Consider the following 57,671-nt stretch of genomic DNA (forward strand, 5'->3'; position numbering starts at 1 on the left):
CTCCTGGGTGAATCGTCTGCGTGATGCGGTCATGCTGATCTCTACTTTCGATAGACCCTCATTTTAAGAGGGCCCACTGTCCGAGATCTTCACGGCAGCTCAATCCATAAGAAGGAGGAAGACATGGGCATCCCGGCAACCAAGGTCAGCAAGGTCCGCATGACGGGGCCGTTGGCTCCGTTCGCGTCTGCTTTCAGATCCAAGTTGAAGGATCTGGGCTATGCGCCGTTAACGATAGCCAGTGAGCTGAGGATGGCGGCCGACTGGAGCCGCTGGCTTCAGGAACGGTCATTGTCAGCAGCGGACGTGACGAGCGTTCTGGTCGGCCAGTTCGTCTCGGAGAGACGCTCCGCAGGACGCATTTCCCCGTATCCGCCCCGCGTCTTCAACACAATGATCGAGATCCTCGTGGAACGGGGCGTGGTCCAGGCCGGGACCGAGGCACCCGTGCCTGGCTCACCGGTCGATGTACTGCTTGGCTCGTTCGACAGGTTCCTGCTTGCGGAGCGGGGGCTGGCCCGGTGCACGGCGACCGCTTATGTGTTGCGGGCCCGCCGTTTTCTGGCCCAGCAGGTGCCATCGGACGTCCTGGCTGATCTGAAGGCCAAGGATGTGACCGATGCCGTGCGCGCCGAAGCAGCGATGGTCTCGGTCGGTTCCACCCAATTCTTCGTGGTGGCCGTGCGCTCGTTCCTGCGCTTTTGTTTCATCGAGGGACTGATCCCGGCCGACCTTTCGGGAGCGGCCCTGACCATTACCGGACGCCGCCGCTCACCCTTGGCTGCGGGGATCACCACCGCCGACACGCGGAGGCTCCTTGGTACCTGTGACCGGCGGGGACGTGATGGGCGCAGGGACTATGCCATCTTGCTCATCCTCCTCCGCCTGGGCCTGCGGGCCAGTGAGGTCGCCGCGCTGAGCCTCGAAGACATCGACTGGCGCGCCGGGTTGATCGTGGTCCATGGCAAGGGCAGCCGTGATGACCGGCTGCCTCTTCCTGTTGATGTGGGCCAGGCGATCACCGGCTACCTCCAGCGGGGACGCCCGCGAACGCTTCATCGGGAAGTCTTCGTCAGGTCTTTGGCACCCCTTGAAGCGCTGGGCCGGGGCGGGATCTCCACAGTCGTCCGCCGCGCCTGCCAGCGGGCCGGACTCGCCCCGATCGGTGCCCACCGCCTGCGCCATACCCTTGCCTGTGAGATGGTCAATTCCGGCGTTCCTCTGACCGAGATCGCCCAAGTGCTCCGCCACCGGAGCCTGGAGAGCGCCGCCCTCTACGCCCGTCTGGACATAGATGGTCTCCGTGCACTGGCCCGGCCATGGCCAGGAGGTGAGCGGTGATGGTCGACCTCGTCGGCCACGTCCGGGACTATCTGGAACTGCGGCGCGCTCTGGGCTTCAAACTCGTTTTCGAAGGCTACGTTCTTCCCCGCTTGGCAAACTTCATCGAGGCCTCGGGTGCCGGCACCCTAACGACCGAGCTAGCCATCTCATGGGCGTGCCAGCCGGAGGATGTCCAACCCATCACCTTGGCCCACCGGCTCGGAGCGGCCCGCGGGTTCGCCCGCTATCTGAAGACCATCGACCCGGCAACGGAAATCCCTCCGCTGGACGTTTTCGGGACGCACCGGCAACGTCCCACACCCTATCTGTGGTCCAAAGACGAGATCGCAGCACTACTTGAAGCGACCCTTCAGATCCGTCCGGAACTGCGGGCCCTCACCCACGAAACCCTGTTTGGCCTCATTGCTGTCACAGGGCTGCGGCTCGGGGAGGCAACCGGGCTCCTACGCGAGGACGTCAACCTCACCGACGGCATACTCACCGTCACGGAGGCAAAGTTCGACAGGACCAGATTGATCCCCCTTCATCCGAGTACGACGGCAGCCCTGGCCTCCTACGCCCAACGCCGGGACAGGCTCTGTCCCGGACCACAGACGGCCGCGTTCTTCCTCTCGCACGCGGGGACCATGCTTCGCGTCAAAGGCGTTGATGCAACGTTCAATAACATCACGACCGGGATTGGGCTACGCACCGCCACCGTGAAGCCGCGCATCCACGATCTCAGACACACTTTCGCCGTCCAAACGCTCATCGATTGGCACCGGACCGGAGCTGATATCGGAGCCGGCGTGCCTGTCTTATCGACCTATCTCGGCCACGTCAGCCCGGCGGGCACCTACTGGTACCTCTCCGCCGCCCCAGAGCTCATGGCGTTAGCCGCCGAACGGCTCGACCGCCGATTCGGGGCCCAATCATGACTGCCTTGGCTCCCACGCTTCAGGCATTCTTCACTGACCGACTCCTTGGCCAGCGTGGCGCCAGCCCGCACACGATCGATGCCTACCGGACCACCTTCCGACTCCTGCTCGGCTATGCCAGCGACAAACTACATAAGCCACCCAGTGGACTCGATCTCGGTGAGCTCGACGCCCCTCTCGTCGCCGCTTTTCTGGCTCATCTTGAAACGGCCCGGCACAACACCGTGCGGACCCGCAACAACCGGCTGGCTGCCATCCACTCGCTCTTCACCTACGCGGCCCTGCGCCACCCGGAACACGCGGCCTCGATCCAACGGGTGCTCTCCATCGGGCCCAAACGCTTCGACACCAACCTCGTGACGTTCCTCAGCGAAGCCGAAGTCAACGCACTCCTGAACGCGTGCAACAAAGACACCTGGACCGGGCGGCGCGACCACACCATGATCCTTCTGGCCATCCAGACCGGGTTGCGGATCTCGGAACTGACCGGGCTCACGTGCGCCGATGTGTCACTGGGACCCGGGGCTAACATCCACTGCATCGGGAAGGGACGCAAGGAGCGCCGCACCCCGCTCACACCCTCCACCGTCGGTGTTCTTCGAGCATGGCTGCGTGAACGCGGTGGGTCACCAGAGGATCCGCTATTCCCCACAAGCACCGGCAAGAAACTCAGTCGTGACGCCATCGAACACCGGATCACCCACTACACCGCCACAGCAGGAGCAACCTGCCCATCAATGAGAATCAAGCACGTCACCACCCACACCCTGCGCCATACAGCGGCGATGCGGCTTCTGCTCTCCGGGGTGGACGTGACGGTCATCGCGCTCTGGCTCGGGCATTCACAGATCTCCTCAACCAACGCCTATCTGCACGCAGACATGTCGCAAAAGGAACGAGCCATCGCCCGCGTCACACCTCCGGACACCGCCCCTGGCCGCTATCGTCCTCACGACCCGGTCCTGGCCTTCCTCGAGGCCCTGTGATTATGCCGACAAATCCGGTCCAAACAGCCCGCTGAGCAGGAGCCACGCGAAAAGGTCGGCATAACGCGAAGGTCGGCATAATCCGAATCGATCCCGAGGATCGGGAACGGGAACCGGGCCAGCGCGTACTCCAGCGCCAGGAGCACCCACTTCTGGGCCTTGTTCGGCACGGACCGGTTCACCGTCCACCCGGTGGCGATGTCAGTGACGGTCAGGGTGTGACAGAACTCCCCGGACGCGACCCCTCCTTCATGGCCGACCAAGTCAATTTCCACGAACCCGGGCACCGCCTCGTCCCAGTCCGCCCAGGTCCGGACCGGGATCTGGGACTTCAGCAACGACCCCGGCTTGGTATGGGACCGGCCCCGCAGCACCAGTTTCGCCCGCTCCGGAGCCAACCGCCGGTCGATGGTCGCCGCACTCATCCGCATCAGCAGCCCCGCATCCTCGTCCGTCAAGGCCAATTCCCCGTCCCGCCGCAGCAAAGGCACGAGTACCGGCAACATCGGCGCCAGCCGCTTGCCCGCCGGCGCCCTGAGCACCGCCCAGCACACCACGAGCGCCTCGATGACCGCCGGCCCGTACACCGGGGCCCGCGGCGGACGGGAACGCACCGGCCGCAACTCCAGCGCCTGCCGCAGCGCCCGGCGGGCATAATCACGGTTCCAGCCCGTCAGATCCACCAACTCATCCAGGATCCGCACCTTCCCGGCGCGATTCGCCCGGGCATAAGCCCGTGCCTTGATCACCGTGACAGCCTGCCGCTGGCTCATCGTCAGTCCCATCCCTCAAGGATGTCCGCGGACGGACCTTCCCGGACCTTTTCAGATGAGGCAACGTATCCGTCGCCGCGGACCTTTCCTACGAGTCAACGCGCACCCTAGCTTGGCGTCAGACTGCCACTTAAACTGTGGACTTCGGCGCTCTTTGGCGGTGTTCTGTGCTCGCTCTTTGTCGTTAATTGCCGATGACGAGCATGCTCGCGGCGGCTTCGATGACGTCGTTGGTGATGGTTTCGAGTTGGCTGATTTTCAGGACGCGGGTGATTTGCGGGAATAGCCGCTGGAGGAGCCGGAAATTGCATCGGGTGATCGCGGCGATTGCCTGGGCGTCGGTGAAGTCCTCGGGGTCGAGTGAGTGCCCCACGCGTTTCCAGTGCCGGTCGCGAACAAAGAGGCGTTCCTCGCGGCCGAGCGCGCGGTAGCGGTGGGAGAAGCCGAGGCGGCTGTAGAGCTGCGGGTAGTGGCGGAATCGTTGGTCAATACCGGGCATGCCGATGAGGATCATCGCAAGATGGGTGCGGTCGTGGTTGGCGCGGAGGAGCTCCAGGGCAAGGTCAGCGAACTTTGCTCTGAACTCGGGATTACCCGCCAGACACTCTATCGGGCACTTGTCTCCTACTGGGGAGCTGCGTCCGGACGGCCAAAAGCTCCTATCCCGCTGGAGACCTTTAGGCATGGATGGGCCAGGGCAGAGGATTCTTTCCTGCACCAAGCATGGGACCAGTCTCCCGCGGCCAGGTTTGGGGAAACCCGAACGGGCGCTACGTACCGGTGTGGGTCTCGGAGTCCCACGCCCGCTGCTCGCGGGTCTGCCCGTATGGGACCTCACGACTGATTGCTACGGTGTAGTGCGTGAAGCTGTGCTGGGTGACCATGATGCCGTTGCGGCGTTCCCGCATGGCGTGCCGGCGCACGGTTTCCACGGCGGTGTTGAGACCTGTTTCAAGACTTGTTTGGTCACGGGCGACAACTTCCATGGCTCCGGGTTTAGGCCGCTGGTTCATTGATGACCTCTCTGTGCTGGCGCTTTCGGGATGTGGTGTGCGGGTCTGCGGAACGTTCCGGCATTCTCCGTCGGCCTTGTCAGGCACCCTGCGGTGCAGGGAAAGGACCGGAATCTGCCCCCAGCGCCCCGTTTATGAGGGACGTAGTGCTAAGCCCCGCGTCAGCCTCCATCCGGGTGGGCAGATGAAGGGGGATCCGTCTTTGCTGTGAGTATTTGCCGGTCCCAGCTGGTGCCAGGGACCGGCAAAGCGCCCTCCTGTTTCTCTTGGGGATTTCCTGAGGGCCTCTGGCTGGTCGAAGTTGCCGTCTTTCGGTGCGCTTGGTGGCGGCGACTTCGGTATTCGCTGTTTAGTGCCGGTGGCTGACGTCGGTGACTTCGTGCGGGGCGACGCCGAGAATACCTGCGGCGATGCGCGCGCCGATCATTGCAGTGGGGAGGTTGATGTTGCCGCGCGTGATGGTGGGCATGATCGAGGCGTCGGCGACGTACAGCCCGGGCACTCCGTGCACGGCGCCGTCGCTTCCAACGACGGCCATGGCGTCCGTGGCCGGTCCCATCTTGCAGGTTCCTGCCGGGTGGCAGTAATTGACGATGTCCTCAAGTGGGGCGGTTTTCCCGGGGACCCGGTCACCGAGGATGGTTGCGAGTTCGGGCTGGCGGACCATTGATTCCATGAGGTCCAGTGCCTCGGACAGGACGGTCCTGTCGTACCCTTCCGGGTCTGTTCCGTAGCGGTGGTCGATCGCGGGGGTGTTGATGTCCAGGTCTGGGTTGAGGGTGACGGTTCCTTCCGAGCGGGCACGCATCGCGCCGCCGTAAAGGGTGATGGGCGGCAAACCTGGGTGGCCGCTGTTTGCTCCGGCGACCATGAACACGTGGATGTCGTAGGGGCCGTCATCGCACACGCTGGATTTTGCCCTTCCCACGGTCTGCTCGTCGGGATTCCACGGGAGTTTGGCGAGTTCTTCGACCAGGCCTGGCTGGCCGGAAAAGTCGAGCTGCACGCAGGAATGGTCGAGGAGGTGTTTTCCGACGCCGGGAACATTGGCCTGGACCGCGATGCCAAGGGCGTTCAGTTCGTCTGCGGGTCCGACGCCGGAGCGCAGCAGCAGTGCCGGGGAGTGGTAGGCGCCTGCTGCGACCACGACCCGGCGGGCCGTGATGTAGCCCTCTCCTTCGGCGCTGCTGACGAATACGCCGCGGGCGAGGCCGTCAACGATGTTGATTCGTGTGACCTGGACGCCGCCGGCGATGGTCAGGTTCGGCCGGTCCCGGACTGGATCGAGGAATGCGAAGGCACTGTTCCAGCGGACGCCGTCCACGACGTTGACCGGCATGGGGCCGATGCCCTCGGCTGCTTCCAGATCGTCCAGGTCATCGGCGAAGGGCAGCCCTGCCGCTACTCCTGCGTTGACGAAGGCGCGCTGGGGGGGCGTCAGTTCGTCCATGCTGTAGCGGCGGACCCGGAACCGGTCCCGGACCCAGTCCAGGAGCGGTTCGACTTCATCGGCCGACCAGCCGGGGTTGCCGGCGTGGGCCCACTCGTCGTATTCGTGGCGTGCCCCCACGGAAGCTGTGCAGCCGTTGTGGGAGGAACAGCCGCCCATGATGCGTGCCCGGGGCAGGTCCAGGACGCCTGCTCCGGAGGAGCGGCTGGCGTGCAGGTCGTAGTCGTGGGAGAGCGGAATTGACCGGGCGTCGAGCATGTCTTCGGGCCACTCGCCCGAGTCCCGGGTGCCGTAATCCGGTCCTGCTTCGAGCAGCAGGACGCTTTCGTCGCTGTGGGCTGCGAAGGTTCCGGCGAAAGCAGCTCCGCCGGTCCCGCCGCCGATGACGATGGTGTCCGCGAAGGAGGGAAGGCTGGCAAGGGGCTTGGTGGAGGTGTTCATGGTGTCCTGGTTCCTGATGTTTTGCGGCTTGGCGGGAGCGGATTCCGTGCCAGGCCACGCTGTGCTTTGTTAAACGGAAGGTGTCGCTGACTTCGAGTAGACCTGATCGACGTCCGGGAGTTCTCCGGCCCGGGCCATCCAGGCCCGTTTACCGGGGCGCAGGTTGCGTCCGAACAGGACGGCAGCACCCAGGGCGACGTAGGTCAGTGCGAGGAAAGGGGCGAAGAATACGGGGTAGGCCGGGAGCGGGACGATGCTGTTGTACGCGATGGTGAGCAGCGCGGTGGTAGAGACGACGGGGGCGAGGACGTGGGCCCAGATGTTGAATTCGTTCGGGTGCTTGCGGCGGAAGAACATGAACGCGGCGATGTTCATCAGGATGAAGATCGGAATGTATACGAAGGTTCCGGTGGTGCCGAGCATGTTGAACAGGTTGTACGGTCCCAAGGGAAGCCCGACTGCCAGGCAAATGCCCAGGGCGACGGCTGATTGGACGTAGACGGCCGTGATTGGGGTGCGGTGCTTGGGCTGGGTGCGTGCGAAGAAGGCCGGGAGCGCGCCGGTCCGGGCGATGCCGTAGATCGTGCGGGTGGCACTGGTCGTGCAGGCGATGCAGACGCCCAGGCCCGAGTTCACGAGCGCAATGAGTACCAGGATCGAGGCTCCGCTCCACAAACGGTCCGCGAGGACGAAGGCCGGTGCGGTGGGGGAAGCGGCCAGCGCGGCGATGTCGTTGGTGCCCCAGCCGATTTGGAGGCCCCATGCGGTGACGACGTAGAAGACACCGATCAGCACCAGTGAACCGAAGATCGCCTTCGGAACGATCCGCTTTGGATCTCGTGATTCCTCGCCGACCGCGGCGGCGCTTTCGAACCCGGTGAAGGCAAAGATCGAGAGCACGATGGCGAGGAAGAAACCTGAGGGGTTTTGGACGTTGGCGGGGTTGAATCCGTCCAGGTTCACACCCCCGGGGCCCGGGTTGAACATGCCGGTGACTGCGAGTCCGAGACCGACCGCCATCTCGAAAATGGTCATCACCACAAGGAATTTGATGGAGATGACGATGCCGCGGTAGGCGCAGGCGAAGCAGATGGCCAGGATCACGGTTGAGTAGATCCACCAGGGGATGCCGATCCCGTACTTGCCGCTGAGTTCGTCGGCGAGGACCGCACCGGTGAAGGCGGCCAGGGCTGCGGGGACGATGGTGACCATGATCGCGTACAGCCATCCGGTCATGAAGCCGGCCTTTGGCCCGATGCCCGCGGAAACATAGGTGTAGAAGCCTCCGGCGGAGGGCAGATGGCGTGCGAGGCCGAGCATCGGAACCGCAATCACCAGGCAAACGAGGAACGCGGAGAGGTAGGTCAGGGGCGCCGATACCCCTGCCTGGCCGGTGGTGAAAGCGATCGTGTAGAAGATGCCCAAGGTCGGGGAGATTTGCGCGATCGACTGCATCAAGGTTCCGCCGAGGCCGATGGAGCCTTTCTGCAACCCGGAGTCAAGGGCCTTGCCCTGCACCTCCGGGGACTCTGGCTGATTGGTCAACATACTGCTCTCCTTTGAACTGATGAACGAAACGGTAAAAAATAATCGAACATTCTGTACGTTCATTCTGACACGTTTAATGTTTATTAAGCTAATGATTGTTTGTTTTTCTGTTGCAATATTGTGAGCCCCGGGTCACTGCAAACGTTTGCCGCTTCCGGCGGGTGCGGCTCAGGAGTACACGGCGGGAACGTGGAGGAAGGCGGCGCCGATGGCTCCGCCGTAGTCATCGAGGCCGGTCTTGCTGAGCTGGGCGTAGTGGATCCATGGGCCGAGCCGTTGCAGAGATCGCTCGACCGTGTGGCTGTACATGTCGAAGTGTTGTGCGGCGCTGCCACCCAGCACAACGTTTTCCGGCCTGTAGGCGGCGAGCAGTGTCCCCAGGCCGTCGGCGATCGCGAGTCCGTAGTCCCTGAAAACGTCTGTTGCCTGCTTCTCGCCACGGCGGGCGCGTGCGGCCAGTTCGGCGATCGCTGTCCTGTGTGTGGGTCCTTTTCCAAGGAGATCTGCCGCGGAGCGCTGCAGGGTCTGGCGTGAGGCGTTTTGTTCCCAGCAGGCCTCGCGTCCGCAGTAACAGGCTGAGGTCGTGGCGACTGCGACGGTGATGTGGCCGGTTTCCGGATGCATTCCATCGCCGCCGCGCAGGGGCTTGCCATCAATGAGCATGCAGGCGCCGATCCCGGTGCCCAACGTGACGTGGAGCAGGCTCCGTGAGTTCTTTGCCGCACCCACGCGCTGCTCCGCCAGTGCGGCACACACAGCGTCGTTGTCGATCGCTACCGGCACGCCAAAGACTCCTGCGAGACTGGCCACGATCGGCTCTCCGGTAAAACTCAGGAGGGTGTCAGGATTGCGGATGATCCCATCTGCATCCACCGGACCGCTCGCCCCGATTCCGATTGCCTCTATTGTCCGTCCGGGTGCGAGTCCGCCGATATGGTCAGCGAGGAATTCCGCCGCTGTTCCGTTGGTAAACGCACCGGGAGTGGTGGTGGCGAGCCGGGCGAGGACGTGGTTCTTTGCATCCAGGGCGACGAATCGTATGCCTGTTCCGCCGATATCAATTCCGACCCGGAGGCCTGGCGATCCTTCGTTCAGGTTCAAAGGTTCGGCGGACATCTAGATCACCGTCGTGATTTTGGAGCCGTAGATGAAGGCGCCCGGAACGACGTTGTTGGCGCGCGCCAGACCGACTGCGAACAACTCTGCGATTACGGAGCTGGCCGAGAGCTGGGCCAGTGGACTGGTCCCGGTAACCGGTACCGTGAGCGCGCCAGGGATTTCGTCGTCGCCAACGATGAGTACCTGTGAACCGGTATCGACCAAGTCCGCGGCAAGCAGGCGCAGACTCTCATCCGGTGCCTGGGCTTGAAGGCCGAAAAGCACTACCGTCAGACCGTCACCGGCCAGTTCAAACGGGCCGTGCCGGAACTGTCCGCCGATAAATCCCTCAGCAGGGACTTTGGATGATTCCTTGGTGATCAGGGCCGAGAACAGTGCGGTCGCGGATTCATCGCCCCTGCCCACGTAGGCCAAACGCCGCTGGGGATGGCTGGCGGTGGCAGCAGCGACGCCCGCTACGTCCACCGCGCCGATCAGGCTTTCGACGATATCGGCGGTGGACAGGATGTCCTCGTTGATCCGCTCCAGTGTTTCGCCGGCAAAGGCTCCTGACAACATGCGGTGCACGGCCAGAGAATTGAGGTAGCTCTTGGTGCTGACCGTGGCCTCTTTCCCACTGTGCAATGGCAGGAAGACATCCGAACCCAGGGCGAGTGGGCTTTCAGGGTCGTCAGCTATCCCGATCAGAAGGGCCGGTGAAATCACGCCCGAAGCCCTCCGGTTGAGAAGCTCGACAACTTCCCCACTCGCCCCGGACTGCGAGGTCACGACCAGGAGAGTGTTCGGGGTAACGGCCTTCGGGTTATCCAGGAGTTGTCCGATATCGATGCTCCATGCCGGCCGACCCAGCGCCGTCAGACGCCGCCAGCTCGGAATGCCCGCAAAATGCGATGAACCCATACCCGCGAAAACGATCCGGTCCCAGCTCGAGCCGGCCATCGCGCGCAGATCAGGCAGCGAAGCCGCCGCGAGTCGCCTCAGAGCCTCGGGTTGTTCAGCGATGTCGAGCTCGAATGGTGTCATCTCAGTCATGGTCTGGTAGATCCTTTTTCTCGGAGGGTGCCCCAGGTCGTCCAAGTCGCCTTGGCTGCCTTGAACGGCGGTTTCATGATCTCTATACACACGCCCGGTCCAGATGGCTCGACTCGGTGGGAATATCCGCGTACGCAACACGGCAACCCGGTGCAATCAAAAGTAATATGAACAGCATTAGTGTTCGATTAACGATATTTCGAACAAATCAGATTGTCAATGGTGTCGGTTCAATGTTTGAATGAACGGACAGAAGGTAAGGTCCGCGAGAGGGGTAGTAGATGGTTAGCGCGAAGCAGCGGCGCCACCAACAGGTTCTGGAGATACTCCAGGAAACCGGTACGGCCACCGTGGGAGAGATGGGCACCCGGTTGGGTGTGACCGAGATGACGATCCGCCGCGATCTGGAACTCCTGGAGGCAGACGGGGTCCTCAAACGGTTTCATGGCGGAGCCAAACTGGACTTCGGCAGCAGCTACGAACCGCCGTTCCCGGTACGGGAGAAGACCAACGCCGAACAGAAACGCCTCATCGGCCAGCGGGTGGCATCCCTCATAGATGACGGTGACACCATCATCCTGGATGGTGGCTCTACCGGACTCGCTGTCGCCGAGTACCTTCTCGACCGCCAACTGACCATCTGCCCGCTGTCCCTGCGAGTGGCTTGGGCCTTCGCAAGATCCACCTCGGTAAAACTCATCATCCCGGGCGGTTCCGTCCGCCCAGGGGAACTTAGCCTCAGCGGCGCGGACACCATCGACTATCTCCGCGGACGCCACTTCGACACCTACGTCATGACAGCAAGCGGCCTTTCGCTAAACGAGGGCTTCACCGAGTGGAACCCGGAAGACGCAGCCGTCAAAAAGACCGCCGTGAGCGTCGCGGACAAAACCATCACAGCTGTGGACTCAAGCAAATTCAACCGCGTCGGATTCGTCAAAATCTGCCCAACGCAGGTACCCGCAGCGATCGTAACCGATGGCGGCGCCACCAGCGAGAACCTGGAAAAGCTCCGGCGCCAGTCCCAGGGAGTCATCGTGGCCGAGTGAGAGATGGCAACGGAACCAGGGGCAAAACAACTGAACAACGCGGCCCGTCTCCAGCAGACAGTGAACGCAGCTCGGGTTCCGGGTTGGAGTTCCTGATTCCCAGCTGAAACTATCGCAACCCAGATCACGGTCCGCTGCAGCCATGGAACAAACACCCGGCAGATGCACGGGCCCGGGCGCGCACTAGAGCAGTGCAGCCAACTTCGGACGGTGGGACAACTTCTAGGTGCGTGGGTCAGTAGTGAGGTGCCCGGTTTTTAAAACGCCGGCGGATTAGCCAGGTCCTGGCTCTGGTGGCTGGAAGAATCGGGGGCATGGATACCGGTTCTTCCGCGCAGGATGGTTTGTTCGACGAGTCGCTCGTGGAGCGGGTCGAGCAGCCCACCGATGTGCCGATGGATGCCAATGGCGGGATCAACAAGCGCTTCAAGGCGTTCGAGCCCGATGCGGTGATGCTGGTCCCGCCGTCGCTGGAGGAATGGTTGCCGCAGGGTCATCTGGCCCGGTTCATCGGCGAACTCGTCGACGGGGAACTGGATCTGGCCCGGTTCTACTCCTCCTACGCCAAGGCCAAGGGCCAGCCGCCGTATGACCCGCGGCTGATGCTGCGGATCCTGCTTTACGGGTACTGCGTGGGGGTGCGGTCCTCGCGGGAACTGGAAAGAGCCTGCACGGACGTGGTCGCGTTCCGTTGGTTGTGCGCCCAGCAGGCCCCGGACTTCCGGTCGATCGGGCGGTTCCGCGAACGCCACCTCGCCGCGCTGGCCAACGTGTTCCTCCAGGCGCTGGAACTCTGCCGGGCCGCGGGCATGGTCTCGCTGGGCCATGTCGCACTGGACGGGACGAAGGTCCGGGCCAACGCCTCCCGGCATAAGGCCATGAGCTATGCCCGGTTGACGGAGAAGCAGAAAGTCCTGGCCGATGAGATCAGCGACCTGATGGCGGAGGCCAAGAGTGTGGACGCGGCCGAGGACGCCCGCTACGGGCCGGGCAAACGCGGCGATGAATTGCCGGCCGAGTTGGCTAACCGGGCCCGGCGCGCCGAGGCGATGAAGACTGCCCGGGCGTCCATCGAGGCCGAGGCCGCGGACAAGGCACGCCGTGAGGCCGAAGAGAAGGCCCGGGCCCGCGGGGACGACGACGAGGATGTCTCCGGCAGGGGCGATGCCGCCGCTGCCGCGGCGGTCCCCAAGCCCACCGCCCAGCGGAACTTCACCGACCCCGACGCGAGGATCATGAAGACCGCGGACGGTTCCTACCACTACTGCTACAACGGCCAGGGCGTCGTTGATAAAGATCACCAGGTCATCGTTGCCACTGAACTGAACAACACCGCGGTGGACGTGCAGCAACTGGTCCCGATGGTCCAGAACACCCAGGACACCCTGGAAGCCATGCCCCGCAAATGGAGCGCCGACGCCGGGTACTGCTCGGCGGCGAACCTGAAACACGTCAGGGACCTTGAAGCCGGTGGCGGCAGCGAATTCTTCATCTCCACACGGCGGATGAAACACAACCAACCGGTCCCGGAATCGCCACGGGGAAGGATCCCGGCGGATGCGACCCTGGCCGAGCGGATGGCCCGGAAACTGAAAACGAAGAAGGGCCGGGCGGTCTACGCCCGGCGCAAAGCCATCGTGGAACCGGTCTTCGGACAGATCAAAACGCGGCAGGGCAAGCATGTCCTGTTGCGCGGGCTGGAGAAGGCATCCGCGGAGTGGAAGTTGATGGCCGGCTGCCACAACCTGCTCAAACTCTTCAGCTACCGCACCGCCACCGCCTGAACACCGCCGGGACGCGCCCCGCGACGCGCCTTCAGCACACGAACTCCACACCGCAGGGACATGCCACGCCTCCTTCCGCGAAAATGCCAAGAGGCCGGCCTCTTCCCGGAAAAGGAGACCGACCTCGGGCCATCACGGCTCAAACCTGCCGAACCGTCAAACCATTACTGACCCACGCACCTAGTACGAAAATAGACGCAAGATCATGCAGCCGCCGGTGTGAGGTTGACATCGTAGCCGAGGGTTTTGAGCTGACGGATGGCCTTTGGCTTTGGTCTGTCCAGGTTCCCTCTTCAGGTAGAAGTCCGCGCCAGGATCCTTGTAAACCTCACCGTTGGCAGCATGTGCCAGGTCGCGGTCAGGATGACGTGTTCGATGGCGACGATGGCTTTGACCCGGCCGCGCCGGATGGCGATCCGTTTGTATTTGACGCTGACGTAGGTGCTTCTGCCGCGGGACGCGGCCATCGCGGCGATGCCCAGCGCGCCCTTGAGATATTTGTTGCCGGGCATGATTCTTGTCGATTTGACCCGGCCGGCGGATTCGTTGGATCCCGGGCAGACACCGGCCCAGGATGCCAAGTGCGCGGCCGTGGGAAATGCGCTCATGTCGCCACCCGTCTCGGCGATGATCACGTCAGCGACGAGTGTTGAGACACCAGGGATCGTGCTCAGCGCTTCCCTGGCCGCACGAAAGGGCTCCATCGCCGTGTCGATCTGTTCCGTCAGTACGGTGATGGTCCGGGCAAGCTGATCGATGCGGTCCAGATGCAGCCGGACCATGAAGGCATGATGCTCGCCAAACATGCCGGTGAGCGCTTCGGTTAGTGCCGGGATCTTTGACCTCATGCTGGCCCGGGCAAACTGCGCGAGTACCTGCGGATCCGTTCCCCACGGATCAACGCCTCGAGCATCGCCCGGGACGATACCCCGGTGAGTTCACTGACTATGCCCGAAAGCTTAATTCCCGTGCTCTCGAGGAACTTCTCCAGGCGGTGAAGCTCCCGGGTTCTGTCCTGGACGGTGACGGCACGGGCCCGCGTCAGATCCCGCAATTCGCGGACAGGCCCGGGCGGAACGAACGAGGCCCGCAACAGCCCGTGCGCCAAGCTGCGCCAGCCATGCCGCGTCGGAAACGTCGGTTTTGCGCCCGGGCAGGTTCCTTGCATGTCTGGCGTTGACCAGCATGACCGGCAGGGACTCCTCAAGCAGGTAGTAGAACGGCTTCCAGTAATCGCTGGTCGCCTCCATCACTACGACCGTGACGTTCTGTTCTTCCAGAAACCTCCGTAACTCCAGGATCTGGTTTGTGGTGGATCCCCAGGTGGTGACTGTCGAGGTGAACTGGCCCAGGCGCTTGCCCGGGACTCTGATACATACTTTTGCGTCGCGTTTGGATATATCCATCCCGACGGACCGCTCATGGACGATGTCCATTGCCGTGGCACTTTCTGAAATTGAAGGGATATGGGTATGTGACTGCCGCGGAGAGGGCAGGGAGTAAATCAGGAATTTAGCACTCGTGCTCGAAGCAACAATCCACGGTTCCCGTGGAAGCCCTCCACACCACGCTGAAAAACGGGCTCAACTACGGCACCAAGAAGTCACGGCGTTCACCGCAGCAGACGTCAACATCATGCAGCCGTCCCCGCCGTCAAGCTACAGCCGGTAAGCCGGCCGCCCCCTATTTTCGACCCCGACGGCGCGGCAGCGCCCCTGGACCGCTGAAAACGACAGCCGAGCTCGTGTAGCGCGCCGGCAGCGGTGTCCCAAAAGCCGTCCTTGCCCGTGATTACGGGATCAGCAGGGAGACGGTCTACCAGTACCTGCGCCATGCCAACTTGGGTTGATGCCCCTCCCCTGCCGGTTCGGCCGCACGGCCACAGCCGAAGCGGCGATAACTTGACTGAAGGTCCATTATCGGCGTTCAAACATAGGCGGGGAGTGCCCGCAAAAGAAGCTGGGTCGAAGCGTCAACTGTCGAGAAGCGCACCCGTCGGTCTTGGCAGTTTGTGAAGCATCGGGGCATGGCGGTGGGAGCCGGGTACGGCGCCTTCGCCCTCGCCAACGTCTGCTCACCTCTTTGCAGGTAATACGGCGATCGACAACAGCTCTAGGAGCAGTAAAACCTGACCATGGGCTGGCCCCAAACGCCGACGTCGGGCGGCCCAGGGTGTCCGGCCAGCGTCGTAGATTCCCGCATTTGGGGTCAGCTAACTGCGGTGAGTGCTTCGTCGTAGATCTTCAGTGCTTTGCGGACTTCCTCGGGGGTCACTACTGCAGGCGGGACAACGTGGATGCGGTTGTCGGCGATGAAGGGCAGAAGTCCGCGGGTCAGGAGTTCGGATTTGATGCGGCCCATGAAGGCAGGGGTGACGGGTTGGCGGGTCTGCTGGTCCTGGACAAGCTCGAGTGCCCAGAACACGCCGCGTCCCCGCACCTCGCCGATGACCGGGTGGCGGAGCGCGAGGGCAGCCAGGCCCGGCGCGAGGTGGTCCCGGCCGATGTGTTCGGCGTTTTCGACGATGCGTTCGTCTTCGAAGGCTTCTATGGAGGCCACGATGGATGCCGCGGCGAGGGGGTGGCCGGAGTAGGTCAGGCCGCCCGGGAACACCCGTTCGTCGAAGGTTGCTGAAATTTCTTCGGAGATGATGACGCCGCCCACCGGCACGTATCCGGAGTTGACGCCCTTGGCGAAAGTGATCAGGTCCGGCTTCGCGTTGTAGGCATCCAGGGCGAACCAGTCGCCGGTGCGGCCGAACCCGGCCATGACTTCATCCAGGATCAGGATGATTCCGTGCTGGTCGCAGAGCGCCCGAACGCCTTCGAGGTACCCGGGCGGCGGGAGCAGGATGCCGGCGGTGCCGGGGACGGTTTCGAGCAGGATGGCCGCCACGGACTGCGGTCCTTCAGCCTCGATGGTCCGGCGCAGGTGCTGCAGCGCGCGTTCCGCTTCCTGCTGCGGGGTTTCGGACCAGAACTCCGAGCGGTACAGGTAGGGCCCGAAGACGTGGACGTGGCCGCGGGAGTATTCGTTGGGGATCCGGCGCCAGTCGCCGGTGGCGGCGATCGCGGCTCCGGTGTTGCCGTGGTAGGAGCGGTACCGGGAGATGACCTTGTCCCGGCCGGTGTGCAGGCGTGCCATCCGGATGGCGTTCTCGTTGGCGTCGGCGCCGCCGTTGGTGAAGAAGATTTTGTTCATCCCGGCAGGGGCGTGGGCCAGGATTTTTTCAGCGGCCAGGCCGCGGGTGTGGTTGGCATGGGCAGGGGCGACCGTCACTAGGGCGTCGGCCTGCTGCTTGATCGCTTCGATCACGCGCGGGTGCTGGTGGCCGATGTTGGTGTTGACCAGTTGGCTGGAGAAGTCCAGGTAGGTCCGGCCGTCGTGGTCCCAGACGGTGCTGCCCGAGCCGCCGGCGATGACCATGGGGTTGAGAGCTCCCTGGGCCGACCAGGAATGGAAGACGTTCGCCCGGTCCAGGGCGACCACTTCGGAATTCGTGACGGGTGCGGCCAAGGCGGTCCGGCTGTGGGCCATGATGGTTCCTCTCGGGGACGGTGCAATGCGTTCCCTTCATAATCAGCCCGGACGCACGTCTGCGTCCTTAGACATTTGTATACTGAAGACCATGAAGATCGACGCTTTGGCATCGGTAGATTAAATGCTGCCCACCATCAACGCCCTGCTTCACACCAAAGCCCTGAATCTGAGGCTCGTGGTCCCCGAACCGGACAGCAAAGCCCTGGACACAACCGTCGCCTGGGTGCACAGCTCGGACCTCGATGACCCCACCCCCTTCCTCGACCCCGGGCAGTTACTCCTGACCGACGGGACGCAGTTCCCCGTCAACCATGCCGGGACGGAAAAGTACGAGAACTACGTCAAACGGCTCGTGGAGCACGGGATCTGCGGCCTGGGTTTTGCCACCCAAGTGATCCATGGAGTCCTGCCGGAGGGGCTGGAGACGGCCTGCCGCGAACAGGGCCTGCCCCTCCTCGAAGTGCCGGACCGTACCCCGTTCATTGCCATCATCCGCTGCGTAGCGGACTGGCTGGCCAAGGAACAGAACGCCAGGTCCGAGTGGTCACTCCAAGCCCAGCGGTCCATCGCCCGGGCAGCGCTGCGCCCCGATGGGCTGCGGTCGATTCTTGCCGAGCTGGAGCGGCAACTCCAGTGCTGGGTGGCCCTCTTTGATGCGGCCGGAAATCACATCCTGATGCCCAGCAGCCGCCCGGTGCCGTCGGACCTGATGCCGGTAGTGGAGGCAGCTGTCCTGCGGGCGTTGGAGCAGGGCGCCCGGTCCGTGGCGCAGCTGACCGTGGAGGATCAGCAGATCACATTGCAGACCCTGGGACGCCGACACAATCTCCGCGGCGTGCTGGCCCTGGGCGCCATTGAGCCGCTGGATCCGGCCAGGACTGACATCATCAACAGCGTCATCGCCCTGGCCAGCCTCGCGCTGGAACAGACCCGCACGCTGGACACCGCCCGCCGCCACCTTCGTTCTGGCGTCTTTGAGCAGATGCTCTCGGGCAACACCGACGTGGCCGCACGGACGGCGCGGCAGGTGTGGGGCCGTTTGCCCAGCGAACCGGTGATCGTTACCGTGGCGCGGCCGCCGCAGCAGGGACAGAACCTGCTCGAGGCCCTCGAACTGCTCTCCGATGACCACCGCGGCGCGGTGTTCTACGCCCAGCGGGGCGAGAACGTCGTCGTCCTCGCGAACCACGTCCACCAGAAGAAAGTGGAGGCGGTGCTGGGGCGGTACGGCGCGACGGCCGGAACCTCGGCGCAGACCGATTTTGAGGCCCTGCCGCGGGGTCTCAAGGAAGGCGAGCGGTCCCTGGCGAGGGCGAATGAACTGTCCCGGCCGGTAGTGGCGTTCGCGGAAGTAGCCGGGGGCGGCATGCTGGGGCTGCTCCAGCGGCAGGAAGCGGAATCGGTGGCACGCCGCCTCGTTGAACCCCTTTTAAGGCACGACGACGTTGAACAGTCCCAGCTGCTGCCAACGGTGGCTGCGTGGCTGGAAAACAATTGCGTGTGGGACCGTACCGCCCGCCAGCTGGGCGTGCACCGGCACACGCTGCGGAACCGGATCGACGCCGCCGGCAGCATCCTGGGCCTTAACCTGGACGGGCTGCGGGACCGGCTGGAACTGTTCACAGCGCTGCAGTTCCTGGACGTGGCAGAGGGGCACCCGGAGCGCTGAACGCACCTGGTGCCCCTCTGCACACGATTCAGAAAACGACGCCGGGAGTCAGTTCTGGGGAAAGCCCAGGTTGATTCCACCATGGCTGGGATCGAGCCATCGTGAAGTGATTGCTTTTTCCTGGGTGAAGAACTGGAAGCCCTGGATGCCGTAGGCCTTGGAGCTTCCGAAGATGGAGTCTTTGAAGCCGCCGAAGGAGTAGTAGGCCACCGGGACGGGGATGGGCACGTTGATGCCCACCATGCCCACCTGGACTTCGTTCTGGAAGCGCCGGGCCGCGCCGCCGTCGTTGGTGAAGATGGCTGTGCCGTTGCCGAAGGCGCCAGAGTTGATCAGTTCCAGGCCTTCCTCGTAGGAGCTGACTCGGACCACGGCCAGGACCGGCCCGAAGATCTCCTCCTGGTACACGCGCGAGGTCACGGGCACGTCGTCGATCAGGGTCGGGCCAAGCCAGAAGCCGTTCTCGTCGCCATCGACCTTGATGTTCCGTCCGTCGACCACTACCTTGGCGCCGTCGGCCTGTGCGATGTCGATGTAGGAGGCCACCTTGTCCCGGTGCTGCTTGGTCACGAGCGGGCCCATGTCGCAGTTGCGCCTCCCGTCGCCGACTTTCAGCGTTGCCATGCGCGTGGTGATCTTTTCAATCAGTTCGTCGGCCACGGGCTCCACGGCGACAACGACGCTGATGGCCATGCATCGTTCGCCTGCCGAGCCGAATCCGGCGTTGATGGCGGCGTCGGCGGTCAGGTCAAGATCCGCGTCGGGGAGGACCAACATGTGGTTTTTGGCGCCGCCGAGGGCTTGGACGCGCTTACCGTGACGGGCTGCGGACTCGTAGATGTACTGGGCGATGGGCGTGGAGCCGACGAAGGAGATGGCACGGACATCCGGGTGCTCCAGCAAGCCATCCACCGCTTCCTTGTCACCGTGCAGGACGTTAAAGACGCCGTCCGGAAGCCCGGCCTCGGTGAACAGTGCGGCCAGCCAGTTCGCGGCGGACGGATCCTTCTCGCTGGGCTTCAGGATAACGGTGTTGCCGGCCGCGATGGCGATGGGGAAGAACCAGAGCGGAACCATGGCGGGGAAGTTGAAAGGACTGATGATGCCAACGACGCCGAGCGGGGATTTGGTGGAGTAGACGTCCACGCCGCTGGAGACGTTCTCGGAGTGTTCGCCCTTGATCAGGTGCGGGAAGCCGGTGGCCAGTTCCGCAACTTCCAGGCCGCGGCTGATTTCACCGAGGGCGTCGGAGACGACCTTGCCGTGCTCGGAGGTGATGATTTCGGCGAGTTCGCCCTTGCGCTCGTTGAGGAGCTCACGGAAGCGGAACATGATCTGCTGGCGCTTGGTGATGGACAGGTCACGCCAGGCCGGGAATGCCTTGTGCGCGGAGGAGATCGCAGTCTCGATGTCCGCCTTGGAACCCAGGCTGACGGACTTTGTCTCCCTGCCAAGGGCGGGATCAAACACCGGAGCCACGCGGTCACCGGAGGACGGCGCCTCCTGGCCATTGATCCAGTGTGGGACAACCTGCAGTGCGGTGTTATCAGGCACAGTCTTCTCTTTCTTTGGTCATGGGGCGATGGAAATCATCTGTTTCCAACCTACGGCCGCACAGGCCTGGCCGAGGCTATACATATGTTGATTTGCACAGCATCCGAACAACAAACGTCCACGAGCATTTACGTTGCCTGCCGTCCTAGCATGAGGTACTGCCGCCAACACATTTATCGTTAGGGAAGACCATGAAACGCCGGGAACTCATCTCCAGGCCACGCCTCGCGTCCCGCGCCGTCACCGGCGCTAAGGTCAAGACGGCGACAGGCGAACACTGCCCCACAACCGGCTGGTGGATTCCTCAGGGAACTACCGAATCCCGGCAGTACCTCAGCGAGGGCAACCTCATGCCGGCAATCAAAGGGCAACCCACGATTTGGGTCGCTGCGTCAATTGAGGACAGCGCTACCCGACACCCAGGGAAGATTGCTGTTCAAGGCGCGCTCTGACTCAATCGGGCGAAACGGGGAAGTTGTTTCGTTCAGAGGAATCCGGTGCCGCCACGTGCTTCGGGCAAGGCCTACCTTTCCGTCATTCGCTGGCCACAATGAGGAGCCCCAGTGCGCCCAAGGCAACCCCCGCCAATGCCGTCCACAGCACCGCGTTGACATCCGCCTCGACCTTCTCCCGCTCAATTCCTTCAGAGGCAGTTCTATAGCGCCTCTTCTGCGTGAGGTAAATGGCCACGGCCGCGCCGAAGGACACAACAATCAGCACCAAAATGAGCAAGCCGTACCGCGGCAGCCATCGCAAGAAGATTGCGCTGGCTGTCACGAGTGCCATCATCGTTCGACCCCAGGCAAGAGTGGTCCGTTCAGGCTGCAAGCCCGGGTCCCCGTGCATGCAGTCCGGCCCACCGGTAGAAGACATGTTCAGCGCCAGAGAACAAAGACCACGACGACGGCCGCGACCAACGCACCTGCCCCGGCAAGCAACGGCACAATCAAAGGTATCGGCAGCGGCGCCTTGTTGCGCATGCTTCGCTCCACGCGGACCCAGCGCACGGCGGCACCAGCGCTGAGCAGCATCCCGAGCAGGAGCAGAATCACCGCAAGTCCCTTGCGCACCGGCTCAAGGAAGAGATCCGAGGTGAACGCCTCGATGGCGATGCCGCCCGCCAAGAGTGCCAACGAAGTGCGAACCCAGGCCAGGAAAGTCCGCTCGTTGGCCAAGGTGAAGCGCGGGTCGGGTTCGGTCCCCTCTGGCAGCAACCACTCCGCCATTCGGCCTCGTGCCGGCGGGCCCTGACCGTCAGGCTTGCTCACGCTGTTTCACCGGAGGCCTGGATAGTGGCGTTCCTAACGGCGGAGAGATGGACGGTCCTAAAACCGCAGTTGCCGCTGGAGGATTCGGGGGTGTTGGAGGTGCGTGCGGCGACCCGGTAGCGGTTGCAGTACGAGTCATGGCACAGGTACGAACCGCCGCGCATCACCCTGCCGGCACCGATGGTCGGTCCTGGAGGGTCGTCTCTGGGTGAATTGCGGTAATACTTGGGAAGGAACCAGTCATTGCACCATTCCCAAACGTTTCCAGCCATCTCGTACAGCCCGTAGCCGTTCGGCTGAAATGACTTTGTTGGGGCCGTGCCCAGATAACCGTCGGCGCGGGTATTGGTCTTCGGGAAAGACCCCTGCCAGATGTTGCAGCGGTGTTCATCGCTGGGCGTGAGGTCGTTTCCCCAGGCATACCGCATTCCCGGAAGACCGCCCCGGGCCGCATACTCCCACTCTGCCTCGGTCGGCAACCGGCGGCCGGCCCAGCGGCAGTATGCCAAGGCGTCATTGTGTGACACATGCACGACCGGGTGCGTGGCGACGTCCTCCCAGCGGGAACGTGGGCCGGTCGGGTGTGCCCAGTTCGCGCCGCGGATATTCAGCCACCAGGGAGCACCGGCAGCGGTGCCGAGGACATCGGCCCCGGTTGCCGTGGATAGCAGATGAAAAACGGCGGAGGAACCGTAATGTTCGGCCTCTGTCACATAGCCAGTGCCCTTGATGAATTCCGTAAACATGATATTTGTGACCGGCGTTGAATCGATCTCAAACGGGTTTAGTTGCACTTCATGTACCGGTATTTCGCCGTCGGAGGGGTAACCCTCGCCGAAGGCGTCACCCATCTCGAATAGGCCACCCGCCAACTGGACATCATCATGCAGAGAGGAGCCTCGACGAGGTAGAGCATTCAGGCTGTCTGAGCCTCCGGAACCTGCTGACAAGGGCTTGCGCGAGGGCGTACAGCAGGGCATGCCATTCCCTTGATTTGAAAGGCCAGCGGACTTCACTTGATTCCTTGCTTCAGCTTGTTGGGTTAATGGGCAGGTTGTCCTCTGGACATCAGGCCACGCGAAGACCCTGCGCAGCATGAGGACGGGCCTACTGCTTCCCTCGGGCGTGGGCCGATGCTGTTCGTCTCACGCCCCAGGGAACGCCGGTGTTAGGGATTTAGGAGGCGGAGTGGGAGTGTGATGGTTTGCCGGCTTCCCTAGTGACGTATCCGCGTCGCTCGACATCGGGGAATGCATCGCCCGTGAGCACGAAACGCGAGGAGGCGTCGATAGTCGAACCCACCTTCCAATTCTGCGTTATTCCTAGGGAAAGGGCTTGGGTGACAAGTCGGCGGTCGTTCTGGCTGGCGATGATCTTCTCCCGCAAACCTTTGACATCGAAGCGTTCGAAGATCAGGTTCCGAAGGTGGTTCTCGATCTCGCTGTGCGCTATCTGCCCTGCGAGGTTCTCGAGCTCGAGGGGATCATTGCGAAGGTTGAACAGCATCGTGGGGTATGCCTCGCAGTAGACGAGTTTGTGGTCCCCGTCCCGGACCATGAACCGGGGCGCGACGGTGGCGTTGTCGTGTCCTTCGACAAATGCAATGGTCGAGATGGCAGCCTGCGTGGGGTCGAGCAGGCCCGGTGCGAGTGAGGACCCGTCCAAGGCGCTGCGGCTTTCACCGTCGGCGCCGGTCAGATCAAGCAGGGTGGGGAGTACGTCCACCAAGGAAACAGGCCCCGTGGTGGCGCGTGGCTGGATGCGTCCGGGATGGGAGAACAAAAGTGGTACGCGCACCGAGGGCTCAAAGAACGTCTTCTTGAACCACATCCCGCGTTCGCCCAGCATCTCGCCGTGATCCGAGGTGAAGACCACGACGGTGTTTTCCGTCTCCCCGGTCTCCTCCACTGCCTGGAGCACTTTGCCGATCTGGGCATCGACATAACTGATCATGGCGAAGTAGGCATGGCGGGCCCGGCGGGTCTCCTCCTCTTGGATGGTGTACTTGCCCATGCCGTTGACCTGGTAGACGAGCTTGCTGTGTTCGTCCAGGTCATCGAATTTGAGTGCCGGAACCGTTGGCATCGGGATCTGGGCCTCGTGGTAAAGATCGAGGTATTCCTGCGAGATGACAAAGGGGTCATGAGGTGAGGTGAAGGAAGTTGTCATCATCCACGGCCTCCCCTCCCGGGAACGGGCAGCATTAAGAATTTGCTGGCGTGCCAACAGAGCTACTTCTTCATCATGCTCCATCTGCATCGTCCAGACTGCGGCTCCCGAGTCCAAGACAGTGCCGACGTCGGAATTTCCAGCACCTGTTTCGTAGGCGTAGCGCGGAGCTTCCCGGTCCCAGCGGGGCGTCCAGGAAAAGTCGCATGGATACAGCTCGGGGGTGAGACGGTTTTCGAACCCATGCAATTGGTCGGGGCCCAGGAAGTGCATCTTACCGACGAGTTTGGTGTCATAGCCGGCGTTGCGTAGGTAATGCGCGATGGTCGGGACCGCGGCCGGAAACTCCGCACCGTTGTCGTAGGCCCCGATGTTGCTCGGCAGCCGGCCACTCATGAGCGACGCTCTCGATGGAGAGCACAAAGGGTACGCGCAATATGCCTCGGAGAAGCTCACGGACCGTTCGATCAAACCTGCCAGGTTTGGCGCCACGATCACACCTTGGGCGATTAGATCAATGCTCGCGGACGTCATTTGGTCCGCCATCAGGATCAGGACGTTCGGTCTAGTGGTCATGTTGCTCCTCAGGTAGATGGGGTCGAAAGGCCGGCGGCAGGCAAGCCCGGTGCACCATGGCGGCCATGGCAGTGAAGTCGAAGACAGGGAGGCCCGTTTCTTTGGCAAGGCGCCGGGCGTAGGGCGGGATATCGGAGCATTCGAGGACTAAGGCGCCGATGTCCGGGTGCTCTCTGAGCATGGAATTGACTTCGCCGAGCAGTTGATCCTCGAATGCCCGCGAGTCGAGGGCCGGCTTCTGCTGGGTCCGAATAACGTCGAGGAATTCAGGGCAGGCGTCGACGGCTGCGACTGCAATTCGCGTCGTGTCGCTGACGCCTGAGCGCGCGAGGAAACCGTGCTCAAAAATCCTTTCCCCGGCTGCAGTAACCACCCCCACACGGCGGCGGGGCCCAATCATCGCGGCGACCATCGGGATGAGCATAAGGGGAGATGTAAACACCGGCACATCCAGCTCTGCGGTCGCTTCTTCCTGAAAAATTGCGAAGAGCCCGCATGTCGTGGTGATGGCAGCCACACCTTGGTCCTGTAGTTCCCGCCCCGCTGCCAGAAACGCCTGAAGCGTATTGTCGTCGGGGCCGCCGACGTCAAGCCACCATCCAGGTTTTATCCGGGCAGTGGCGTAGCGCACGGGGAAGTCGAAGGTGGAAGGATTTGCCATGTTACCTTCGGCCTTGGGATAGCTCGAGTCAAGCTCGATGATGCCCAGCACGGGGGTGTCCGTTGGGTCAACCGCGGCGAGGACTGCCTGGGTTGCCTCCGTCGCATGACTGTTTATCCGCATCAGGAGTCACCTCCCCTTGTTGTGCTGAGTTCGGCGTCTTTGCGTCGCTGCGACGTTGCGCGGCGTCGGCGCAAGATGCGGAATCCCCAGTACGCGAACCCAAGAGCCATGAGCGCACAAATTGTTCCTGAAATGGGACGTGTCACGAACACTGAGAGGTCGCCGCGGGAGAGCAGGAGTGACTGACGCACGGCGGGCTCCAGAATAGTTCCGAAGACGAAACCGAGCACCAGAGGGCCTGCTTCGAATCCGGCCTGCCGCAGCAGGAACCCGATGATGCCGGCAGCGATTGCGATCCAGATATTGAACACATCGTTGGCTGCCGAGAAGGCACCCACCAGCAGTACCAGCATCGTGCCGGTGCTCATCAGCGAGGCCGGGACCTTGGCAACCTTCACCCAGACGCGTACGAGGGGGAGATTGAGGATCAGCAGGACGACGTTGCCAATGAACATCGAGGCTATGACGCCCCAGAAGATTTCCGGGTGCTCCGAGACAAGCGCGGGTCCCGGCGTGATGCCCTGGATCAACAGGGCACCAAAGATGACAGCCAAGATGGGGTTGGGAGGCAACCCCAGGGTCAGGAGGGGAATGAAGGTTGCCACCGCTCCGGCGTTGTTTGCAGTTTCGGGGCCGGCGACGCCTTCGATGGCCCCCCGGCCGAAGCGGCGTGGTTCCTTGGACAGGCGGCGCTCGAGCGCATATGAGGTCACCGCGGGCAGGTCCCCGCCGCCGCCCGGGATGGTTCCCAGGATGCTGCCGAGGACGCTGCCCCTGGCGATGGGTCCGGCAGAGCGGCGGAAGTCGTCTCGGGTGGGCATGACCTTCCCGACGCGCTCTGTCGCGGCCGTCGGGTTCTTTGTGATGAGGCCGTGCAGCATCTCGCTGATGCCGTAAACGCCGATGATGACGACGACGAGATTCAGTCCGTCGTACAGCTGGGTGACGCCGAAGTCGAACCTGGGGACGGCGTCGACGGGGTCAAGGCCCACGGTGGCCGCGAGCAGTCCAATGCCCGCTGAAATTACACCCTTGATGAGCGGGCCCTGGGTCATCGCGCTGACCATAAGGAGGCCCCCCACGGCGATTACGGCATACTCGGGCGGACCGATCTTGAGGCCGAATTCGGCAAGAAGCGGTGCGATGAGGACAAGGGCGCAGGTGGCCACAAGTCCGCCGATGAAGGAGCCGATCGCTGCGATACCAAGCGCTGCGCCAGCCCTCCCCTGACGGGCCATTTGGTACCCATCAAAGGTTGTCACCACGGAGGCCGATTCGCCTGGCAGTTTGAGAAGCACTGCAGTGATGGTGCCGCCGTACATGGCGCCGTAGTAAACCCCCGCCAGCATAATGATTGCCGTTGAGGGTTCCAGCGAAAACGTGAGCGGCAAAAGAAGTGCGACCGTGGGTCCCGGCCCTAATCCCGGTAGTACGCCGATCAGCATCCCGATGATGACGCCGATCAGGACGAAGAGCAGATTCACGGGAGTGAACGCAACAGCGAACCCACCCAAGAGTCCATCGATCACGCCACACCTCCGAATACCAAACCGGCCGGCAGATCTATGCCCAGACCCAGGATGAATATGAGGTTAACGGCAACAGTAAAAATAGCTGCCCAGATCAGAGAGTAGCGAATAGAGCACCTGTGGAGAACCTTCAACCAGTAAAAGGCCAGCAGCGCAGCCGCAACAGAAGTGCCAGCCATTACCATCAGCGGAGCAAAGAGCAGCAAAGGGATGACCGCAAAGGCCAGGGTTCGCCACTGCTGCCATGTTGTCACCGCTTCATGGCTTTCCATCTCAGCATCGAGACCCGGGACCAAGATAAGGACGACGCAGAGAATCATCACAACGACAGCCAGCGTTGCCGGCCAGAGGCCACTTCCCGGCTGCACAAGGCTACCCAGGTTATATCCAAGGGAAATGACCAGGACAGCACCAGCAACGGCCATGATCCCCAGTGTCACCGCGTGCTTCGCTATGAAGGTTCCCTTGCGCCGGGCAGGTGCGGAACTTTGGCTTTCATCCACAACATCCTCCTTAACACCCCTGGCGGCGTCTGCGAATAGACCGCTCAGGGTTTCAGGATGCACCCTCAGCCCTCGATCTTGATATTGAGACGCTCAATCATGCCCGTCACGGTCGTGGTGGCATCGGCAATCTGCTTGTCCAGCTCCGCCCCGCTGGTAACACCGGCCTTGTACACGCTGTTCTCCAGGAACGAGGTGAACTCCGTTGAGGCCACAGCCTTCTTAGCGGCACCCTCAAGGAGCTTGGCTACATCATCAGGGATCCCGGCTGGTGCAAGAAGCACTTCGCTCGCGGTGATGCTGGCCTGGGGGTATCCGGCCTCCTCGACAGTCGGCACGTCGGGAAGCTGCTTCACGCGCTCCGGCGTCGTAACGCTCAGGGCCTTCAGCTGGCCTGACTTGATATACGGCAGAGCCACGCCCACTTCAGCGGCCGTGGTATCCACCTGTCCGCCCAGCAGAGCTGTCACTGAGGGTGCCGAACCGTCGAACGGAACACCCTGAGCGTCGGTACCACCGGCGTCAAAAAGCGCAGCCTCCGCCAACTGAACCATGCCGCCGACACCTGGGTGGGCATACGTGAGCTTGTCGGCATCAAGCATGTCCTTCACCGAGTTCCATGGCGAGTCCGCACGAACAACCTGAACGAGACCGTAGGAAGTCTCCTCGGCAATGGGCTTGAAATCCGCCGAGGTGTAACTCGTTTTGCGCAGCTTCTGCTGTGCGGTAAACGCAAAACTGTTCGTCGAAAGCAGTGTGTATCCGTCAGCCTTTGCCTTGCTCACACCGTCGGTGCCAAGAACACCAGCGGCGCCGGGCTTGTTGTCGACGATGAAGGTGCCGCCCAGTTCCTTCTCGAGCTGGGACGCCATCTGGCGCGCGACGGCGTCACTGCCGCCGCCCGCACCGAAGGGCACCACGATTTTCACCGGGCTTTTCGGAAAGTCTGCACCGGCACCACCGCTGCCTTGGGTGGACGGGGTGCTGCAGCCCGCGGCCGCAAGAGCAGTGAGTACAAGTGCTGCAAGAGAGGGGATCAGGCGCTTTTTCAAGATGACTCCTAGTATGCGCATCGACTGATTGTCAGATGATCTGCATCTCATACTAGAGATGTTGATCACACGCAACAAGGGGTAAGGCAAAATTTGTTGTTCTAGGTTTCTTCGGCCAAGCCACACTGTGCACGATCGGGCTTCGTAAATCTGACGCGAACCAATCGGGCTGCGGTTCGGTTCGGCCTTACGCAGTAAGCGCGGGAGCCACGGGACGTTGTCCTATGGCTTTTTGGGCGTCCGGGCGGCTAGTCTATGGATGTACTTCGTCTGGCAATCAGCGAAGGAGTGCTTTGCGGTTGAAGCGGAATCGATCAAGAAATGAGCCCTCTGTGAGCATAGGAATCCCTCTTTCCACGCCTGGTGGCGTCGGGGGCCTCTCCCCCGTTGCATCTATCTCCCGCCGTGACGCCGTGATGAACGAAATCCGCCGGGGCATCGTCTCTGGGTCGATACGGCCGGGAGACAAGCTGACCGAGGTGAAACTGGCGACCATGCTGAGCGTCAGTCGACCGACCATCCGTGAGGCCCTGACCCAGCTGGCGCAGGAAGGACTGCTCGTCCAGGAACCATACCGCGGCCTAAGGGTCGCGACCCTGGATACAGGGGCCATCATGGACATCGCCAGGACACGCATGGCCTTAGACATGCTTGCGGTGACATCGATCCTGGACGATACAACAGGCCGGCGGATGAAGCATGTAGAAGCCAGCTGGGAAGCCTACGACAAGGTCGCTTTCGACCCGGACCCTGTCGTTCAACACGAAGCCCATATCGCTTTTCACCGTAGCCTCTGGGCAGCCTCCGAAAACTCGTTGTTGTTGCGGCTCTGGCCCGCCACCGAAGCCCACCTGACCATTGTTCTTGCCCAGGACCAGGCCAAGCGTGCAGATCCCGTCAGGGCCCACGAGGTACACGAACAACTTGTCAAAACGTTGAGAACAGGCGAGATCAAAGCAATTGAAGCAGCATTCGCCACCCACACGATCGACAGCGCGCTAGGTCTGATCGCACTGCTACAAAGCGAGGAACGGCAAGGATGAAAGTTCTGGTAATCGGAGCCAGCGGACGACTAGGCGCGGCAGCAGCCAGTGCCTTGTCTCAACACCACGAAGTCATCGAAGCCTCACGGTCAGGCGAGGTCCAGGTCGACCTTTCAGACACTGCCTCCATCGCCAGCATGTTTGAACGGATCGGAAGAGTTGATGCGGTCATAGCGTGCACTGGAGCAGTCCCGTTCAAACCTCTCGCGGGCCTGTCGCCGGACGATTTCCGAGCCGGGATCAACGACAAGGTTCTAGGCCAGGTAAACCTTGTCCAAACGGGCACACCTTACGTGAACGACGGCGGCTCGTTCACACTGACGACCGGTGTCCTAGCGCGTGAGCCGATCGTCACGGGAGTCGTAGCCTCCTTAGCCAACGGCGCCCTTGAATCGTTCGTAATGGCGGCCGCTGCCGAACTTCCCCGCGGGATCCGCATAAATGCTGTCAGTCCCTCAGTCTTGGAAGAAGCAACGGACTATCACTCTTACTTCCCTGGCTTTGTCCGCATTTCGAGTGAGGACGCAGGCCAGGCATATGTGAAGTCCGTGGATGGTATCCAGACCGGACGCGTCATCCCGCTCGGCTGATTCCCGCAGCGCTCCGCCGATGTTTGCTGGGTGTAGCCGGGCCAAAGCCATACGCTCGGTTGGTCAGCTGTTGGGTTGCCACCAGCGACAAGCTTCCGGTGGCTAGTACAGCGGACACCGGCTCAGTGCCCGCTGCCGACGGAGTTGTCGGAGCTGGCGTCCATTGGGCCGCCTGACGGGGCTCGGGAGGACACAGGCCGGCCACTTCACGGAATCCCGCCTTTGTTGTTGCTTTCATGCGCAGGGAACTACTTCACGACCGCCCGCGCGTCAAGAACGGGAATCGTGAAAGCAGCCTCAGATCCGGCCCTTTGGCTGGTCGCGTCTCCGTCGACGGCAATCGGTGTCATTGGATTTAGCGTCAGCAACCATCTCGGGACAACTGTTGGGCGCGGTTTGGCGCAGGATCCGCCCGACGGCCCGCAGCGCTCGGCCGCCGACATTTTATTTCAGGGAGCCTGAGAAGCATATCCGGGTCCGCCAGGGACTCGAGCCACACGTCGTGGCCGTCTGTGTAGTCGCCTGGCCGCACCCTGCCGAAAACCGACCCCCGGTTAATTTAGGGGGTAGACGCGGAGCGCAAATTGCCTGACAATAAAACGAACGGCGTATTTCGCTGTCACGGCACAAGGGAGCGCGTGCGCCTGAATTCGCTCCCTAAGCCGGGTTGACCGCCTGATGAAAACAGCTCAGAAAGGACCAAGTGTGCATACCGTTGTAATCGGAGGTGGCGTCATTGGTTTGACCACGGCCTACCATCTGGCCCGGGAAGGTGAGTCCGTTACCCTGATCGACGCCCGCGGGACTGGCCTCGGCGCCTCCGAGGTTAATGCGGGATGGATCGTTCCCGCCGAAGCAGCCCCCGTGCCTGGCCCTGGCGTGGTCCTGCAGTCCATGAAATGGATGCTTCGCCCGGACAGCCCGCTCTATATCCGCCCTTCGCTGCGTCCTTCTTTTGTGAAGTTCATGCTGGGCATGTGGAGCAAATCCAATGCCCGCGACCAGCGGGCAGGCTACGAGGCGCATCTCAGGCTGGCCCAGCACACCATCGAGACGTTCGACGAGTACCGTGCCGATGGCATCGACTTCGAGATGCATAACAACGGCCTGCTCATGGCGTTTACCCAGAAGGAGAACCTTGAGCACCACCGGGCCAATCTGGATTTGGTGCGCAAGTTCGATCTCGACCCGCAGGTTCTCGTTGGTGACGATGTCAGGAGCCACGAACCGCTTCTCTCTGACAACGTCTATGGCGGCATCTATTTCCCGAAGGAACGTCACGTTGACCCAGGAGCGCTGTGCCGTTCCCTGCACCGTCGACTCGGCGACATGGGCGTAGAGATTGTGGAGAACTCCCCTATCGATCTAGTCGACAAGTCCGACTCCAGCGTCACTGCCGTCCACAGCGGTGCCAGAACGTTCAAAGGCGACAAGTACATCGTCGCCGCCGGAGCCTGGACCGGTCCAGTGTCCAGGCTCTTCGGGGAGCCGCTCCCGGTCAGGCCGGGCAAGGGTTACAGTGTGGAAGTTGCGCCTTACGGCCTGCGTGGTGCCATTAACCTCTCCGACGCCAAGGTGGCCATCACCCCGTTTGATGAGCGGCTGCGGCTCGCCGGCACGATGGAATTCGGTGGCCTCGACGAGAAAATCAACCAGGTCCGCGTCGACGCTATCCTCCGGGCACCCAAGACCTACTTCCGCGGCTGGGAACCACCCACCGGGCCGGTTGAAGCCAAAGCAGGAATCCGCCCCATGACCCCGGACGGCATGCCCATCATCGGGAGCCTCGGCCGGCTGGCCAACACCTACGTTTCCACCGGACATGGCATGCTCGGCGTCACCCTCGCGCCCGGCACCGCCGCAGCCCTGACGGACCTGGTGCTGCGCGGCAAGCAGTCCACCGCCCTTGCTCCGTTCACAGCCGCCCGCTTCAGGGGCGGCCCGCGGCCGGCGCCACAGCCCGTCGCCTGACGCCCCAAATATCTCAAACCTCCCGAAAGGAACCATCATGTCCACACGCACCAAAGTCGAGCTCCGCGGAATCCTCGCCGCCGTCACCACCCCCTTCACTGCCGACGCAACAGCAATCGATGAAACTGCTCTGCGCAGCCAAGCGGAACGGCTGATTGCCGCAGGCATCCATGGCCTGGTGCCCACCGGCACTACGGGCGAGTTCACCACTTTGTCTCCGGAGGAATACCGCCGCGTCATCGAACTGTACGTCCAGAGCTCAGCAGGCCGCGTACCCGTCGTCGCAGGCATCGGGGCGCTCTCCACCCAAGGCGCCATAGACCTGGCGCAGCACGCAGAGAAGGTCGGAGCCGACGCCATCATGCTCGTCCCACCGTTCTACGATCCGCTGGACTTCGAAACCCTGCAGGCCTTTCTGACCACCGTAGCCGGCGCCATCTCCATCCCTGTCGTTTACTACAACGTCCCCGGTGCCACCGGCATCCGCCTCTCGGCCGCGGAGCTGGCAGAACTGGGAGAGATCGAAGGCATCGACTACATCAAGAACACTTCCGATGACGCGGTTGCCTTGGCGGACCTGCTCGCCTCCCGCACCGACAACATCAAAGCATTCAACGGCTGGGACACCCTGACCTTCTTCGGAATTGCCAGCGGAGCCGAAGCATCCGTGTGGGGAACGGCCAGCGTCGTGCCTGAACTCGCCGTCGAATTCTGGGAAACCCTCGCCGAGAAGGGCGATCTGGTCCGTGCCCGGGAACAGTGGAAGCACCTGTGGGCCATCAGCGACTTCCTGGAGTCCGTCAACTACGTTGCCGGGATCAAGGCCGGCCTCGAACTCATCGGCCACCCCGCCGGTCCCGCCCGCTTCCCCATCCAGCCGCTTCCCCAGGCAGAGCGCGACCGCTTCGCCAACATTCTGCGCGAAGCCGGAGTCATCCCGGCATCATGACCAACAAGCTGTGGCCCGACGCCATCGAGCCGCAGGTCGAAGATGAGCCCGGACGGATCCTGAGATCCGCCACCGGGCTCGTCTTAGGCGGTTGCTTCCAGCCCGGATACATCCGCGGCGACATGGGCACCCCAGAAGGCTTCACCCGATTCGACCACTGAAAGCAGGAACCTATGAGCCAGTTCATCAACGGCATCCACCGAGAGAGCGTCTCAGGGGAGAAATCAGACATCATAGATCCATCCACCGGCTCGACCGTCGCAACCGTGACCCTCGCAGGAAGCGACGACGTCAAACTCGCCGTACTGGCAGCCCGCGAGGCCTTCCCGGCATGGTCAAGGGCAACGCCCGGCGAACGCTCGGGGCTTCTCACCAAATTCGCCACAGTTCTGGAAGGCCGCGCTGAGGAAATCGCGCAGCTTGAAAGCCGGCAAGCCGGAAAGCCAATCCGCCTCACCCGCGAATTTGATGTCCCGGGGACCATCGACAACGTCTCCTTCTTCGCCGGCGCCGCACGGAACCTCGAAGGCAAAGCCACGGGTGAATACTCCCCGGACCACACCTCCTCCATCCGCCGCGAGGCCATCGGGGTCATCGGTTCCATTTCGCCGTGGAACTACCCGCTGCAGATGGCTGCCTGGAAAATCCTGCCCGCCATCGCGGCAGGCAACACCATTGTTCTCAAGCCCGCAGAAATCACCCCGCTGACCAGCATCCTCTTCGCCGAGGCCGCCAAGGAAGCAGGGATTCCGGACGGCGTCATCAACATCATCACCGGCCGCGGTTCTACCGCCGGTGCCGAACTGATGCGCCACCCCGACGTCGACATGCTCTCCTTCACCGGGTCCACAGCGGTCGGGCGGCTCGTCATGGAAGCGGCAGCCACCACCGCCAAGAGGCTCCATCTGGAACTGGGCGGCAAGGCCCCCTTCGTCGTATTCGATGACGCCGATCTCGAGGCCGCCATCCACGGCGCCGTCGCCGGCAGCCTGATCAACACTGGCCAGGACTGCACCGCCGCCACCCGCGCCATCATTCACCGGTCCCTGTACAAGGACTTCGTGGACGGGGTGGCCGAGCTCTATTCGAAGGTCCGGCTCGGCCCCACCCTGGATCCGGCCACCGACCTCGGACCACTAATCTCAATGGACCACCGCGACAAGGTGGCCGGCATGGTGGACCGGGCCCACGGCTACGCCCGAGTCCTGGGCGGCGGAATCCCCGGCGGCGAACTGGCGGCCGGGTCCTACTACGCCCCCACGCTCGTCGCTGACGCACCGGCTGACAGTGAAATCGTCCGAGACGAAGTCTTCGGCCCCGTCCTCGCCGCCATGCCTTTCGACGACGACAACGAAGCCATCCGGCTGGCCAATGACACGCCATACGGCCTCGCCGCTTCCGCCTGGACCAAGGACATCTACCGAGCCCTGCGCGCAACCAGCGAAATCCGCTCTGGCTGCGTGTGGGTCAACGACCACATCCCAATCATCAGCGAAATGCCCCACGGCGGAATGAAGGAATCCGGCTTCGGCAAGGACATGTCCACCTACTCAATGGACGAATACACCGTGGTAAAGCACGTCATGTACGACCGCACCGGCATCGCCGCGAAAGACTGGCACCGCACCATCTTCACCGCCACCCAGTAAGGCCCTCCCTCCGAGATCACCTGTCCGAGGGTGAATTAATCTCTCAACTCGCTTGCTGTGCCAGCCCCAATGGTTGTTCGTCGAGAGCAGGCTCGGAACCAAACAACAGTTCTATGGCCTCACCGATCGTCCGGGAGGGCCAATGCGGCAAAGGCCCGCCCCGGACGAACCCCGCTGCCGGCGCCCTAGTCGTGAGCACAGACCGGCGAACAACAACACACGACATCGGCCTGGCCGGATTTAGTGGAAGGAGAATTTACTATGTACTCCAGCCCTCGACGGAAGGCACTTTGGACATCCGTGCAACCCGGGGACATACTCACACTCAGCCGTCTCGGCATTCCCCTCCACCACGGCATCGTCGAGGACCGGACCGAGGATGGTGTGATCATCTGGATCAAGGATGACCTAGGTGACCGACGCTTGTTTCATATGGACGACGAGTACAGCTTCGAAGTTTCCAGTAGCGTCTACTAGTAATGCCGCACCAAGTAATGCTGACAGTGGCGAACCCCAACGGTCAAAGCTTCAAAGTTCCGTTACACAAAGAACGGCCGTCACAAACGACAGTCGACTCCATGCCTTCTCAGCAACAGTGGCACCTCTGCGACTCTAGCTTCCATAAGGTCCGTTATCGGCCAGTCGAAAACCGGCCGAGGGAGAGGCTTCAAAAGGCAACGCGTTACCGCCTGTCCGCTTGCATCTAACTTGACGCAGAGTCACTACATCTGACGCATTCTCATCGATTGTTCATTACATCTGTCTATGGTTCGGGCCGTGCGGCTGACCTGAAGTGAAGTACCTGCTACCTCGCAGAGCTGCATTGCACCAAGGTCCTGGCTGATCAACCGGCCTCGAAACTCGTCGACGTCCCGCGCCTTGGCGTCCAGCGGCACAAACGCTGTGTTCACGGCTTCCCGCCAAGCATCAAACTGTTTCCTTGACGCCAGTTCACTTCCGTCAAAAAACGGCGGACGGCTGATAATCATTGCTTCGGACATCTAAATCCTCCACCTAAAGATTCGTGCCAGCTCCGCTGTCATGTCCCGGTTCACTGTTGGGGACTGCAGGTTGATTGTCTGGAACCGCGCGTTCAACCACGCGCAAAAAGAGCACTTACAAGGTGCCACCGCCTGCGAGCTCATTGTCTGCCCTAATCCAGAAGCCTTGGTTCGCTCGCCCTGGGCCTGCTGGACACCGCGCAGACGGTCATTTGGCCCTTCATCAAGACGCCGGCAATCTTTTTAGCCCAGCGAACCCGGGACCCAACCGGCAAGAAATGCCAGCCAGCGACGCTGTGAATCATGGTTCACGCTCATCCGGCAACTTGGTCAAGAGAAATTCAACGCCCCCTCTGCCAGAGGCGTGAGGATCGCTCAAGACAGTAGAAGGAAATCTATATCACCGGAGTCTGTGAGTCCCGACATTCGAGGGCAAGGCCTCAGTGGTGGCTCTGACGCCGAGCGGGTTGCCCTTTGTCTCCTTGGCCAGCAAAACCCCGACAGCCGAAATGACGCACAGGATCATGATGTAGATGCCGATGGATCCGGTCCATTTGGTGCTTTGCAGCAGAGTCTCGGCAATGGTTGCGGCGAAGGCACCACCGAGGATGGCACCGAAGGCGTACCCGATGGAGATGCCCGAGTAGCGGACATTGGCCGGGAACATTTCGGCGTACATCGCCGACATGGGGCCGTAGGAAAGGCCGAGGCCGATGGTCAGGACGAAGAGCGCCACACCGTAGAGCCAGATGTTCCTGGTGTCGATCAGGGCGAACATGGGGATCATCCAGGCGAAGATGATCGCGTAACCGATCAGGAACGTCTTGACCCGGCCGATCCGGTCTGAGAGCCAGCCGCCGGCGAGCGTGAAGATCAGCCAGCCGAAGGAGGCGAGGGTGGTGGCTAGCAGGATTTCCGGGACCGGCATCTTCAACGTCCTGGTGGCGTAGGAGATGAAGAAGGCAATCAACAGGTAACCGGCAGCGTTGTTGCCGATGAAGATCATTGTCGAGTACAGAACGGGCAGCTTGTGGTTCCGAATGAGCACGCCGAGCGGCGCCTTGCTTTCTTCCTTGCGGGCCGCCATTTCCTTGAAGACCGGGCTCTCGGCAACAGCGCGGCGGATGAGGTAGCCGACGGCGATCAGCACGATGGACAGCAGGAACGGCACCCGCCAGCCCCAGGATGCGAAGTCCTCCCTGGACATGTTCGAGTTGAGCACGAACAGCAGGCCCGTGGCGAGAATCATGCCGATCGGAACACCGATCTGCGGGTACGCGCCAAACAGGCCGCGCTTGCTCTTGGGCGCGTGCTCCACGGCCATGAGTGCCGCTCCGCCCCATTCACCCCCGGCTGAGAAGCCTTGGATGATGCGAAGGAGGATCAGCAGGACCGGTGCCCAGAAGCCGATCTGTGCGTAAGTGGGCAGCATGCCGATCAGTGCCGTGGCGGCACCCATCATGATGAGCGTGAAGACCAGCATTGCCTTGCGCCCCAGGCGGTCACCCAAGTGGCCGGCGACGATGGCGCCGAGCGGGCGGAACAGGAAACTGATGCCGATCAGGGCGAAGGACAGGATCTGCGCCAGGCCCGGGTTGGAGTCATTCAGCGGGGCAAGGAACAGCGGCGACAACAGCGTCCCCGTCAGCTGGGCAAAAATGAAGAAGTCATACCACTCGATGGTGGTGCCCACCAGGGTCCCTGCGAGGACTTTTCGTTCCTCGTGCTTGCTGCTGGGGCCCATCTCTGAGTCGACGCGTGAAGTTGCGGTCATTGGAACTCCATGGCTGGGGGCAGCGGTGCTGCCAAGGGGTGATGTGAAGCTATTTACTGATCGAACGTTCAGTTACTTCAAAATAGTACTACGGATGTGTCGTGGAACACACCTATAACTTTTCGCGCTTGGGCCGTCGCCTAAACCGCTCATACCCGCTAGTGCGCGGCCACTCCGTTGAAAACCGGCGCCCGCTTTTCCTGGAACGCGCGGAAGCCCTCGGCGTAGTCATCACTCTTGCAGAGCCGCGCCTGCTCGGCGTTCTCCTCTGCCATGGCGTCCCAGAGGCCCAGGCGCTGGTCGCGGATGTGCGCCACCAACTCCTTACTGGCGTTGAACGCCCCGGTGGCACCCGAGGCCACGTTGGACACAATCTCCCGTGTGCTCGGCAGAAGGTCATCCGCCGGCATGGCTCGGCTGAACATCCCCCGCGCCACGGCCTCCGCCCCCGATATCAGCTCGGCCGTGTAGATCAGGTCCAGCGTCCGGTGCATGCCCAGCCGCTCGGTGAAGTACCAATGCCCGCCCGAATCCAGGGTGGCGCCCAGCTTGGCGAACGGCGAGCCGAACTTGGCGTTCTCCGCTACGTACACGACGTCCGTGGCCAGCAGCAGGCCCAGTCCGACGCCGAGGCACGCACCCTGGGCCGCGGTGAACGTGGGGACCGGGAAGGCACTCATCTTCTTCAGCAGCGGCTGCACCAGCCCGGCCAGATAAGCTTCGGCGTCGTCACTTTCCGGGGTGACGTTCTGAATGTCCCGGCCGGCACAGAAGGCGCGGCCCTCTCCCCTGAGCAGCAGCGCCCGCACCTCACCTCGGGAGGCGGCAGCAGCGGCGTCGTCGTACGCCTGTGCTAAATCCGCGAGTGCGTGCTCGTCCAGCGAATTCAGCTTGTGCGGCGCGTCCAGGACCACTTCGGCGACGTTGTTGGCGATGGAGAGGGAGATCATGGGGCTCCTTAGTTAGGAATCTAAACGTCGAAGTCGACGGTGACTTCCTTGCTGGTGGGGTGGCTCTGGCAGGTCAGCACGTATCCCTTGTCCAGTTCATCCTGCTCCAGGGCGTAGTTCTCGTCCATGGTCACGGTGCCGGTGACCACCTTGGCCCGGCAGGTGCCGCACACTCCCCCGGCGCACGCGAACGGCACATCCGGCCGGACGCGCAGCGCAGCGTTCAGGATGGACTCGCGGGCGTGGGTGGGGCTGGCCACGTCGCCCTGCAGGCCGTCCAGTTTAAACGTGATCTTGTACGTCTCCTTGGACTCGTCAACCATCACGGGCCGGCCGGCGTGGCCCTCCGGACGGTCCGGCTTACCCGAGGTAAACAGCTCAAACCGGATGGTGTCCGGGCTGACGCCGCGCTCGGCCAGGGTGTCCCGGCACAGCTGCACCAGCTCGAACGGGCCACACAGGAACCACTCGTCCACATCATCAGCGTGGATGGCGGTGCCCAGCAGCTGCCGGAGCTTTTCGGCGTCGATCCGGCCGCTGAGCAGCGGCGCGATCCGCTGTTCGCGGGACAGCACGTGGTGGATGGCGAGGCGCTGCGGATACTTGTCCTTCAGGTCCGCCAGCTCCTCCAGGAACATCACGTCCATGGCGGCCTTGTTGGCGTAGATCAGGTCGAACCTGCTCTCCGGGTTGGCCGCCAGCAGCGTCCGGGCGATGGCGATCACCGGGGTGATGCCCGAGCCCGCGGCAATGGCGACGAAGCTGGCCTCACCGGTCGACGCGATTTCCCCCGCAAGTTCCTCCGGGTGGTTCATGGAGTTCATACGGTTTTGCTCCACCGCCTTGCCATCCCGGCCGTGCTTGGACACAAACGCGCCCATCGGGCTCATAACGTCCAGGGTGTCCCCCGCCTTCAGCTCCGCGTTGGCCCACGTGGAGAACAGCCCGCCCAGGTCCTTCTTCACCGCTACCCGGATCTCGCTGCTGCCGTCCGCGAAGCTGCGCGGTTCCGCGCAGATGGAGTAGCTGCGCCGCACCTCGTGCAGCTCGCCCGTCTCATCCGGCAATTTGGTGCGCAGGGCCACGTACTGGCCGGGCAGGTAGTCGAACTGGCCGGCGAGCTCTTGGGGTACACCGAACATCACCTCGATGGCGTCCTCGGTCAGCCGGCGCACCTCCGCCACGGCGAGGGTATGGAAGGACGGACGACGGCGGCCGCTGGCTAGCGCCGATTCGGCGGCGGTCTGGCGGACAACAGGCATGGGGCTTCCTTACAGGACTTTGAAGTAGTCGAACGGTTCCAGGCAGTCCTTGCACACGTACAGCGCCTTGCAGGAGGTGGATCCGAAACGGGTGAGTTCCTTGGTGTTCAGGCTGGAGCACTGCGGGCATTTGACCGCCAGGCTCAACCGGACAGGGCCCGAGCGGCCGCCGGCGGCGGCGCGTCCGCTCGGGGCGGCTATGCCGTATTCCTGCAGCTTGGCCTTGCCTGCGTCCGTCATCCAGTCGGTGGTCCACGCCGGGGCGAGCACCAGCTCCACCTCGACGCTGGCGTAGCCTTCCTTTGCGAACGCGGCTTTCAGGTCATCCCGGATGGCGTCCATGGCCGGGCAGCCTGAGTACGTGGGCGTAATGGTGACACGGACGGCGTCACCAGTGTTGTGTTCCTGCGTCACCCGTACGTGGCGGAGGATCCCCAGATCGGCGATGGTCAGCACGGGGATCTCCGGATCGCACACTGTGGCGGCGATGTCCCAGGCCCGCTGCCGCGCGGTGACCTTTTCAGTGATCACGGCAGTCACCAGCTTGCTCCGGGATACTCGCGGGCCAGCACCTGCATCTCGGCGAGGATGTAGCCCAGGTGCTCGGAGTGCTTGCCCTGCCGGCCTCCGCCGGGGGCGGCCGGCATGTCCGGCACCTCCAGTTCAGCTTCCGCCAAAATTTCCCCGGTGAGGCGGTCAAAGTCCTCCCTGATGCTGGAAGGCGCGACGGCGGCGCCTGACTCCGCGAGGCGGGTCACCAGGGCATCGTCCTCGAAGAGTTCGCCGACGTAGGGCCAGACGAGCTTCAGGCCGTGGATCATCCTCTTGCGGGATTCGTCGGTGCCGCCGGCCAGGCGCAGCACCCACTGGGCGCTGTGGTCCCGGTGGTAGTCCACCTCTTTCACAGCCTTGGCGGCGATGGCCGCCAGCGTGGCATCCTTTGATTCGGCCAGGCGGCGGTAGAGCTCGAACTGGTAGTAGCTCACCACGAATTGCCGGGCGATGGTCACCGCGAAGTCGCTGTTGGGCTGCTCAAAGAGGTGGGCGGAGCGGAACTCGTGCTCGCGCCGGAAGTAGGCGAGCTCATCCTCGGTCTTGGCGCCGCCGTTTTCGCCGAGGGCGCCGCCGGCGTAGGTGAGGAAGGACCGGGCATGGCCCAGCTGATCGAGGCCGATGTTGCCCAGGGCCACATCCTCTTCCAGCTCGGGGGCCCGGGAGATCCAATGCCCCAGCCGCTGCGCGAGGATCAGGGCGTCATCGCCCAGGCGCAGCGCGTACTCGGCCACATCCTCTGTGGGTTTGGCGAGGCCGGAGCGGACCTCGAGGGCAATGTCCTCCGGGCGGAGGGCATTGCCAGGGGTGATGCGGGTGGCGCTGGCGTTACTGTCGCCACTTCCCGTTGGGGCTGCCACACCGGTGGAGATATCACCGTGGCCGTGCGTCTCTGTTGCTTCGGTGTTTGCTCCGGGGGTGCTCACAGGTGCTTCACCCCTTCGCTCTTGGTGTAATACGTGGCGTGCCGGTAGTCCTTACCCTGCGGGGACTCGAAGAAGGAGCCCTTGGAGTCCGGATCGCTGGCGGCAATCGCGTCGGCCGGGACCACCCAGATGGATACACCCTCGTTGCGGCGGGTGTAGAGGTCTCGGGCGTTGCGCAAGGCCATGGCCGCGTCCGGCGCATGCAGGGAACCGGCGTGGACGTGGCTCAGGCCGCGGCTCGACCTGACGAAGACCTCCCACAAGCCCCACCCGGTGCGCCCGGTTGGCTGGGTTTCGACAGGCTTGGTTTCGACAGGCGCTGGGGAGTCGGTGGGGACCGAAGCTGTCTCAACGACCGGACTCGCCTTGGGCGCCTCGCGGTTGATTTCCGTGGCTGCGCTGGCCGGGACTTCCGGGTTGCCGTGGGGACTCATGCTGCGTATTCCTTCTGCTTGTTAACCTGCTTGGCTGCATACGCGGCCGCTGACTCGCGGACCCATGCGCCGTCGTCGTGCGCTTCCCTCCGGCGCTCAAGGCGCTGGGCGTTGCAGGGGCCGCGGCCGGCGAGGACTTCCTTGAACTCGTTCCAGTCCAGCGGGCCGTGCTCCCACTTCTTGGTGTCCTCGTTGAAGCGGATCTCGCTGTCCGGGAGGGTGAGGCCCAACACGCGGACCTGCTCCACCATCATGCCCACGAAGCGGCTGCGGAGTTCATCGTTGCTGAAGCGCTTGATGTTCCAGGCCATGGACTCGCGGGAGTTGGGCGAATCGTCATCCGGCGGGCCGAACATCATCAGCGCCGGGGCGTACCAGCGGTTCACGGCGTCCTGGGCCATCTGCTTCTGCTCCGCGGTGCCGTTAGCCAGTTCGAGGAGAATCTCGAAGCCCTGCCGCTGGTGGAAGGACTCTTCCTTGCAGACGCGGACCATGGCGCGGCCGTAGGGGCCGTAGGAGGCGCGGCACAGCGGCACCTGGTTACAGATCGCGGCACCGTCCACCAGCCAGCCGATGGCACCCATGTCCGCCCACGTCCGGGCCGGGTAGTTGAAGATGGACGAGTAGCGGGCCTTGCCGGCGATCAGCGCGTCCATCATCTCGTCGCGGGACTGGCCCAGAGTCTCCGCGGCCGAGTAAAGGTACAGCCCATGGCCGGCCTCGTCCTGGACCTTGGCCATCAGGATGGCCTTGCGCTTCAGGCTCGGTGCCCGGGAAATCCAGTTGGCCTCCGGCTGCATCCCGATGATCTCCGAATGCGCGTGCTGAGAAATCTGGCGCAGGAGGCTCTTGCGGTAGTCGGCCGGCATCCAGTCCCGCGGCTCGATCCGCGAATCCTCCGCCATCACGCGGTCAAAGTTCGCCTGGCCGTCTGCGTCGCGCTGGGCTGCGGCTTCCAGTTCTTCCGGGGACAGCTCAGCGGGCACTGACTGCAGATTCTGCACTGCCATGGTTGCTCCTCTTGCAAAGGCCTTTCAAAGGCACTCAATTATTTACCGACCGTTCGTTCAGTATATTGGCCGATGAGGGATGGGGGCAAGTAACGCGGGCTTCTTTTCTTCAGCGCTTGGCTACGAGCGTGAGCACGTCGTAGGTGGCCACGATTTCGTCTTTCTGGTTGGTCAACACTGCGTCCCAGGCCACCTCGCCGTACTCGTCCGTCTCGCGCGGGGTGATCTTCTTGGCCGTCAGGGTTACCCGGATGGAATCGCCGGCGGCCACGGGCGTAATGAACCTGAGGTTTTCCAGCCCGTAATTGGCCAGGACCGGGCCCGGTGCAGGCTCCACGAACAGCCCCGCACCCCAGGCCAGCAGCAGGTAGCCGTGTGCCACGATGCCCGGGAAGAAGGGGTTGGCCTCGGCCGCTTCATGGTTGGTGTGCGCGTAGAAGGTGTCGCCGGTGGAGTTGGCGAAGGCCGTAATGTCCTCGAGGGTCACCTGGCGCAGGTCGGAACGGACGGCGTCGCCGAGGCGGAGGGTCTCCAGCGATTTCCTGAACGGGTGCGTCCCCTCGGTGTCCACCGTGAGGTTGCGGTCTGCGCCGGCATGCCACACCCCGGTGACTGCGGTGAGCATGTTGGGTGAGCCCTGGATGGCGGTGCGCTGCATGTGGTGCATGACAGAGCGGATGCCACCGAGTTCCTCGCCGCCGCCGGCCCGCCCGGGGCCGCCGTGGACCAGGTGCGGGACGGGGGAGCCGTGGCCGGTGGAGCTGCGGGCGTCCTCGCGGTTAAGCATCAGGACGCGGCCGTGATGGGCGGCGATCCCGGTGACGAGTTCGCGGGCTACGGCAGGATCATTGGTGCACACTGTGGCCACGAGGGAGCCGCCGCCCCGGGCGGCGAGGCGGACGGCGTCGGGCAGGTCCTTGTATCCGATCACGGAGGCCACCGGGCCGAATGCCTCCAGCGAATGCAGCGCCTCGGCCTCAGCGTCGCCCCAGCCCAGCAGGACCGGTGACATAAACGCGCCATCCTCCACTACGCCGGTGGTGCCGTCCGCAGCGGTGGACGACGGCGAATCGAGGGTTCCGTACGCAAGCTCACCGCCGGCGTCGAGCATGGACTGCACTGCGGCGCGGACGTCGGCGACCTGCTCCAGGGATGCCAGGGCGCCCATGGTGACACCATCGGCGCGCGGGTCACCGAGGACAACGCGCTCCTGGATGCGCTTACCAACGGCGGCAATTACCGCCTGGACCAGCTCCTGCGGAACGATGGCGCGGCGGATGGACGTGCACTTCTGGCCCGCCTTGACCGTGATTTCGGTGACCACGGACTTGACGAAGGCGTCGAACTCCGGGGTGTCCTCCACCGCGTCCGGACCCAGGATGGCGGCGTTGAGGGAGTCCGTTTCGGACGTGAACCGGACGCCGCCCTGCACCACATTGGGATGCGATTTCAGGGACAGCGCGGTGGAGGCGGATCCAGTGAAAGCCACCAGGTCGCGGTAGTCCAAAACGTCCAGGAGGCCGCGGACCGAGCCTGAAATGAGCTGCAGCGAGCCCGCGGGCAGGATGTTGGATTCGATGATGGCCTTCACCACGGCCGCGGCCACATACCCGGTGGGGGTGGCGGGCTTGACGATGGTGGGGACCCCGGCGATGAAGGCGGGCGCGAGTTTCTCGAGCATGCCCCAGACCGGGAAGTTGAACGCGTTGATCTGCACCGCGACGCCAGGGATGCGCGTGTAGATGTGCTCGGCCACAAACGAACCGTCCTTGGACAGCACCTCCATGGGACCGTCCACCACCACCTGCGAATTGGGCAGCTCGCGCCGGCCCTTGGAGCCGAACGTGAAGAGGACGCCGATGCCGCCGTCGATGTCGATCATCGAGTCGATCTTGGTGGCACCGGTCTGCGTCGAAAACGTGTAGAAATGCTCGCGCCGGGCGTTCAGGTACTGCGCCAGCTCCTTGAGTTTCAGCGCGCGCTGGTGGAACGTCAGCTTGCCCAGTTCCGCCTGGCCGGTGGTGCGGCCGTACTCTACGACGGCGGCCAGGTCCAGGCCGTCCGCGCTCACCCTGGCCAGGACTTCGCCGGTGCTCGCATCCCGCACGGGGACAGCGGAAGCTGCCGCATCGGCGTCGGGCGTCCACCACGAATCCTGCACAAAACTGGGAACTGTCTCGACGGTATTGACTGCGGCTTCAGCTGTTGCGGTGGTGGTCATCGTTGACGGGTCCTTCCAACACGGGGACAAAACGGCAGGGGCAGATCATTTACTGACCGTCCGTTCGGTAATATAACTACAGTACATGAATGATCTGTCCTGCACACTGCAGATCAACGCCCCACCAAGGAGAGCCGATGAACGCAGCATCCAAGCACAGCCCCGGGTTGGCACCGGAGCTCGCCGAACACGAACTCTGGAAAATCACCCTGGGTGAGCTCGACGAGAAGATGGGCGTGAAGATCGTCGAGGAGTCGGTGGAGCGGGTGGTGGCCACGATGCCGGTGGAGGGGAACAGGCAGTCGCTCGGGCTGCTCCACGGAGGGGCCTCCCTGGCCGTCGGCGAGGCCGTGGGCTCCTGGGCGGCCGTTATCCACGCCAGCACGCTGGGCAAGACCGCGGTGGGCGTGGACGTTTCGGCCACCCACCACCGCTCGGCACGCGAGGGCCTGATTACCATCACCGCCACACCCATCCATCTCGGCGGCACGCTGACCACCCACGAGGTCCTGATCACCAACGACGCCGGCCAGCGGCTCTGCACCCTCCGTATCACCAACCTGCTGATGAAGCGGAAGCACCAGCCGGCGACGCCCACCCCTTGACACCGGCCACACATCTGGGTTTACCTAATGAACATTCGGTAAATAAAGCTGGAGGCAATGACGCATGACTGAAGCAGCCCTCTCCGGGGTCACTCATCCGATCCTGGAAAACGACTACGCCTCCGAGTGGATGGGCATCGAAGTCCTCGCCGTCAGCGACGGCCACGCCACCATCCGCATGACCCTTCGGCAGGAAATGCTCAACGGGTTCGGCATGGCCCACGGCGGAATGATCTTCGCCTTCGCCGATACCGCCTTCGCCCTCGCCTGCAACCCTGTGAACCCGGGACCCGGGGACATGGACAGCATCACCGTGGCCGCCGGCGTGGACATCAACTTCCTTAAGCCTGCCTACCGCGGCCAGGTGATCACGGCCATCGCGGACCGCCGCTCCAGCGCAGGCCGCAGCGGACTGTATGACATTCAAATTTTCGCCGCAGATCCCGGACAAACGGGCTCTTCGCCCGATTCCCCGCTTGGCGCCGGCCAGCCGGGTGAACTCATCGCCGAGTTCCGCGGCCGCACCATCCTTAAGAAGTAGGAAACCATGAGCCTCCACGTCCCCGAAACGCCCACCTCCCAGTCCACCAAGGCTGGCGCCGCCGCAGGCGCCGATGCCGTGCTGGACCGCGAGGAAACCATGTCCCGCGACGAGCTCGAGGCCCTCCAGCTGGGCCGCCTGCAGCACACCGTGGCCTACGCCTATGACCGCGTCCCGCTGTACAAGCGCAAGTTCGACGACGCAGGCATCCACCCCAGCGACCTGCGGGAGCTCAGCGACCTGGGCAACTTCCCGTTCACCACCAAGGACGACCTGCGGGAGGAATACCCCTTCGGCATGTTCGCCGTGCCGCAGCACGAAGTAGCCCGCGTGCATGCCAGCTCCGGCACCACAGGCCGGCCAACCGTCGTCGGATATACGAAACAGGACCTGGCCGACTGGGCGAAGCTGGTGGCCCGTTCGCTGCGCGCCTCCGGCGTCCGCCCCGGCATGAAGGTCCACAACGCCTACGGCTACGGCCTGTTCACCGGCGGCCTGGGCGCCCACGCCGGCGCCGAGGCGCTGGGCTGCACCGTCATCCCCATTTCCGGCGGCCAGACGGAACGCCAGATCCAGCTGATCCAGGACTTCAAGCCGGACGCCATTCTGGCCACGCCCACATACCTGCTCACGATCGCCGACGCTATGGCGCACATGGGTATCGACCCGACGTCGACCTCCTTGAAGTACGCAGTCCTGGGCGCGGAGCCGTGGACCGAGGAGATGCGGCATGAGCTCGAGGTCACCATGAACATCAAGGCCTGCGACATCTACGGCCTCTCAGAAGTGATGGGCCCGGGCGTCGCCGGCGAGGCCGTGGAAACCCAGGACGGCAGCCACATCTGGGAGGACCACTTCCGCCCCGAGATCATCGACGCCTTCAACCCCGCAGTGGGTAAGGAAAACGTGTTGCGCGACGGCGAACACGGCGAACTCGTGTTCACGTCCCTGACCAAGGAAGCGTTGCCGATCATCCGGTACCGCACCAAGGACCTCACCCGCCTGCTCCCCGGCACAGCCCGCCCCGCACACCGCCGGATGGGACGCATCACCGGGCGCAGCGACGACATGATCATCCTTCGCGGCGTGAACGTCTTTCCGTCCCAGATCGAGGAAATCGCGCTCCGCATTCCGGAGTTAAGCCCGCACTTCCAGCTCGAACTCACCCGCCCGGAGGGCCAGCGGATGGACCAGATGACCGTCAAGATCGAACGCCGTGAGGCTGTGTCGTTTGAACAGAGCACGACGGCGGCCCGCACCTTGCAGGAGCAGATCAAGATTCATGTGGGTTCTTCGTGCAGGGTGGACGTTGTGGAGCCCGGGTCCCTTGAACGGTCCAACGGCAAGCTGCGCCGGATCTACGACCTGCGGCCACAGCAGTAAGACGCCTGGCGGTGCAGCCTCCCGGCTGCGCCGCCTGACCGACCGTTCGTGAGAAACTAGGCACCATGCCCAGCACCACCGATACCGCCAGCACCGCGGCCGCGAAACGCGGCCGTCCCGGTTACGACCAGCAGTCTGTGCTGCTCATCGCCGTCGACGTCTTCAACCGTCACGGCTATGACGCCACTTCCATGGGCATCCTGGCCGAGAACCTGGGCATCTCCAAGTCAGCCATCTACCACCACGTGCCCTCCAAGGGGGACCTCCTCAAGCTGGCGCTGGACCATGCACTCGGCGGCCTCGAGGCCATCCTGGAACAGCCCGAAGCCACCTCCGGCCCGGCCGACTCCCGGCTCGAGTTTGTGCTCCGGCAGACCGTCGCCGTGCTCGTGGAGCGTCTGCCTTTTGTCACACTACTCCTGCGCCTGCGCGGCAACACGGAGATTGAACGCGATGCCCTCGAGCGCCGCCGCGCTTTTGACCATGAGGTGGCGGGGCTCATCTCTGCTGCCCGCGACGAAGGATCGCTGCGCCAGGACATCGACCCGCGCACCGTGACCCGACTGCTGTTCGGCACCATCAACTCAATCGTGGAGTGGTACAAACCGGGCGGCACCCTCTCCCCCGAAAAGCTTGCCGACGACGTCATCACCATCGCCTTCGACGGGCTTCACGCGGCCCGCTAGCAGTTGACCCCTCCGGCAGGGCATGTCATCTTTATAGAACGAACGGTCGGTAACTAAATCCAGTCCGGCCCATTTCACTGGCGAAAAGGACCTGTTCTTATGGTTGAGGCATTTCTTGTTGGCGGCGTACGGACGCCGGTTGGCCGTTACGGAGGCGCACTGTCCTCGGTCCGCCCCGACGATCTGGCCGCGCTGGTGGTCCGTGAGGCCGTCTCCCGCGCCGGCCTGGATCCGGACAGCATCGAGGAAGTCATCCTCGGGAACGCCAACGGCGCCGGTGAGGAAAACCGTAACGTGGCCCGGATGGCAACCCTACTGGCGGGACTCCCCCTCCACATCCCCGGGATCACGGTCAACCGGCTGTGCGCTTCCGGGCTGAGCGCCATCATCCAGGCCAGCCAGATGATCAAGTCCGGCGCTGCGGATGTGGTGATCGCCGGCGGCGTGGAGTCCATGAGCCGCGCACCCTGGGTCCAGGAAAAGCCGGCCACCGCCTTTGCAAAGCCCGGCGCGATCTTCGACACCTCCATCGGCTGGCGGTTCGACAACCCGAAGTTCCAAAAGGGTGAGCTGTCGCGCGATGGCAAGATGACCTACTCCATGCCGGAAACTGCGGAAGAAGTGGCGCGGGTGGACAGCATCTCCCGCGAAGACGCGGACGCCTTCGCCGTCCAGTCCCACGAACGCGCCCTGGCCGCCATCGCCGAGGGCCGGTTTAGGGACGAAATCGTCCCGGTGACGGTCAAAACGCGCAAATCCGAAACCGTGGTGGACACGGATGAGGGCCCCCGCGCGGGCACCACCCTGGACGTGCTCGCTGCCCTGCGCCCGGTGGTCCCGGGCGGCTCGGTGGTCACAGCCGGAAACTCTTCCACCCTGAACGACGGCGCTTCGGCCATCATTGTGGCCTCCGAAGCCGCGATCGCACGCTTGGGCCTGACTCCCCGCGCACGCATCATCGACGGCGCCTCGGCCGGTTGCGAACCGGAGATCATGGGCATCGGGCCCGTTCCCGCCACCCAGAAGGTACTCAAGCGGACAGGTTTCAGCGTCGGTGATCTTGGCGCTGTGGAGCTTAACGAAGCGTTCGCCACCCAGTCCTTGGCGAGCATGCGCCGGCTCGGGCTGGACCCGGAGATTGTGAATAACGACGGCGGCGCCATCAGTTTGGGGCATCCGCTGGGTTCCAGCGGATCGCGGATAGCCATCACCCTGCTGGGGCGGATGGAGCGCGAGGACGCGAAGATTGGCCTGGCCACCATGTGCATCGGCGTGGGCCAGGGCACCGCGATGCTGCTGGAGCGCGTCTAGTGGCTGCGCCGGACCTCGCCAACGAACACTTCAGCACGCTCCTGGTCGAGGAGCGCGAGGACCGCGTGGTGGTCCTTCTCAACCGCCCGGAAGTCCGGAACGCCATTGACCAGCAGATGGTGGATGAACTGCACGTGGTTTGCGCTGCGCTGGAACAGAATGCCAAAGTCCTGATCATCGCCGGCGTGGACGGCGTTTTCGCCTCCGGGGCGGATATTGCCCAGCTGCGCGGGCGGCGCCGGGACGACGCGCTGCAGGGCATCAATTCCACCATCTTCGTGCGGATCGCCAAGCTGCCCATGCCCGTCATTGCCGCACTTGATGGCTACTGCCTGGGCGGCGGTGCCGAGCTTGCCTGCGCCGCGGACTTCCGGATCGGAACGCCCAGCGTGCGGATCGGCAACCCCGAGACCGGGCTGGGCATCCTCGCCGCGGCCGGCGCCAGCTGGCGGCTGAAGGAACTGGTGGGCGAACCCTTGGCCAAGCAGATCCTGCTTGCCGGCTTGGTGCTCCGGGCAGAGGACGCCCTGGCTGCGGGCCTCATCACGGAAATCCACGAGGCGCCGGAACTGATGGACGCCGCCCACAACCTCGCGGACCGGATCGGCCGCCAGGACCCGCTGGCGGTGCGCATTACGAAGTCCGTCTTCCACGCTCCCGCAGAAGCGCACCCGTTGATTGACCAGCTGGCACAGGGGATCCTCTTTGAATCCCAGGCCAAGTTCGACCGCATGCAGGCTTTCCTGGACAAAAAAGCAGGCACGAAATCTGGCGACAAGAAGACAGAGAAGAAGTCATGACAAACTCGGACCTTCCTTCCACTATCGGCGTCCTCGGCGGAGGCCGCATGGGTGCTGGCATCGCCCACGCCTTCCTCATTAACGGGGCCAACGTCCTGGTGGTGGAGCGCGACGAAGCCTCCGCCGAAGCCGCCCGGGAACGGGTGGAATCCGCTGCCGCCAAGAGCATCGAACGCGGCGCCACCGACGCCAACCTGGATGAAATGGTCTCCCGTCTCGCCGTCACGGTGGATTACGAGGACTTCAAGGACCGCCAGCTGGTGGTAGAGGCCGTCCCCGAGGACTGGGACCTGAAGATCACCTCGCTGCGGGGCATCGAAGAGCGGTTGGCCGAGGACGCGTTCCTTGCATCCAATACGTCCTCACTGTCTGTCAACGGGCTGGCCCGGGAGCTGAAGCGGCCGCAAAACTTCCTCGGTCTGCATTTCTTCAACCCGGTCCCCGCGTCCACCCTCATTGAAGTGGTGCTTGGCGAGCAAACCTCCCCGGACCTGGCATCGGCGGCGAAAAGGTGGGTTGAGGCACTCGGCAAGACCGCCGTCGTTGTTAATGATGCACCCGGCTTTGCCTCCTCGCGGCTGGGCGTGGCCATCGCCCTGGAGGCGATGCGCATGGTGGAGGAAGGGGTGGCGTCCGCGGAGGACATCGACGCCGCCATGGTCCTCGGCTACAAACACCCCACCGGTCCGCTCAGAACCACGGACATCGTGGGCCTGGACGTCCGGCTGGGGATCGCCGAATACCTGCATTCCACGCTCGGGGACCGGTTCGCCCCGCCGCAGATCCTCAAGGACAAAGTGGCCCGCGGCGAGCTGGGCCGCAAGACAAGTAAGGGATTTTTCGACTGGTCTTGATCGCACGGCCACTACAGCAGCAAAGGACTGCCTGACCGTAATGGCTCGCGGCCGGTCTAAAGCGTTCGAGCCCCTAGACGCCTGCTTCGAGCAGCTTCAACAGCTTGCCGTGAGAGCTAAGGCATTCTCGTAGCAAGAAGAAGTGCAGGCCGATTTACGGTGGAACAGTGTGTGGCCGTTCCCTACGGACTAACCCTTGAATCAACGAACGACGGCGACCTCAGCTGACAAACTTCCCGGCCCACCGACGTGCAGGCATTAGATCTCGATACCGTGTTGCCCAGGTTGGCTGCAGAACTGGCCTTTATCGCTTGCTTGCACCAGATCAGACCCAGTACCCCTGGTACTTAGGTGCGGAAGTTAGGTCCTGGGCATGACCGAGAGCGTTTCTGAATCTTTGCGAACTCTCGCTTTGCATCTTGATAAGAGTGGCAGGGGGAAATCTGGCATGGCCCCCTCAAAAAATTCACTACGACGGATTTGGATGTCTTGAAACGCAACCCGCTCTCCGAGGTTCTTTATCGGATAGTGTCGGTGCAATCTGTGGAATTCGATTGGGGACACGTACATGGCTGACGACGAAGCGGAAACGCCCCTTGACCGCGTCGATCGCGCTATCTTGGCTGAGCTGATCCGGGATGGCCGGATGTCTGTGACCCAGGTTGCCGATAATGTGCACATCTCCCGGGCTCATGCCTATGCAAGGATCACGCGTCTCACTGACGAGGGTGTGCTCACCAAATTTACCGCTTTAGTTGATCCGATAAAGACCGGCCGGAAATCGTCTGCTTACGTGACGTTGAAGGTGAAGCAGCAGTCTTGGCGGGAATTGAGAGAGCAACTTCGCTCTGTTCCCGAAATTGAGCATATTGCGCTAGTAGGCGGGGACTTCGACGTAATACTGCTCGTGCGGGGGATCGATAACTTGGACCTCCGTCGCCTCATTTTCGACCAGTTGCAGTCAATGCCGGGCGTGCTGGACACCCAGACGTTCTTGGTGTTTGAAGATTTGGACACCCGCTAGACGCCTTGCCGGGCCAAACGCCTGTTCGATCACTGTCCGTTCGCTGCCCCACAGGTGACCAGGAAAAAGTAGCCCCCGGGCTAACTCGACTTCATGAGTGGTGAAGGCCTCCTTGGCTGCGCTGTTCAGCATCAATCAGTTCTTGTCGGCTCTTTTACGGACGGGCCTCGGTCGTTACCTGACCCTGTTTGATCACTAGACGGCACGTGTTAGGTAACTGTCCAACTTCCTGCTTTGCCTGATCCTGACGGCCCGTCATCAATGGGTCTAGACACGCCAAACGTCCATCAGCAGGCGCGCTAGATGCCTCACTCTAACAATATGTCTCTGAATGCGGCGTTGTGCCTATCAAAATTCCACAGTTTCCCAGTACCCATGGATGCGAGCTGACCATTCCAGCATAATTGGTGGAAATAATGATCTCCGAGGACGGAACAATGATGATCTCCGCAAACCGTGTGGCACCACCAAAATCTGAAGACAAGCCCGCTGGCACCATTGCCGGGTCTCTTCGCAGGTTCGGCATCAGCGAGGAGGACTACATGCTCCCCGCCCGCCATCAGATTCAGATGGTGAGCCCCGATGGCGCTCTGGTCCCGCTGGACGAGCAGGGCACCCAACCTGGTCACGAATACCCCATTCCGGCGGACCAAGAACTTGCTACTGCCTACGAACAGCTGGTCATAGGGCGCCGTGTGAATGATCAGAACTCGGCTCTGGTCCGTCAGGGGCGGATGGCTGTCTACCCTTCGAGCCACGGTCAGGAAGCCTGTCAGGTCGCAGCGGCGCTCTGCCTCTCCGGCGGGGATTGGATGTTTCCGACCTACCGGGACTCTGTGGCCATCATGGCCCGCGGTGTTGACCCCGTGCAGGTCATGACTTTGTTTCGGGGTGACTGGCACGGGGGTTACAACCCCAACGAACGCAACGTCGGCATCCAGTCCACTCCTCTGACTACGCAACTGCTGCATGCTGTCGGCGTGGCTCACGCGGCGAAGTTGCGCGGTGAGGAGACCGTAGTCCTGGCTATGTGCGGGGACGGCGCGACCAGTGAAGGAGACTTCCACGAAGCGCTAAATTTCGCAGCAGTCTTCAAACTCCCTGTCATCTTTTTTGTACAAAACAACAAGTACGCCATCTCCGTCCCGCTGGCGCATCAGTCCGTCGCCCCGTCCCTCGCCCACAAGGCGGTGGGCTACGGCATGGCCGGGGAACGTGTGGACGGCAATGACCTTGTCGCACTGCTCGCCGTGCTCGGCCGGGCAGTGAAACTGGCCCGCGAAGGTTCCGGTCCGCTCCTCGTGGAGGCGCATACCTACCGGATGCAGGCGCACACCAATGCCGATGACGCTACCCGCTACCGTGAGGACAGCGAGGTCGTCGAATGGCAAGCCAAAGACCCTTTGGCTCGGATGAGAACCTATCTCACTGACAGGGGACTGCTGGATGACGCGGTTGAATCGCGGATAGCCGAAAGGGCCGAAGTGGTTGCTGCGCAGCTTCGAGAGGGGCTCAGTGAGGACCTTTCCGTGGACCCGCAGGACCTCTTCAAATACGTGTTCTCCTCCCCCACTCGCCAACTCGAAGAACAGTCCGCATTGCTCGCCGATGAGCTCTCCCGGGAAGAGGCAACAAAATGAGCGCCACCATTACGACTTCCTCCGAAGCCAACGGCAACGTCAGCGCCGCGACGGCCAAAGCTGCTGCCCGCGCGGCCGCATCCGAGGGCGGACCTCAGTCGGTCACACTCGCCAGAGCGATCAACGCGGCCATGGTCGATGCCATGGAAACGGATAGAGCAGTCATTGTGTTCGGCGAAGACGTCGGATTGCTGGGCGGCGTCTTCCGAATCACCGATGGCCTTACCAAAACATTTGGTGATCAGAGGTGCTTCGACACGCCCTTGGCCGAGTCCGGCATTGTCGGGATGGCAGTGGGTATGGCCATGAACGGCATGCGACCAGTTATCGAGATGCAGTTCGATGCTTTTGCATACCCCGCGTTCGAGCAGATTGTCAGCCATGTTGCCAAAATGCATAACCGAACTAAAGGCGCCGTGAAGCTGCCGATGGTGATCCGTATTCCTTATGCGGGCGGCATCGGGGGAGTTGAACACCATTGCGATTCCTCGGAGGCCTACTATGCTCATACGGCCGGCCTGAAGGTATATGCACCGGCTACAGTGGCTGACGGTTACCGCATGCTCCGCGAAGCCATTGATTCCGATGACCCCGTTATCTTCTTGGAACCTAAGAAGCTCTATTGGTCCAAGGACCTGGTGGACCTGGAGGTGCTGCGCGCACAGCACGCTGACAACGTTGAGGCAGGGACCTCAAGTGAGGGCCGCGCGGCCGTCGCCCGTCCCGGGACTGACGCGACCTTGATCGCCTATGGTCCGTCCGTATCAACGGCGTTGGCTGCCGCTGCCGCGGCCGCAGAAGAAGGGCGGTCCTTGGAAGTCATTGACGTCCGCTCCATCGTCCCCTTCGACGATGAAACCGTCGTCGCGTCAGTCCGTAAGACCGGCCGGGCAGTGGTGATCGCCGAAGCGCACGGTTTCGCCTCCGTGGCCTCGGAGATCGTGGCCCGGGTTCAGGAACGCTGTTTCCACTCCCTCGCTGCGCCAATTCGCCGGGTTACCGGATTCGACGTTCCGTACCCGGCACCGAAGCTTGAGCACTTCTACCTGCCCGGCGTGGACCGAATCCTCGACGCTGTAGACGACCTCCAATGGGAAGACTAATCATGAGTGCACCAAACGTATTCCTCCTCCCTGACCTTGGAGAAGGGCTCACCGAAGCGGAACTGGTCAATTGGCTGGTGTCCGTTGGCGATGAAATTCGCGTCGACCAGCCTATCGCCGAAGTTGAGACGGCGAAATCCATGGTCGAAGTACCTTCGCCCTACGCCGGTACGGTGGCCATCCTTCACGGAGAACCAGGGCAAACGCTCGATGTCGGCAAGCCGCTCATCTCCGTCACGCCTGCTGGTACCGCCGGTGCCCCTACTGTGCCGTTGTCCGATAAAAACGCCGCACTAACGGCGGACGCCGCAGCAACAGCCTACCGAGAAGAGGAGAAGGCGGGTTCGGGGAACGTCCTGATTGGATACGGCACGCCAGGAGGGCATGGTCAGGCACGCCGCAATCGACCGCGCAAGCCACTCGCGGCCCCAATCTCGACGTCGCCGGCGTCCACTGGACCCACACCAGGCAAGCCTGGAGCCGTCAGTTCCCCGCTTGTGCGCAGGATGGCCAGAGATCATGGTGTCGACCTGAGATCGATCACGGGGACGGGAGCAGCCGGTCTGATAACCCGTCGTGACGTGGAGGCGGCCCTCTCAGCACCGTGCACCCGGACTGGGCCTGACACTGCAGAAAACCCCCAGGCGCCGGCCACCTCGATGGCCACTGCCAATCAAACGGCCGGCGGCACGGACGTGGATGCCCGTACCGGACTTCGTATTGCAGCAAGAACGCCGGTGAAGGGGGTGCGCAAGGCCGTCGCGGCCAATATGTCACGCAGTCGGACAGAGATTCCCGAGGCAACTGTCTGGGTTGACGTGGATGCCACTGCTCTTGTTGAACTGCGGGCAAGCATGAAGAAGCGAAATCCTGACAACACCCCGGGACTGCTGGCATTCATTGCCCGGTTCGTTACATCCGGCCTCAAGAGGTACCCGCAGTTGAACACCCGCTTTCAAACCGCCCAGGACGCGGGGGAAAGTGAGATGAAAGAAATCATTGGCTTCGACGGGATTAACCTAGGATTCGCGGCACAGACGGACCGGGGACTCGTGGTGCCGTCCATCCGCAACGCCGACACGCTCAGCGCCCGGGAACTGGATGCCGAAATCCGCCGTCTCAGCAAGGTCGCCCGCGAGGGTAAGGCCACACCCGCGGAACTGGGCAGCGGCACCTTTACCTTGAACAACTACGGGGTATTTGGAGTCGACGGCTCAGCCGCGATCATCAATTACCCGGAAGCCGCAATCCTCGGTGTCGGGCGGATCATTGACCGGCCCTGGGTGGTAGCTGGCGAAATAGCCGTCCGTAAAATCGTCGAGCTGACACTGGTATTCGACCACCGCGTCTGCGACGGCGGAACGGCGGGCGGATTCCTGCGCCACGTCGCAGACGCCATCGAGAACCCGGCCTCAGCATTGGCCGACCTGTAAACCTGAAAAGCCCAACCTAGGGCCAACGGGAAGCCCTCTGAAGAGGGTTCAGCAAATCGTGAGCACCCCAAGACGGCGACCCCTAAGGAGGCCAATTGCGCCTCCTGTCCAAGAGCAGGAGAAACCTCCTGGCTCGCTTCTTCCTTGCCAAAAACGGCAAGGAAGAAGCGAAAACACGACCCACATCCAAACGACTTGGTCCCCTGCGCCGAAGCAGAACAACCCTCATCAAAGGAGATAACAAATGACTGCAGCATTTGAGCCCACCCAGCAGACGCCCGAAGAGCAGGCCGCCGCCCTGGAGCTTGAGTGGGCCGCCAATCCCCGCTGGGAAGGTGTGACCCGTGACTACAAGGCATCGGACGTGGTCAAGCTCCGCGGCCGTGTCTCCGAGGAACACACGCTGGCACGCCGCGGTTCCGAGAAGCTGTGGAAGCAGCTCACCGACGAGCACAAGACCGGCGGGTACACCAACGCTTTGGGCGCCCTGACCGGCAACCAGGCCGTACAGCAGGTCAAAGCGGGCCTGCGCGCCATCTACCTTTCCGGCTGGCAGGTTGCCGCCGACGCCAACAACTCCGGCCACACCTACCCGGACCAGTCCCTGTACCCGGCCAACTCGGTTCCGACGGTGGTGCGCCGGATCAACAACGCACTCCTGCGGGCAGACCAGATCGAATTCTCCGAAGGCATCCAGACGGTTGAGGACTGGATGGTCCCGATCGTCGCTGACGCCGAGGCCGGCTTCGGTGGCCCGCTGAACGCCTACGAGCTGATGAAGTCCATGATCCAGGCCGGCGCGTCAGGGGTGCACTGGGAAGACCAGCTCGCCTCGGAGAAGAAGTGCGGCCACCTCGGCGGCAAGGTGCTCATCCCCACCCAGCAGCACGTCCGGACCCTGAACGCCGCCCGCCTGGCCGCCGACGTCGCTGGCACCCCCTCGGTGGTCATCGCCCGCACCGACGCCGAGGCCGCCACCCTGATCACCTCCGACGTCGATCCCCGCGACCAGGAATTCGTCACCGGCGAACGCACCCCGGAAGGCTTCTACAAGGTCCGCAACGGCATCGAACCCTGCATCGCCCGCGCCAAGGCCTACGCCCCGTACTCTGACCTCATCTGGATGGAGACGGGCACCCCGGACCTCGAGCTGGCCCGCAAGTTCGCCGAAGCCGTCAAAGCCGACTTCCCGGACCAGATGCTCTCCTACAACTGCTCACCCTCGTTCAACTGGCGCAAGCACCTGGACGACGCCACCATCGCCAAGTTCCAGCGTGAACTCGGCGCCATGGGCTTCACGTTCCAGTTCATCACCCTGGCCGGCTTCCACGCCCTGAACTACTCGATGTTCGATCTCGCCCACGGCTACGCCCGTGAAGGCATGAGCGCCTACGTCGAGCTCCAGGAGAAGGAATTCGCCTCCGAGTCCCGCGGCTACACCGCGACCAAGCACCAGCGCGAAGTCGGCACCGGCTACTTCGACGACATCGCAACTGCGCTCAACCCGAACGCATCAACCCTGGCACTGGTGGGATCCACCGAAGAAGGCCAGTTCCACTAACACTTACCGTTCGACGGCGGCGCTTGCGTCCGCCGGTGAACCGGCGATCCTCTGCCTGCTATCCCCATGCCCGCCCCATGACCTCGTAGAACTCGGTCGGGGGCGGGCACAGGGCCCCTTTTACGCACGCTGCCGGATGTCCGGTTTACCACCTATTTAGGTACGTCACCACCCGCCGTCGAACTTCCTTCCTGCTTCGGAGCAAATGACATGAACAGCTTTACTGACAACTTCACGATCAACGGAATCCAACTAATAGCCCACCCGGTCCGGCGAGAGAGCGAAATCCTTACTCCCG

50 protein-coding genes and 3 pseudogenes (1 of these 53 running past the window's edge) are annotated in these 57,671 nt (G+C 62.9%); 26 read left to right on the forward strand and 27 right to left on the reverse strand.

The features are described from left to right. Positions 1-123: 123 nt before the first annotated feature. Genes NG698_RS13205 through NG698_RS13215 form a run of 3 tightly spaced genes read left to right on the forward strand, consistent with a single transcriptional unit; the run spans position 124 to position 3,247 of the window. A complete protein-coding gene (locus tag NG698_RS13205; RefSeq protein ID WP_252610257.1) occupies positions 124-1,341 on the forward strand; it encodes a site-specific integrase in 1,218 nt (405 codons plus the stop codon). Next, positions 1,341-2,261 (forward strand): tyrosine-type recombinase/integrase, encoded by a 921-nt coding sequence (locus NG698_RS13210; RefSeq protein WP_252610510.1) that lies wholly within the window; start codon positions 1,341-1,343, stop codon positions 2,259-2,261. Before NG698_RS13205 ends, NG698_RS13210 begins: the two co-directional genes overlap by 1 nt. After that, positions 2,258-3,247, forward strand: a complete 990-nt coding sequence (locus NG698_RS13215) for a tyrosine-type recombinase/integrase (RefSeq protein ID WP_252610259.1) — start codon at positions 2,258-2,260, stop codon at positions 3,245-3,247. Before NG698_RS13210 ends, NG698_RS13215 begins: the two co-directional genes overlap by 4 nt. Here NG698_RS13215 and NG698_RS13220 read toward each other — a convergent pair. From NG698_RS13220 to NG698_RS13250, 7 genes and pseudogenes are all read right to left on the reverse strand, one after another. After that, positions 3,211-4,032 carry a hypothetical protein gene (locus tag NG698_RS13220; RefSeq protein WP_252610261.1) on the reverse strand — a complete coding sequence of 274 codons (822 nt, stop codon included), beginning with the start codon at positions 4,030-4,032 and terminating at the stop codon, positions 3,211-3,213. The genes NG698_RS13215 and NG698_RS13220 overlap by 37 nt on opposite strands. Positions 4,033-4,204: 172 nt before the next feature. Then, positions 4,205-4,579: pseudogene (locus tag NG698_RS13225) on the reverse strand (TniB family NTP-binding protein); the annotation flags it as partial. Positions 4,580-4,790: 211 nt separating this feature from the next. Then, on the reverse strand, positions 4,791-5,006 hold the full coding sequence (locus NG698_RS13230; protein ID WP_252610263.1) for a hypothetical protein: 216 nt from the start codon (positions 5,004-5,006) through the stop codon (positions 4,791-4,793). A gap of 376 nt (positions 5,007-5,382) precedes the next feature. Then, the gene (locus NG698_RS13235) at positions 5,383-6,924 is read right to left on the reverse strand and encodes a GMC family oxidoreductase (RefSeq protein WP_252610265.1); all 1,542 of its coding nucleotides are present in this window, start codon (positions 6,922-6,924) and stop codon (positions 5,383-5,385) included. Positions 6,925-6,993: 69 nt separating this feature from the next. Continuing rightward, the gene (locus NG698_RS13240; protein ID WP_252610267.1) at positions 6,994-8,472 is read right to left on the reverse strand and encodes an APC family permease; all 1,479 of its coding nucleotides are present in this window, start codon (positions 8,470-8,472) and stop codon (positions 6,994-6,996) included. 168 nt (positions 8,473-8,640) lie between these two features. After that, entirely contained in the window at positions 8,641-9,588 is a 948-nt protein-coding gene (locus tag NG698_RS13245) for an ROK family protein (RefSeq protein WP_252610269.1), read from the reverse strand. Next, the gene (locus NG698_RS13250; RefSeq protein ID WP_252610271.1) at positions 9,589-10,668 is read right to left on the reverse strand and encodes an SIS domain-containing protein; all 1,080 of its coding nucleotides are present in this window, start codon (positions 10,666-10,668) and stop codon (positions 9,589-9,591) included. It lies immediately after the preceding gene. 236 nt (positions 10,669-10,904) lie between these two features. On the opposite strand from NG698_RS13250, the gene NG698_RS13255 reads away from it, so the two are divergent. Both NG698_RS13255 and NG698_RS13260 read left to right on the forward strand, forming a co-directional pair. After that, positions 10,905-11,672 (forward strand): DeoR/GlpR family DNA-binding transcription regulator, encoded by a 768-nt coding sequence (locus NG698_RS13255; RefSeq protein WP_252610273.1) that lies wholly within the window; start codon positions 10,905-10,907, stop codon positions 11,670-11,672. A gap of 413 nt (positions 11,673-12,085) precedes the next feature. Next, complete coding sequence (locus NG698_RS13260) at positions 12,086-13,456, forward strand: IS1182 family transposase (protein ID WP_445260437.1); 1,371 nt, start codon at positions 12,086-12,088, stop codon at positions 13,454-13,456. Between the two features lie 203 nt (positions 13,457-13,659). Here the strand turns inward: NG698_RS13260 and NG698_RS13265 are convergent. Beyond that, a pseudogene (locus NG698_RS13265) lies at positions 13,660-14,892 on the reverse strand (IS110 family RNA-guided transposase). 296 nt (positions 14,893-15,188) lie between these two features. Between NG698_RS13265 and NG698_RS13270 the strand changes: the two are divergent. Continuing rightward, positions 15,189-15,305, forward strand: a pseudogene (locus tag NG698_RS13270) (helix-turn-helix domain-containing protein); the annotation flags it as partial. 359 nt (positions 15,306-15,664) lie between these two features. Here NG698_RS13270 and NG698_RS13275 read toward each other — a convergent pair. Further along, on the reverse strand, positions 15,665-16,993 hold the full coding sequence (locus NG698_RS13275; RefSeq protein WP_252610277.1) for an aspartate aminotransferase family protein: 1,329 nt from the start codon (positions 16,991-16,993) through the stop codon (positions 15,665-15,667). 124 nt (positions 16,994-17,117) lie between these two features. Here NG698_RS13275 and NG698_RS13280 point away from each other — a divergent pair, with 124 nt between their 5' ends. Then, a complete protein-coding gene (locus NG698_RS13280; RefSeq protein WP_252610279.1) occupies positions 17,118-18,665 on the forward strand; it encodes a PucR family transcriptional regulator in 1,548 nt (515 codons plus the stop codon). 48 nt (positions 18,666-18,713) lie between these two features. Here NG698_RS13280 and NG698_RS13285 read toward each other — a convergent pair whose 3' ends face one another. The 9 genes from NG698_RS13285 to NG698_RS13325 form a co-directional block, all read right to left on the reverse strand. After that, positions 18,714-20,219: a CoA-acylating methylmalonate-semialdehyde dehydrogenase gene (locus NG698_RS13285; protein WP_308293039.1), complete on the reverse strand. Its 1,506-nt coding sequence runs from the start codon at positions 20,217-20,219 to the stop codon at positions 18,714-18,716. 534 nt (positions 20,220-20,753) lie between these two features. Further along, the gene (locus tag NG698_RS13290; RefSeq protein ID WP_308293040.1) at positions 20,754-21,092 is read right to left on the reverse strand and encodes a DUF202 domain-containing protein; all 339 of its coding nucleotides are present in this window, start codon (positions 21,090-21,092) and stop codon (positions 20,754-20,756) included. A gap of 2 nt (positions 21,093-21,094) precedes the next feature. Further along, entirely contained in the window at positions 21,095-21,445 is a 351-nt protein-coding gene (locus tag NG698_RS13295; protein WP_252610281.1) for a YidH family protein, read from the reverse strand. Between the two features lie 38 nt (positions 21,446-21,483). Continuing rightward, complete coding sequence (locus tag NG698_RS13300) at positions 21,484-22,467, reverse strand: formylglycine-generating enzyme family protein (RefSeq protein ID WP_252610523.1); 984 nt, start codon at positions 22,465-22,467, stop codon at positions 21,484-21,486. Between the two features lie 196 nt (positions 22,468-22,663). Next, positions 22,664-24,232, reverse strand: a complete 1,569-nt coding sequence (betC, locus tag NG698_RS13305; protein ID WP_252610283.1) for a choline-sulfatase — start codon at positions 24,230-24,232, stop codon at positions 22,664-22,666. Then, complete coding sequence (locus NG698_RS13310) at positions 24,222-24,944, reverse strand: aspartate/glutamate racemase family protein (protein WP_252610285.1); 723 nt, start codon at positions 24,942-24,944, stop codon at positions 24,222-24,224. The genes betC and NG698_RS13310 overlap by 11 nt, the downstream gene beginning before the upstream one ends. A 71-nt stretch (positions 24,945-25,015) precedes the next feature. After that, positions 25,016-26,545, reverse strand: a complete 1,530-nt coding sequence (locus tag NG698_RS13315) for a tripartite tricarboxylate transporter permease (protein ID WP_252610287.1) — start codon at positions 26,543-26,545, stop codon at positions 25,016-25,018. Continuing rightward, positions 26,542-27,048: a tripartite tricarboxylate transporter TctB family protein gene (locus NG698_RS13320; protein WP_252610289.1), complete on the reverse strand. Its 507-nt coding sequence runs from the start codon at positions 27,046-27,048 to the stop codon at positions 26,542-26,544. Before NG698_RS13320 ends, NG698_RS13315 begins: the two co-directional genes overlap by 4 nt. 65 nt (positions 27,049-27,113) lie before the next feature. Next, positions 27,114-28,100: a tripartite tricarboxylate transporter substrate binding protein gene (locus tag NG698_RS13325; RefSeq protein ID WP_252610291.1), complete on the reverse strand. Its 987-nt coding sequence runs from the start codon at positions 28,098-28,100 to the stop codon at positions 27,114-27,116. Positions 28,101-28,432: 332 nt separating this feature from the next. On the opposite strand from NG698_RS13325, the gene NG698_RS13330 reads away from it, so the two are divergent. The 6 genes from NG698_RS13330 to NG698_RS13355 all read left to right on the forward strand — a co-directional run bounded on the left by NG698_RS13330 (position 28,433) and on the right by NG698_RS13355 (position 34,302). Then, a complete protein-coding gene (locus NG698_RS13330; protein ID WP_252610293.1) occupies positions 28,433-29,143 on the forward strand; it encodes a GntR family transcriptional regulator in 711 nt (236 codons plus the stop codon). Further along, positions 29,140-29,733 (forward strand): short chain dehydrogenase, encoded by a 594-nt coding sequence (locus NG698_RS13335; RefSeq protein WP_252610295.1) that lies wholly within the window; start codon positions 29,140-29,142, stop codon positions 29,731-29,733. The genes NG698_RS13330 and NG698_RS13335 overlap by 4 nt, the downstream gene beginning before the upstream one ends. 705 nt (positions 29,734-30,438) lie before the next feature. Then, on the forward strand, positions 30,439-31,704 hold the full coding sequence (locus NG698_RS13340) for an NAD(P)/FAD-dependent oxidoreductase (protein WP_252610297.1): 1,266 nt from the start codon (positions 30,439-30,441) through the stop codon (positions 31,702-31,704). 37 nt (positions 31,705-31,741) lie between these two features. After that, the gene (locus tag NG698_RS13345) at positions 31,742-32,653 is read left to right on the forward strand and encodes a dihydrodipicolinate synthase family protein (RefSeq protein WP_252610299.1); all 912 of its coding nucleotides are present in this window, start codon (positions 31,742-31,744) and stop codon (positions 32,651-32,653) included. Continuing rightward, positions 32,650-32,814: a hypothetical protein gene (locus NG698_RS13350; RefSeq protein ID WP_252610301.1), complete on the forward strand. Its 165-nt coding sequence runs from the start codon at positions 32,650-32,652 to the stop codon at positions 32,812-32,814. Before NG698_RS13345 ends, NG698_RS13350 begins: the two co-directional genes overlap by 4 nt. Positions 32,815-32,826: 12 nt before the next feature. Next, positions 32,827-34,302 (forward strand): gamma-aminobutyraldehyde dehydrogenase, encoded by a 1,476-nt coding sequence (locus NG698_RS13355; protein ID WP_252610303.1) that lies wholly within the window; start codon positions 32,827-32,829, stop codon positions 34,300-34,302. A gap of 722 nt (positions 34,303-35,024) precedes the next feature. On the opposite strand, the gene NG698_RS13360 is transcribed toward NG698_RS13355, so the two are convergent. The 9 genes from NG698_RS13360 to paaZ form a co-directional block, all read right to left on the reverse strand. Continuing rightward, positions 35,025-35,303 carry a cupin domain-containing protein gene (locus tag NG698_RS13360; RefSeq protein WP_252610305.1) on the reverse strand — a complete coding sequence of 93 codons (279 nt, stop codon included), beginning with the start codon at positions 35,301-35,303 and terminating at the stop codon, positions 35,025-35,027. Positions 35,304-35,703: 400 nt separating this feature from the next. Beyond that, positions 35,704-37,077 (reverse strand): MFS transporter, encoded by a 1,374-nt coding sequence (locus NG698_RS13365; protein ID WP_252610307.1) that lies wholly within the window; start codon positions 37,075-37,077, stop codon positions 35,704-35,706. A 158-nt stretch (positions 37,078-37,235) separates the two neighbouring features. Then, on the reverse strand, positions 37,236-38,027 hold the full coding sequence (locus NG698_RS13370; protein ID WP_252610309.1) for an enoyl-CoA hydratase/isomerase family protein: 792 nt from the start codon (positions 38,025-38,027) through the stop codon (positions 37,236-37,238). A 20-nt stretch (positions 38,028-38,047) separates the two neighbouring features. Then, positions 38,048-39,289: a 1,2-phenylacetyl-CoA epoxidase subunit PaaE gene (paaE, locus tag NG698_RS13375; protein WP_252610317.1), complete on the reverse strand. Its 1,242-nt coding sequence runs from the start codon at positions 39,287-39,289 to the stop codon at positions 38,048-38,050. Positions 39,290-39,298: 9 nt separating this feature from the next. Then, a complete protein-coding gene (paaD, locus tag NG698_RS13380; protein WP_252610319.1) occupies positions 39,299-39,829 on the reverse strand; it encodes a 1,2-phenylacetyl-CoA epoxidase subunit PaaD in 531 nt (176 codons plus the stop codon). Beyond that, entirely contained in the window at positions 39,826-40,767 is a 942-nt protein-coding gene (gene paaC / locus NG698_RS13385; protein ID WP_252610321.1) for a 1,2-phenylacetyl-CoA epoxidase subunit PaaC, read from the reverse strand. The genes paaD and paaC overlap by 4 nt, the downstream gene beginning before the upstream one ends. Beyond that, the gene (paaB, locus tag NG698_RS13390) at positions 40,764-41,201 is read right to left on the reverse strand and encodes a 1,2-phenylacetyl-CoA epoxidase subunit PaaB (protein WP_252610323.1); all 438 of its coding nucleotides are present in this window, start codon (positions 41,199-41,201) and stop codon (positions 40,764-40,766) included. The genes paaC and paaB overlap by 4 nt, the downstream gene beginning before the upstream one ends. Continuing rightward, positions 41,198-42,211, reverse strand: coding sequence for a 1,2-phenylacetyl-CoA epoxidase subunit PaaA (paaA, locus tag NG698_RS13395; protein WP_252610325.1), 1,014 nt, complete (start codon positions 42,209-42,211; stop codon positions 41,198-41,200). Before paaA ends, paaB begins: the two co-directional genes overlap by 4 nt. 109 nt (positions 42,212-42,320) lie before the next feature. Beyond that, positions 42,321-44,432, reverse strand: a complete 2,112-nt coding sequence (gene paaZ / locus NG698_RS13400) for a phenylacetic acid degradation bifunctional protein PaaZ (RefSeq protein WP_252610327.1) — start codon at positions 44,430-44,432, stop codon at positions 42,321-42,323. A 137-nt stretch (positions 44,433-44,569) separates the two neighbouring features. Between paaZ and NG698_RS13405 the strand changes: the two genes are divergently transcribed. The 13 genes from NG698_RS13405 to aceB form a co-directional block, all read left to right on the forward strand. Beyond that, on the forward strand, positions 44,570-45,037 hold the full coding sequence (locus NG698_RS13405) for a PaaI family thioesterase (RefSeq protein WP_252610329.1): 468 nt from the start codon (positions 44,570-44,572) through the stop codon (positions 45,035-45,037). Between the two features lie 64 nt (positions 45,038-45,101). Beyond that, positions 45,102-45,578 (forward strand): hotdog fold thioesterase, encoded by a 477-nt coding sequence (locus NG698_RS13410; protein WP_252610331.1) that lies wholly within the window; start codon positions 45,102-45,104, stop codon positions 45,576-45,578. Between the two features lie 6 nt (positions 45,579-45,584). After that, positions 45,585-46,961 carry a phenylacetate--CoA ligase PaaK gene (gene paaK, locus NG698_RS13415; protein ID WP_252610333.1) on the forward strand — a complete coding sequence of 459 codons (1,377 nt, stop codon included), beginning with the start codon at positions 45,585-45,587 and terminating at the stop codon, positions 46,959-46,961. Between the two features lie 65 nt (positions 46,962-47,026). After that, positions 47,027-47,647 (forward strand): TetR/AcrR family transcriptional regulator, encoded by a 621-nt coding sequence (locus NG698_RS13420; protein ID WP_252610335.1) that lies wholly within the window; start codon positions 47,027-47,029, stop codon positions 47,645-47,647. Between the two features lie 99 nt (positions 47,648-47,746). After that, complete coding sequence (locus NG698_RS13425; RefSeq protein ID WP_252610337.1) at positions 47,747-48,958, forward strand: thiolase family protein; 1,212 nt, start codon at positions 47,747-47,749, stop codon at positions 48,956-48,958. Beyond that, the gene (locus NG698_RS13430; RefSeq protein WP_252610339.1) at positions 48,958-49,758 is read left to right on the forward strand and encodes an enoyl-CoA hydratase/isomerase family protein; all 801 of its coding nucleotides are present in this window, start codon (positions 48,958-48,960) and stop codon (positions 49,756-49,758) included. The genes NG698_RS13425 and NG698_RS13430 overlap by 1 nt, the downstream gene beginning before the upstream one ends. Continuing rightward, on the forward strand, positions 49,755-50,612 hold the full coding sequence (locus NG698_RS13435; RefSeq protein ID WP_252610341.1) for a 3-hydroxyacyl-CoA dehydrogenase family protein: 858 nt from the start codon (positions 49,755-49,757) through the stop codon (positions 50,610-50,612). The genes NG698_RS13430 and NG698_RS13435 overlap by 4 nt, the downstream gene beginning before the upstream one ends. Before the next feature lie 568 nt (positions 50,613-51,180). Continuing rightward, positions 51,181-51,636: an Lrp/AsnC family transcriptional regulator gene (locus tag NG698_RS13440; RefSeq protein WP_252610343.1), complete on the forward strand. Its 456-nt coding sequence runs from the start codon at positions 51,181-51,183 to the stop codon at positions 51,634-51,636. 437 nt (positions 51,637-52,073) lie between these two features. Beyond that, on the forward strand, positions 52,074-53,276 hold the full coding sequence (pdhA, locus tag NG698_RS13445; RefSeq protein WP_252610345.1) for a pyruvate dehydrogenase (acetyl-transferring) E1 component subunit alpha: 1,203 nt from the start codon (positions 52,074-52,076) through the stop codon (positions 53,274-53,276). After that, positions 53,273-54,379, forward strand: coding sequence for an alpha-ketoacid dehydrogenase subunit beta (locus NG698_RS13450; RefSeq protein ID WP_252610347.1), 1,107 nt, complete (start codon positions 53,273-53,275; stop codon positions 54,377-54,379). The genes pdhA and NG698_RS13450 overlap by 4 nt, the downstream gene beginning before the upstream one ends. A 2-nt stretch (positions 54,380-54,381) precedes the next feature. Next, positions 54,382-55,812 carry a dihydrolipoamide acetyltransferase family protein gene (locus tag NG698_RS13455; RefSeq protein ID WP_252610349.1) on the forward strand — a complete coding sequence of 477 codons (1,431 nt, stop codon included), beginning with the start codon at positions 54,382-54,384 and terminating at the stop codon, positions 55,810-55,812. Positions 55,813-56,056: 244 nt separating this feature from the next. Further along, positions 56,057-57,373 (forward strand): isocitrate lyase, encoded by a 1,317-nt coding sequence (gene aceA, locus NG698_RS13460; RefSeq protein ID WP_252610351.1) that lies wholly within the window; start codon positions 56,057-56,059, stop codon positions 57,371-57,373. A 210-nt stretch (positions 57,374-57,583) separates the two neighbouring features. Then, positions 57,584-57,671: the 5' portion of a malate synthase A gene (gene aceB / locus NG698_RS13465; RefSeq protein WP_252610353.1), read on the forward strand. It continues 1,535 nt past the right edge of the window; only the first 88 of its 1,623 coding nucleotides appear in the window; it begins with the start codon at positions 57,584-57,586; the stop codon falls past the right edge of the window.

Origin of the sequence: Pseudarthrobacter raffinosi (genome assembly GCF_023913735.1) — a bacterium.
GTDB lineage: Bacteria > Actinomycetota > Actinomycetes > Actinomycetales > Micrococcaceae > Arthrobacter > Arthrobacter raffinosi.

Excerpts from the sequence above, each read along its gene's own strand:
- NG698_RS13205 (WP_252610257.1), top strand. The coding sequence starts at position 124 with ATGGGCATCCCGGCAACCAAGGTCAGCAAGGTCCGCATGACGGGGCCG.
- NG698_RS13210 (WP_252610510.1), top strand. The coding sequence starts at position 1,341 with ATGGTCGACCTCGTCGGCCACGTCCGGGACTATCTGGAACTGCGGCGC.
- NG698_RS13215 (WP_252610259.1), top strand. The coding sequence starts at position 2,258 with ATGACTGCCTTGGCTCCCACGCTTCAGGCATTCTTCACTGACCGACTC.
- NG698_RS13220 (WP_252610261.1), bottom strand. The coding sequence starts at position 4,032 with ATGGGACTGACGATGAGCCAGCGGCAGGCTGTCACGGTGATCAAGGCA.
- NG698_RS13230 (WP_252610263.1), bottom strand. The coding sequence starts at position 5,006 with ATGGAAGTTGTCGCCCGTGACCAAACAAGTCTTGAAACAGGTCTCAAC.
- NG698_RS13235 (WP_252610265.1), bottom strand. The coding sequence starts at position 6,924 with ATGAACACCTCCACCAAGCCCCTTGCCAGCCTTCCCTCCTTCGCGGAC.
- NG698_RS13240 (WP_252610267.1), bottom strand. The coding sequence starts at position 8,472 with ATGTTGACCAATCAGCCAGAGTCCCCGGAGGTGCAGGGCAAGGCCCTT.
- NG698_RS13245 (WP_252610269.1), bottom strand. The coding sequence starts at position 9,588 with ATGTCCGCCGAACCTTTGAACCTGAACGAAGGATCGCCAGGCCTCCGG.
- NG698_RS13255 (WP_252610273.1), top strand. The coding sequence starts at position 10,905 with ATGGTTAGCGCGAAGCAGCGGCGCCACCAACAGGTTCTGGAGATACTC.
- NG698_RS13275 (WP_252610277.1), bottom strand. The coding sequence starts at position 16,993 with ATGGCCCACAGCCGGACCGCCTTGGCCGCACCCGTCACGAATTCCGAA.
- NG698_RS13280 (WP_252610279.1), top strand. The coding sequence starts at position 17,118 with ATGCTGCCCACCATCAACGCCCTGCTTCACACCAAAGCCCTGAATCTG.
- NG698_RS13290 (WP_308293040.1), bottom strand. The coding sequence starts at position 21,092 with ATGTCTTCTACCGGTGGGCCGGACTGCATGCACGGGGACCCGGGCTTG.
- NG698_RS13295 (WP_252610281.1), bottom strand. The coding sequence starts at position 21,445 with ATGGCGGAGTGGTTGCTGCCAGAGGGGACCGAACCCGACCCGCGCTTC.
- NG698_RS13300 (WP_252610523.1), bottom strand. The coding sequence starts at position 22,467 with ATGCCCTGCTGTACGCCCTCGCGCAAGCCCTTGTCAGCAGGTTCCGGA.
- betC (WP_252610283.1), bottom strand. The coding sequence starts at position 24,232 with ATGACCACTAGACCGAACGTCCTGATCCTGATGGCGGACCAAATGACG.
- NG698_RS13335 (WP_252610295.1), top strand. The coding sequence starts at position 29,140 with ATGAAAGTTCTGGTAATCGGAGCCAGCGGACGACTAGGCGCGGCAGCA.
- NG698_RS13345 (WP_252610299.1), top strand. The coding sequence starts at position 31,742 with ATGTCCACACGCACCAAAGTCGAGCTCCGCGGAATCCTCGCCGCCGTC.
- NG698_RS13350 (WP_252610301.1), top strand. The coding sequence starts at position 32,650 with ATGACCAACAAGCTGTGGCCCGACGCCATCGAGCCGCAGGTCGAAGAT.
- NG698_RS13355 (WP_252610303.1), top strand. The coding sequence starts at position 32,827 with ATGAGCCAGTTCATCAACGGCATCCACCGAGAGAGCGTCTCAGGGGAG.
- NG698_RS13360 (WP_252610305.1), bottom strand. The coding sequence starts at position 35,303 with ATGTCCGAAGCAATGATTATCAGCCGTCCGCCGTTTTTTGACGGAAGT.
- NG698_RS13365 (WP_252610307.1), bottom strand. The coding sequence starts at position 37,077 with ATGACCGCAACTTCACGCGTCGACTCAGAGATGGGCCCCAGCAGCAAG.
- NG698_RS13370 (WP_252610309.1), bottom strand. The coding sequence starts at position 38,027 with ATGATCTCCCTCTCCATCGCCAACAACGTCGCCGAAGTGGTCCTGGAC.
- paaE (WP_252610317.1), bottom strand. The coding sequence starts at position 39,289 with ATGCCTGTTGTCCGCCAGACCGCCGCCGAATCGGCGCTAGCCAGCGGC.
- paaB (WP_252610323.1), bottom strand. The coding sequence starts at position 41,201 with ATGAGTCCCCACGGCAACCCGGAAGTCCCGGCCAGCGCAGCCACGGAA.
- paaA (WP_252610325.1), bottom strand. The coding sequence starts at position 42,211 with ATGGCAGTGCAGAATCTGCAGTCAGTGCCCGCTGAGCTGTCCCCGGAA.
- paaZ (WP_252610327.1), bottom strand. The coding sequence starts at position 44,432 with ATGACCACCACCGCAACAGCTGAAGCCGCAGTCAATACCGTCGAGACA.
- NG698_RS13405 (WP_252610329.1), top strand. The coding sequence starts at position 44,570 with ATGAACGCAGCATCCAAGCACAGCCCCGGGTTGGCACCGGAGCTCGCC.
- NG698_RS13410 (WP_252610331.1), top strand. The coding sequence starts at position 45,102 with ATGACTGAAGCAGCCCTCTCCGGGGTCACTCATCCGATCCTGGAAAAC.
- paaK (WP_252610333.1), top strand. The coding sequence starts at position 45,585 with ATGAGCCTCCACGTCCCCGAAACGCCCACCTCCCAGTCCACCAAGGCT.
- NG698_RS13420 (WP_252610335.1), top strand. The coding sequence starts at position 47,027 with ATGCCCAGCACCACCGATACCGCCAGCACCGCGGCCGCGAAACGCGGC.
- NG698_RS13425 (WP_252610337.1), top strand. The coding sequence starts at position 47,747 with ATGGTTGAGGCATTTCTTGTTGGCGGCGTACGGACGCCGGTTGGCCGT.
- NG698_RS13435 (WP_252610341.1), top strand. The coding sequence starts at position 49,755 with ATGACAAACTCGGACCTTCCTTCCACTATCGGCGTCCTCGGCGGAGGC.
- NG698_RS13440 (WP_252610343.1), top strand. The coding sequence starts at position 51,181 with ATGGCTGACGACGAAGCGGAAACGCCCCTTGACCGCGTCGATCGCGCT.
- pdhA (WP_252610345.1), top strand. The coding sequence starts at position 52,074 with ATGATGATCTCCGCAAACCGTGTGGCACCACCAAAATCTGAAGACAAG.
- NG698_RS13450 (WP_252610347.1), top strand. The coding sequence starts at position 53,273 with ATGAGCGCCACCATTACGACTTCCTCCGAAGCCAACGGCAACGTCAGC.
- NG698_RS13455 (WP_252610349.1), top strand. The coding sequence starts at position 54,382 with ATGAGTGCACCAAACGTATTCCTCCTCCCTGACCTTGGAGAAGGGCTC.
- aceA (WP_252610351.1), top strand. The coding sequence starts at position 56,057 with ATGACTGCAGCATTTGAGCCCACCCAGCAGACGCCCGAAGAGCAGGCC.